Below are 57,671 nucleotides of genomic sequence, written 5' to 3' on the forward strand. Positions count from 1 at the left end.
TTTTCCCCAGCAAGAAGATCTCGGACGACTTATCCCGGCTGGCCTTGGGCTTTTTGGAGATGACGGTTTTGAATTCCGCCCGGAAACGATGGACAATTTCGTTATAACCGCGACCATTGAAACACTTGACCAGCAATGCGCCATCCGGCTTCATGTGATGGCGGGCGAACTCAATTGCCAGTTCGATCAGGTACTCGACGCGGGCAGCATCGGAAACCGCGATTCCTGACAGGTTTGGCGCCATGTCGGACAATACCAGATCGGCCTTGCGGCCGCCGAGCTGACGGTCGAGTTCGGCCAGGATCGCATCGTCGGTGAAGTCGCCCTGGATGAACAGCACATCGGCGATTGGTTCCATGGGCAGCAAATCCAGCGCGACCACGGTGCCATTGATGCCACCGCCTTCCTTGCCGGACAGCTTGCTGCGAGCGTATTGTGACCAGCTGCCGGGGGCCGCGCCAAGGTCGACGATCACCTGGCCGGGGCGGATCAGCTTCTCCTCCTCGTCGATTTCCTTGAGCTTGTAGGCAGCCCGGGCGCGATAGCCTTCTTTTTGCGCCAACTTCACGTAAGGATCATTAATATGATCGTGAAGCCAGTTCTTGTTCAATTTCTTCTTTGCCATTCGCTTAGAATACGCCTTTGCCAGTTTCCGAAAGCATCCAATGTCCAAACTTACCACTGCCCAGCGCAGCGAACTGCGCGCCCAGGCGCATGCCCTTAATCCCGTCGTGATGATCGGCGATGCCGGCCTCACGCCCGCAGTCGAGAAGGAAGTGTCCGCCAGCCTGGACGCGCACGGCCTGATCAAGGTGCGGGTACTGGGCGACGACCGCGAGGCACGCATCCAGATTTATGAAAAACTGTGCGCCGACCTCGGCGCGGAACCGATCCAGCACATCGGCAAGCTGCTGGTCCTGTACCGCCCGCAAAAAGAAACCGCCAAGGAAAAAACCAGCAAACGCGGCGGCGGAATGCGCGAAGTGACTATCGTCAAATCCAATCCGACCAAGCGGCCCACTGTAACCAAGGTCATGGTCAAGGGCAATGAACGGGTGACCCAGGGCGGCAACATCAGGCGAGCCAAGCCACGCCAGGTCAGCCGCAAGAAGCAGGCGCTGTCGGGCAGCTGATCCGGCGATGGGCTACGGGGTGATTTCCAGGCGCCCCCGCCCTCGCCGCCTCGCCGCCTCTCACCTCAATCCCGCAGGAAGTCCGTCATCATCGGACCAAGGGATTAACGGATGCGCAGCACCAGCCAGGCGCCGGCCAGGCTCTGCAACAGGTGCAGGACTGCCGAAATTCCGTGCAGCATGCCGAACCGGCTCCGGGCTTCCGACGCCATCACCCCTGCCGGCCCCGCCAGCTCCCGCAATTCAGCCATCATCGGCTGCAAGCCAAAATAGCCAATCAAGGTGCATGCCAGCATCACGGCCACCAGCAGCAGGCCGGTGCGCCGCTGCCCGCTATCCAGGTCGCGACCCGATAGCAACAAGGACAACAGGATGAATCCACAGGAAAGCGAGACCAGCGCTTCCGCCCGGAACAGGTGACCGGCGATGGTGCCAGCCAGCACCCGGTCGTGCAGGTTGGCGAACAGTGCCGGCGCCGCCACATAGCCGATTCCCCATACAGTGCCCACCCAGAAAGTGACGAGCAATATCCGGAGATGGGGAGTCAGGCGGCGGATCAGTTGCATTGCCGTGCCGCCAGGTCAGATATAGCGGACGTCCAGGATCTCATACTCCCGCGGCCCGGCCGGGGCTTGCACCTCGACCACATCGCCGGCAGATTTACCGATCAGTGCGCGCGCTATCGGCGAGCTGAACGAGATCTTGGACAGCTTGAGATCCGCCTCGTCGATGCCGACGATCTGGTAAGTCACTTTGTCGCCGGTGTTCAACTCTTCCAGAGTGACTGTGGATGCGAATACCACCCGGCCTTCGGCATCCAGCAGCTTGGGGTCGATGATCTGCGCAGCGCCAAGCTTGCCCTCGATCTCCGCGATGCGGCCTTCGACGAAGCTTTGCTTCTCCTTGGCGGCGTCATATTCGGCGTTTTCCGACAGGTCACCCTGCGCGCGCGCTTCCGAGATGGCATTGATGACCGCCGGCCGTTCTTTGTGTTTCAGCCGGGCCAGCTCTTCTTTCAGCAATTCGGCGCCGTATTTGGTCAGTGGTTCAGTTGCCATGTTCTGCGATCTTCAGGAAATTGGAAAACAAAAAAGGAAAACCACAGAGGCCATAAGCAAACATCCTCCGCGAGGGAGGATGCTGTCTGGAACCGCTGTGGTGATTCAGGTATTGCGGCTTAGTGTAAAGACTTATGCAGGCCTTGTAAATCGTAGACATTCAACTCGTCGAGATAGCGCATGCCCTCGACCGCCGCTTCCGCACCGGCGATGGTGGTGAAGGTCGGCACCCGTGCCGCCAGCGCCGAAGTTCGGATGGTGCGCGAATCGGTGATGGCGTTGCGCTTCTCTTCGACCGTGTTGATCACCAGCGCGACCTCGTTGTTCTTGAGGATGTCGACGATATGTGGCCGCCCTTCCGCCACCTTGTTGACCGTGGTCACAGGAATGCCGGCCGAGAAGATGGCCGCAGCCGTGCCCTTGGTCGCCGCGATCGTGAACCCCATTTCGACCAGGTCGCGCGCAACCTGCACTGCGCGCGGCTTGTCGCTCGACTTGACCGACAGGAATACCTTGCCGGACCTGGGCAGCTTGACACCAGCGCCCATCTGCGACTTGACGAAGGCTTCGCCGAAAGTACGGCCCACGCCCATCACCTCGCCGGTCGACTTCATTTCCGGTCCGAGGATGGTATCCACGCCCGGGAACTTGACGAACGGGAACACCGCTTCCTTGACGCTGAAATAAGGCGGCACGACTTCCTCGGCGATGCCCTGGGCATCCAGGCTCTTGCCGACCATGCAGCGGGCCGCAACCTTGGCCAGTTGGATGCCGGTCGCCTTGGATACGAACGGCACGGTGCGCGAAGCACGCGGGTTCACTTCCAGCACGAACACCACGTCCTGGACGCGGCCGTCGATTTCCTGCTGCTGGATGGCGAACTGCACGTTCATCAGGCCAACCACGTCGAGGCCCTTGGCCATCAGCGAAGTCTGGCGCTTGATCTCGTCGATCGTTGCCTGCGACAGCGAGTAAGGTGGCAGCGAGCAGGCGGAATCGCCCGAGTGCACGCCGGCCTGCTCAATGTGTTCCATCACGCCGCCGATGAACGTGCGCTTGCCGTCGGACAGGCAGTCGACGTCAACTTCGATCGCGTCATTCAGGAAGCGATCCAGCAGCACCGGCGAATCGTGGGACACCTTGACCGCTTCGCGCATGTAGCGCTCGAGGTCGCGCTGCTCGTGCACGATTTCCATCGCGCGTCCGCCCAGCACATAGGACGGGCGAACCACCAGCGGGTAGCCGATTTCCTGGGCCAAACGCAGCGCATCGACTTCGGTGCGAGCAGTGCGGTTCGGCGGCTGGCGCAGTCCCAGCTCCTGCAACAATTTCTGGAAACGCTCGCGGTCTTCGGCGGCGTCGATCATGTCCGGTGAGGTGCCGACGATGGGCACGCCGTTGGCCTCGAGGTCAAGCGCCAGCTTCAGCGGTGTCTGCCCGCCGTACTGCACGATCACGCCGTAAGGCTTCTCCAGGTCCACGATCTCCAGCACGTCTTCCAGCGTCAGCGGCTCGAAATACAGGCGGTCGGAGGTATCGTAGTCGGTCGACACGGTTTCCGGGTTGCAGTTGACCATGATGGTTTCATAGCCATCCTCGCGCATCGCCAGCGCCGCATGCACGCAGCAATAGTCGAATTCGATGCCTTGCCCGATCCGGTTCGGCCCGCCGCCCAGCACCATGATTTTCTTGCGGTCGGTCGGCTTCGATTCGCACTCTTCCTCGTAGGTCGAATACATGTAGGCGGTGTTGGTGGCGAATTCGCCAGCGCAGGTGTCAACCCGCTTGTAGACCGGGCGCACACCCAGCTCGCGCCGGCGATTGCGAACCTCGGTATCGGTCGTTTTCAGCAGATGCGCCAGCCGGCGGTCTGAAAAGCCTTTCTGCTTCAGCTTGAACAGCAAGTTCTTGTCCAGCTCCGGCAGCGTCTGCTCGTCGAGCCACAGTTCGATGTCGACAATCTCCTTGATCTGCGACAGGAACCATGGATCGATATGGGTCAGCTGTTGCACTTCCTCCAGCGAGAAGCCCTGGGCGAATGCATCGCCGACGTACCAGATGCGCTCCGGCCCCGGCTCGCCGAGCTCTTCCTCGATGACCTGGCGGTCGGTGGTTTTTTCATTCATGCCGTCAACGCCGACTTCGAGGCCGCGCAGCGCTTTCTGGAACGACTCCTGGAAGGTGCGGCCGATCGCCATCACCTCGCCGACCGACTTCATCTGGGTGGTCAGGTGGCTGTCGGCGGCCGGGAATTTCTCGAATGCGAAGCGCGGGATCTTGGTGACGACATAGTCGATCGACGGCTCGAACGAGGCCGGCGTTGCGCCGCCGGTGATGTCATTGCGCAATTCATCCAGCGTAAAACCCACCGCCAGCTTGGCGGCGATCTTGGCAATCGGGAAGCCGGTTGCCTTGGACGCCAGCGCCGACGAACGCGAGACGCGCGGATTCATTTCGATCACGATCATGCGGCCGTCGGCCGGATTGATCGCGAACTGCACGTTGGAACCGCCGGTATCGACGCCGATTTCACGCAGCACCGCGATCGACGCGTTGCGCATGATCTGGTATTCCTTGTCCGTCAGCGTCTGCGCCGGCGCGACCGTGATCGAGTCGCCGGTATGCACGCCCATCGGGTCGAGGTTTTCGATCGAGCAGACGATGATGCAGTTGTCTTTCGAATCGCGCACCACTTCCATCTCGAATTCTTTCCAGCCGATCAGCGATTCCTCGATCAGCAGTTCGGAGGTGGGGGATGCTTCCAGGCCGCGCTTGCAGATTGCCTCGAACTCTTCGGCGTTATACGCAATGCCGCCTCCGCTGCCGCCCATCGTGAACGAGGGCCGGATGATGACCGGGAAGCCGAGATCCCTCTGCACTGCCCACGACTCTTCCAGGGTATGGGCGACACCCGAGCGTGCCGAGCCGAGGCCGATGCGGGTCATTGCGTCCTTGAACTTGGAACGGTCTTCGGCCATGTCGATCGCTTCCGGCGAGGCGCCGATCAGTTCGCAGCCGTATTTTTCCAGCACGCCGTTATGGTGCAGGTCGAGCGCGCAGTTCAGCGCAGTCTGGCCGCCCATGGTCGGCAGGATGGCGTCGGGCCGCTCCTTGGCGATGATGCGTTCCACCACCTGCCAGGTGATCGGCTCGATGTAGGTCACATCGGCCATTTCCGGGTCGGTCATGATGGTCGCCGGATTGCTGTTGACCAGCACCACGCGATAGCCCTCTTGCCGCAGGGCCTTGCAGGCCTGCGCGCCAGAATAGTCGAATTCACACGCCTGGCCGATCACGATCGGGCCGGCGCCAATAATCAGGATGCTGCTAATGTCGTTACGCTTAGGCATTTTTATGTTGCTCCATCATCGCGACGAAGCGATCGAACAGGGGGGCGATGTCAGTCGGCCCGGGTGATGCTTCCGGATGGCCCTGGAAGCAGAAGGCCGGCTTGTCGGTCAGGGCAAATCCCTGCAGCGAGCCATCGAACAGCGACACATGGGTGACGCGGCAATTCGATGGCAGCGTGGATGGGTCAACCGCAAAGCCGTGGTTCTGGGATGTGATCATGACCTGCCGGGTATCGAGGTCGAGCACCGGATGGTTGGCACCGTGATGGCCGAATTTCATTTTCAGTGTCTTCGCGCCGGTGGCCAAACCCATCAGCTGATGGCCGAGGCAGATGCCGAAAGTCGGGATACCGCGATCGATCAGCTCGCGAGTTGACGCGATCGCATAGTCGCAGGGCTCGGGATCGCCCGGGCCGTTGGACAGGAAAATGCCGTCCGGATTCAGCGCCAGCGCCTGGGCTGCGGTCGACTGGGCAGGCAGCACGGTAACCTTACAGCCGCGCTCCGCCAGCATGCGCAGGATGTTGTACTTGACGCCATAGTCGAACGCGACCACATGGTATTTTGGCGCATCCTGATTGCCGCAGCCAGCGCCGAGCTTCCACTCGGTGGTGGTCCACTCGTACGGTTCTTTCACGGACACGACCTTTGCCAGGTCCATGCCGGAAATTCCCGGGAAGGAACGTGCCAGTCCCAGGGCCTGCTCGACCGTGGCGTCTTCGCCGGCCACGATGGCGCCGCTTTGGGCCCCCTTCTCGCGCAGGATCCGGGTCAGCTTGCGGGTATCGATGCCGGCGATGGCAACGACATTTTCCGATTTCAGGTAGTCGGGGAGCGTCTGCTCCGCGCGGAAATTCGACATCAGCGCAGGCAAGTCGCGGATGATCAGGCCTGCCGCGTGCACGCGCGAAGCCTCGGAATCTTCGGAATTGACGCCGACGTTGCCGATATGGGGATAGGTCAGCGTGACAATCTGCCTGCTGTAACTGGGATCGGTCAGGATTTCCTGATAACCCGTCATTGCAGTATTGAACACGACCTCACCCGCGGTCTGCCCGATGGCACCGATCGAGTGTCCCTGGAAAATCGACCCGTCTGCGAGCGCTAGGATGGCGGGGACAGATTGTCCCGAAAGAAATGGCAGCAAGGGTAACTCCTGAAAGGTTACCGCCGTTGCGCCGCGTCGGACAGCCGTCGCGCCGCCGGCCTGATGCAGGCTCGAAAGTGGGCGCGGGAGATGTCGGGACGAGTGTGGGAGGGCGTATGCGCTACAGCGGTTGTGATTTGGCTAAACCTTGCAATTATAGCGCGTAAGCCCCCCTTGCAGCAACCCGAACACGGGTCGAAATGGAGAGTTTCCCTCTCGACCCGTCTCCTGCCAATTGATCAAAGGCCGAGCGCCGCTATCCCCGCCTTGCCAATCTGCACGTCCTCTGCCGACTTCACGCCTGACACGCCGATCGCGCCGACATAATGTCCCTCGACCACGATGGGCACGCCGCCTTCCAGCATGCCTTCGATGTAGGGTGCGCTCAGGAACGAGAAACGACCGTTGTTGATCATGTCCTCGTACACCTTTGTCTCGCGCTGGCCGAGGGCTGCGGTCCTGGCCTTGGCCGGTGCGATATGCGCGGAAATCGGGGCCGCGCCGTCAAGGCGCTGCAACCACAGCAGATGGCCGCCATCATCGACGATCGAAATTGTCACGGCCCAGTTGTTTTTTTTCGCTTCGGCTTCAGCGCCGGCGGCAATTTTCTTCAGGTCGTCGAGGGTCAGGACGGGCTTGCTCTGCATGGATGTTCTCCGGATTGGTTAGACAGCAGATTCTACGATATCCCGCAGCCGCAACGGTGAATGGCTTTGACAATACAGTCCGCCGTGCAATACATTTCGGTTTGTCATCACTGCCATCCGGCAACATCCGGCATAGTCCGGCAAAGTCCGGCAACAACATGCGCGATTTCCTGCTGCCACCCCGAATTGCCCGCCGCCTGCCGCGCACCGCGCTGGCATGCCTGCTGCTCGGGTGGTTGGCCGGACCTGTCCTCGCCCGCGACATCAGCCTCGATCCCGGCACCTTCGGCACGCCAGCGCAAAATGCGAGCAGCCGGATCGGGGACGTCGTCCTGCATGCGCTGTCGCTGGCCGGCTTGCGCTACAAATACGGCGGCACCTCGGCCACCACCGGAATGGACTGCAGCGCACTGGTGCAGCATGTGTTCCGGCAGGCCTGGCAGCGCGAACTGCCGCGCACCTCGGACGAGATCAGCCGTGCCGGCGACCGCGTCACTGCGCGTGAATTGCAGCCCGGCGACCTGGTGTTTTTCGATACCGCCAGCCGTCCCTACTCCCATGTCGGCATCTATGTGGGCGAGAACAAGTTCGTCCACTCGCCGGCCCCAGGCGGCGCGATCCGGGTGGAGGCCATGGACCGGGACTACTGGAAGAACCGCTACAACGGCGCCCGCCGCATCGCCGACATCAGCGGATCCTGAGCACCGCCTGCCGGCTGTCCCTTGGCAGCGGCGCGCCTACAGCCCCTGCTTTTGCCTCAACTTCGACTTGAGTTCCGGCAGTACACGGGACGCCGCGCGTTCCCCGGCCAGGATCGCCAGGTTGCGTCCGGCAAAATCACTGCCCCTCATGGCCCCCAGTTCCGGCCGGATCACGACATCGGCATCACGCAACTCGTAGTGGTTGATGGTCTGGCCCATGATGGTGAAAGTCTGCAACAGCATGTCGACCGTCGAACCCGACGGCTGGCCGTCCGGCTCGGCTGAAATGTTCACGGCAATCACGAAGTCCGCGCCCATCTCGCGCGCAAACCGGACCGGCACCGGCGACACCAGTCCGCCATCCACGTACAGGCGCTCGCCGATGCGCACCGGCTGGAAAACGCCCGGCACCGCGGACGACGCGCGTACCGCCGCACCGGTGTTGCCGCGCTCGAACAGGATAGGCGCACCGGTGGCCAGATCGGTGGCGGTGACGGCAAAGCGGATCTTCATCTTTTCCAGTGGCAGGTTGTGCACCGCCCGGTTCACGTAGTTTTGAATCGCCTCGCCCTTGAGCACGCCGGTATTGCGCGAAAACCAGGGAACGGCCCAGTCGGAAATGGCAGCCTCGTCCATTTCAAGCGCGAGCTTGTTCAGGGCAAAGCCGCTGTTACCGGCCGCATAAAGGGCGCCGACCACGCTGCCTGCACTGGTGCCGACGACGATGTCCGGCACGATGCCCTGCGCCTCCAGCGCCTTGATTACACCGACGTGGGCGAAGCCGCGGGCAGCCCCGCCACCGAGGACCAACGCGACCTTGACCGGCCGGGCCGGCTTGGCAGCAGCAGCGGCAGGCGTTGAATCACGTACCGGTGCGGTGTGGCAGCCGGCAAGCAGCAGCAGGGAAGCGATGATCGGGGGAACGAAAATGGGAGAAAGCAGATGACGCATGGGGAACCAACGGCGGATATCAACCCGGTATTGTAGCCCTGTCAGCCCCCGGCCATCGCAAGACGAGGATTTTGCGGGGACCATCAACCGCGCAAGAACGGAGCCAATTCCGGATTCAGGCCTTGCTTGCCGCCTTTACTGCCTTGACTGCCTTTACCGCCCGCCGGCGCCGTGCATCCTTCGGATCCGCCACCAGCGGCCGATAGATTTCTATCCGGTCGCCGTCGCGCACGATGGCGTCCAGCGGCTTCAGCTTGCCATGCACGCCGACATTGCAGACGGACAGGTCGACTTCCGGCATCTGCTGCAGCAACCCGCTGCCGGCAATCGCCTGCATCAAGCTGGTTCCCGGCTCGACAGTCAGGTCGCGCAGGAAGACGGCATCCGGTTTCGCATGGCAGACCTGCACGCGCACGCCCGGCCCGGGACTGGCAATGGCACTGCCCTGCTCACCCATACACCACCTCGGCCCGCTTGCAGAAGGAGTCGACGAAACTGTTGGCGATCATGTTGAACACCGGCCCGATGATCTGGTCCAGCAGACGGCTCGAAAACTCGTAGCGCAGGTCGAACTCGATCTTGCAGGCATCGGCGCGCAGCGGCTTGAAGGTCCAGGTGCCCTCAAGCTGCCGGAATGGCCCCTCGAGCAACTTCATGGTCATGCTGGTCGGGCGCAGGTTGGTGTTTTCCGTGGTGAAGCTCTGGCGTACGCCGTGGTAGTTGATCGACAAGGTGGCGACCAGCCGGTCGCCAGCCCGCTCCTTCACTGTGACTCCACCGCACCACGGCAGGAATTTTGGATAATCCTCGACCTTGTCGACCAGTTCAAACATCTGCTCGGCGCTGTACGCGACGAGAACCGATTTATGCACCACTGCCATTGCGCGTTGACCGTTTGTTAGAATGCGAAGCTTGCCATTCTAATCTACAGGCCCGGTTCTTCATTTAATGAGCATAGTCGACAACAAAAAAGCCTTTCATGATTACTTCATCGAGGAACGATTCGAAGCAGGCATGGCGCTGGAAGGTTGGGAAGTCAAGTCGATCAGGGCCGGACGCGCGCAGCTGAAGGAAGCCTACGTCATCGTTCGCAACGAGGAAGTATTCCTGTTCGGCGCGCATATCAGCCCGCTACCGACCGCATCCACCCATATCAGCCCCGATCCGGTGCGTACCCGCAAGCTGTTGCTGAAGGCGGAGGAAATCAAGCGCCTGATAGGCAAGGTGGAGCGCTCCGGCTACACCATGGTGCCGCTCAACCTGCATTTCACGCGCGGCCGGATCAAATGCGAAATTGGCCTGGCCAAGGGCAAGAAGCAGCACGACAAGCGCGACACCGAACGCGAGCGCGATATCCAGCGCGAGATCCAGTCCGCGATGAAGCAGAACCGCCGCTGACGGCGGCCGGCAGGGCCGGCCCTGCGGCCACGGCTCCGCCTTACTTGACCTGCTTCACCACCTGCAGCGCCGTTGCGATCAGCCCGCTCATGTCCGACAGGTTGGCAGGAACGACCAGCGTGTTGCCGGTTTTGGCGATATTGGCGAAGGCTTCGACATACTTGTCGGCAACCTTCAGGTTCACCGCATATTCGCCGCCCGGCTCGCGTATCGCTGCGGCAGTCTTGCGGATCGCTTCCGCGGTCGCTTCGGCAATCGACAGGATCGCCGCGGCTTCGCCCTGCGCACGGTTGATTTCGGCCTGCTTCTCGCCTTCGGAGCGCGCGATCGCCGCTTCCCGTTCACCGGTCGCGATATTGATCTGTTCCTGCTTGCGCCCTTCCGACGCCGCGATCAGCGCGCGCTTCTCGCGCTCGGCGGTGATCTGCGCCTGCATCGCGTGCAGGATTTCCTTGGGCGGCGTCAGGTCCTTGATTTCATAACGCAGCACCTTCACGCCCCAGTTCGCGGCCGATTCATCGATGGCGTTGACGATGGTCGTATTGATGTGGTCCCGTTCCTCGAAAGTCTTGTCCAGTTCCATGCGTCCGATCACGGAGCGCAGCGTGGTCTGGGCCAGTTGGGTGATCGCAGTGACATAGTTCGACGAGCCGTAAGAAGCCCGCATCGGATCGGTGACCTGGAAATACAGGATGCCATCCACCTGCAGCTGGGTATTGTCACGCGTGATGCAGACCTGAGGCGGCACATCGAGAGGGATTTCCTTCAGGATGTGCTTGTAGGCGATGCGGTCGATGAACGGAATCACGATATTCAGGCCGGGCGCCAGCGTCGAATGGTACTTGCCCAGGCGTTCGACCACCCATGCATGCTGCTGCGGTACGACATTGATGGTCTTCAGCATGAAAACCACGGCCAGTATCAGGATAACCAGCGAAACAGTTCCGAAACCCATCATTCATCCCCCTTCTTGTGACGATTCTTGAAGATTCAGTATGGGGCCGATACCAGCAGGCGGCTGCCGCGCATTTCACGAATCACGAACGTACCGGGCAGCGGCTGCCCGCCCGCTTCCAGCTCCACATCCCATTGCGCGCCGCGATAAGCGACCCGCGCCATGTAAGGGCCAGGCGCGGCGCCCTGCCACTGATCCACATGGAGCGATTGCCCGATATCGATGTTAACGTTGGGATCGGCCGCCGCATCGACCTCCGCGCCCCTGCCCCGGCGTCGCAGGCGCAGCAACAGTACGCCGGTCACGCCAACGATTGCCACGCATAGCATCTGCAAGGGATTCGACAGGCCAGTCCATGCTGCCGCAGCGCCTGCCAGCATGCCGAATGCGAGCATCAGGAGATAAAAAGTCCCGGTGAAAATCTCCAGGATCACCAGCCCACCGGCCAGCCCCAGCCACACCATTGCATCGTTCACTGCCATCCTCCCGCGCCAAGAGCAATTCGCAGGGTAGCAAATGGGCAATGAAAGGGGAAGCCGAACGGAACCCCGCAAGCCGGTCAGCCGGCCGAACCGGCGCCGCCGACATGCGATCACATCATCGGCAGCCGGGTTTATCTCGCCGCCAAAAACAAAACCCCCGGCTGCACGAGGCAGGCGGGGGCCAAATCAGGGTACAACTTTTTTGTTGGTTATTACTTGAGACTGCGAGGCCGCGAGGCCGGCATCCGGCTCGATCGCGACTAACCGGGCTAGTGTAACAAACCGTTTCGCCGCGTCAAGCGTTTTGCCTTCAGGAGTTCTTCTTCTGCATCGCAGCCAGCGTCTGCCAGGTCTCGACCACCGAGTCCGGGTTCAAGGACAGCGAGCCGATCCCCTGCTCCATCAACCACTCCGCAAAATCCGGATTGTCCGACGGGCCCTGGCCGCAGATGCCGACATACTTGCCGGCCGCATTGCAGGCCTTGATGGCCCGCGACAGCATGGCCTTGACGGCCGGATCGCGCTCGTCGAAGTCCATGGCGAGCAATTCCATGCCGGAATCCCGGTCCAGTCCCAGCGTCAGCTGGGTCAGGTCGTTGGAACCGATGGAGAAGCCGTCGAAGTACTCCAGGAACTCCTCAGCCAGGATGGCGTTGGAAGGCACCTCGCACATCATGATCAGGCGCAGGCCGTTCTCGCCGCGCCGCAGGCCGTTCTTGGCCAGCAGGTTGACGACCTTTTCGGCCTGACCCAGCGTACGCACGAACGGCACCATGATCTCGACATTGACCAGGCCCATGTCGTGGCGCACCCGCTTCAGTGCCTCGCACTCCATCTCGAACGCACCGGCAAAGTCAGCCGCCAGGTAACGTGCCGCACCGCGGAAGCCCAGCATCGGGTTTTCCTCGTCCGGCTCGTAGCGCGAACCGCCGATCAGCTTCTTGTATTCGTTCGACTTGAAGTCGGACATCCGCACGATCACCGGCTTGGGCCAGAATGCCGCGGCAATGGTGGCAATGCCTTCGGCCAGCTTGTCGACGTAAAAAGCGCTCGGCGAAGCGTGCCCGCGGGCGACCGATTCGACCGCTTTTTTCAGGTCCGGGTCGATGTTCGGGTACTCGAGGATCGCCCTCGGATGCACGCCGATGTTGTTGTTGATGATGAACTCCAGGCGGGCCAGGCCGACACCGTGGTTGGGGATCGACTGGAAGTCGAATGCCAGCTGCGGGTTGCCGATGTTCATCGTGATCTTCAGCGGCAGTTCCGGCATTTCGCCGCGGGTAACCTCGGTCACCTCGGTTTCCAGCAAACCGTCGTAGATCCGGCCCTCGTCGCCTTCGGCGCAGGAGACCGTCACCAGGGTGCCATCCTTCAGCAGTTCGGTCGCATGGCCGCAGCCGACGACGGCCGGCACGCCCAGTTCGCGGGCGATGATCGCCGCGTGGCAGGTCCGCCCGCCGCGATTGGTAATGATGGCAGCAGCCCGCTTCATCACCGGCTCCCAGTTCGGGTCGGTCATGTCGGCAACCAGCACGTCGCCCGGCTGCACACGCTCCATCTCGCTGGGATCGTGAATCACGCGCACCGGACCGGCGCCGATCTTCTGGCCGATCGCCCGGCCGGAGACCAGCACCGTGCCGCTGCTTTTCAGCTTGAAGCGTTGCTGCGAATCGCCCGCCTTGTGTTGCGACTTCACGGTCTCCGGACGCGCCTGCAAGATGTACAGCTTGCCATCGGCGCCGTCACGGCCCCACTCGATGTCCATCGGGCGGTCATAGTGTTTCTCGATGATGACGGCGTATTTCGCCAGTTCGACCACTTCGGCGTCGGTCAGCGAATAGCGGTTGCGCTGCTCGATTGGCACGTCGACGGTGCGCACCGATTTGCCGGCCTGGGTTTCGCCGGTGAATTCCATCTTGATCAGCTTGGACCCGATATTGCGGCGGATGATCGGCAGCTTGCCCTGCGCCAGCATTGGCTTGTGGACGTAGAACTCGTCCGGATTCACCGCGCCCTGGACCACGGTCTCGCCGAGGCCGTAGCTGGAGGTGATGAACACGACGTCCTCGAAACCGGATTCGGTATCGATGGTGAACATGACACCGGCGGCGCCAAGATCGGAACGCACCATGCGTTGCACACCTGCAGACAAGGCAACTTCAGCGTGGGTATAGCCCTTGTGGACGCGGTACGAGATCGCGCGATCGTTGTACAGCGAGGCAAACACATGCTTGATCGCTTCCAGGATGTGGTCGATGCCGACCACATTGAGGAAGGTTTCCTGCTGGCCTGCGAACGACGCGTCAGGCATGTCCTCCGCCGTTGCCGACGAACGGACAGCAAATGACATTTCGCTTGAAGAATCGTCTACAAGCTGATGATAAAACTCGGTAATTTCTTTTTTCAGGCGCGGCTGGAACGGCGTTTCGACAATCCATTTGCGAATTTCCGCACCGGCCTGGGCCAGCGCGCGCACGTCGTCGATGTTCAGCGACTCGAGGCGTGCCTCGATCCGCTTGGCCAGGCTCTGGCCATCGCCCTGCTCCAGGAAATCGCGAAAGGCATCTGCAGTGGTGGCAAAGCCGCCTGGCACACGCACACCGGCGTGGGCCAGCTGGCTGATCATTTCACCCAGCGAAGCGTTCTTGCCGCCGACCGATTCGACATCGGTCATGCGCAGATCTTCGAACGGAGCGACGTAAGTCGCCCCCGGGGTGATCCCCGAAATTGATGCATTGGTCATGACTACCTCTGTTTTGATGATAAGAAATCTGCGGGCATGCTCCAGTGGCGCGCGCAATCCGGGCAGTCGCTTGCTTCTTATTATTCTTGCTAAGATGCGCTGGGCTGCTCACTGGGGATATCCTGTGTGTTGTCTGCTGCGGCCGGGGTTCGGCAGTAATCGCGAACCGGGCTGCGAAGCCCGATATTTTACAGGCTGCAAAACGTTTTGCCGAAGTTTTGCCAATTCACCACCGATCATTTATCTATTCAAGAGGCAATAATGCCAGTTTCACAACAGCCCGAATCCAGTGCGTCTGCCCGCACGGTGTTTTTTGTTTCGGACGGCACCGGCATCACGGCCGAGACTTTCGGGCATTCCGTACTGACCCAGTTCGACCTGCGTTTTCGCCAGATCCGCCTGCCTTTCATAGACACCCTTGAAAAGGCCCACGATGCGGTCCGAAAGATCAACGATACTTTCGCGGCCGACGGCAAGCGCCCGATCGTGTTTTCCACGCTGGTAAAAGCCGAGCTCTCGGTGGTGGTGCGCAAGTCCAATGGCATGCACATGGACCTGATCCAGACTTTCGTCGAGCCGCTGGAACAGGAACTGGGAGTCAAGTCGACCCATACAATAGGTCGCAGCCACAACATCGCCGACTCCGACGAATACAAGAACCGGATCGAGGCAATCAACTTCTCGCTGGCTCACGACGACGGTCAGTCGCACAAGAACCTGGCGGCGGCAGACGTCATCCTGGTCGGCGTGTCACGCTCCGGAAAGACCCCGACCAGTCTCTACCTGGCGATGCAGTACGGCATCAAGGCGGCGAACTACCCGCTGATCCCGGAAGATTTCGAGCGTGGCCGCCTGCCGAGCGGCCTGATTCCGTACAAGAAGAAGATTTTCGGCTTGTCGATCACTCCCGAGCGGCTGGCCGAGGTCCGCAACGAACGCCGCCCCGGCAGCAAGTATGCGGCACTGGCAAACTGCCGTTACGAGGTCAACGAGGCCGAGGACATGATGCGGCGCGAAGGGATACGCTGGATGTCGTCGACCCTCAAATCAATCGAGGAAATCGCGGCCACGATCCTGCAGGAAATCAAGCACGAAAACGGCATCTACTAGATCAAGGCCCCTGCCGCCGGCAGGGAACCTTTGCCGTTGGCCATCGTCTGTTCCTTTTGAAGGGAGCGACGCGTATGGACCTGGTGCTGATCGAAATCGTGCTGTGGGTCGGCCTGGCATTTTTTTTCTGGGCGCTGCGCGACAACCTGGGCAAGGTCGAAGCCGAACTGCAGGATGCGAAGGCATTGAAATCGCGCGAGCTCGCAGCCCTCGCCCGGTCGCGCCGCTTCGTCCGGCCCGAGCGGCTCAGCGAGCCCATCGGCCACTACCGGGACGCCGTGATTCACCGGATCATGAGCGTCGATGGCCACGAATACCTGTTCGACCATGTTTGTCCGCCCGAAGGCGAGGTCCTGCTGCAGCCGGGCCAATGCTATGTGGAGCCCGGCCTGGTCTATGCCCGTCATGAGTAGTGAAGGGCAAGCACGCGGCGGCAGCTCGCCTCCGCCGGATTGAGCGCCTTCATCGATTTACCCTGTTCGATTGAAATCACGGCGTTCACCGAGCAGCGCCGCCCGCGTCACCGGATCCTCGAGTTGATCGAGCCACCACTGCAGTGCTCTCCCCTGGCTCGTTTTTCCGCTCTTGCGCCAGGCATAACTGACCTTGAGCTGCTGCTCCGGACGCTCCACCCGCTTGACCACCAGGCGCCCGGCGTCGATATCGGGCTGCGCCAGGCAAGTAGGCAGGAAGCCAGCGCCCAAGGATCTGAGTTGCGCATCCAGTTTCGTGGGCATATCCGCCACGGTAAGCACATCCTGGCCGGTCTGTAGCCCGATCGAGAGGCGGGAGCCATGCTGAACCGAGTCGGCGATCGCTACCGCCCGGTGCTGTCGTATGACGGCGTCAGTCAAGGGCTCGGGGGCCTGCACCAGCGGGTGGCGAGGTGCCACCGCAAACACAAAGCGCACCGTGCCCAGCGGTTCCCGCTGCAGGCCGGTAGTGGCGCTGGCATCCAGCACCACGCCCAGCGCAAGGTCAGCCTGTCCGGATGTCAGGGCCTCCAGCGTGCCAGTCAGGGTTTCCGCCCGCAGTTTCAGCCTGGTGGGCGGGTTCAGCTCAAAAAAAGTCCCGCACAACTCCATTACGGTCGCACGGTCAATTATGCTATCCACCGCAATCGTGAATTGCGGCTCCCACCCGGTTGCCACGCGCTTGACGCGATTGGCAACCGCGTCAATTTCCGTTAGCAGGACCGCCCCCTCCCGCAGCAGTTCCGAACCGGCTTCGGTCAGTCTGGCCTGGCGCGAACTGCGGTCGAACAACAATACATCCAGGGCATCTTCGATCTGACGCACACGGTAGGTCAGTGCGCTGGGCACCATGTTGCTGGCGCGTGCAGCCGCCGCAAAACTGCCGGTGTCGGCGATCACCTGCAGCATGGCGAGTGCGGCAGGAGTCAATACGTCGCGAGGCGTGGGCATGGCGGGGGCACCAGGTTCAAATATTTTGAATATTGACATTGAACTGGCGCGCCCTGCAAGGCGTGGGCGACCGCAACGACAGCCTCGCCACCAGGGCGCAGGGAGAATCGCTGCCAGGCCGCCGCATCCTGCATTTGTCCCGAATTTCAGGTAGCCAGGTCGAACACAATCACCTCGGAATCGCTGCCATTTCGCAGTGTTATCAGGTTTTCGTTTTCCAGCAGTACGGCATCGCCAGCGCTGATGTGCTGGCCATTGACCACCAGCTCGCCGCGCACCAGATGCACATAGCCTTTACGAGCCGGGTCGAGCACCAGGTCCGCCTGCTCGTCGCCATCGAACAGTCCCGCGTACAGCCTGGCATCAGCGTGGATGGTGACCGAGCCTTGCGCGCCGTCGGGCGAGGCGACCAAGCGCAGTGCGCCGCGCTTTTCCGCAGCCGGAATCGTTTTCTGCTCGTAGCTCGGGGCGACCCCGGTCACGTCCGGCATGATCCAGATTTGCAGGAAGTGGGTGGTCTGATCCTTGACATGGTTGAACTCGGAATGCATGACGCCAGTACCTGCGCTCATGCGCTGGACATCGCCCGGCGGGATCCCCTTGACGTTGCCCATGCTGTCCTGATGCGCCAACTCTCCCGACAGCACATAGCTGATGATTTCCATGTCACGGTGACCGTGCCTGCCAAAGCCGGCGCCGGGGGCCACGCGGTCTTCATTGATGACGCGCAGGTTGCCCCATCCCATGTGGGCGGGATCGTAATAGCCGGCAAAGGAGAATGAATGGTAGCTCTTGAGCCATCCGTGGTCGGCGTAGCCGCGGTCTTGTGATTTGCGAAGGGTAAGCATGAATGGACCTCCTTGTTGATGGAGACATTATGCCGCTGCGCGCAAGGCTGGCGAGTTCTGTCATTTGATGACATCACTCAAAAAAATTGAACGGATGATTGCTGCGGACGTAAAAAAGCCCGCTCGAAAGCGGGCTTTTCCATCCAAATCACTCCAACTGCCCGGAGCAACCCTGGCTATCTGCCAGGTGGTTCTCTTTTCCAGCGTCTGTGACCCATGCTATCTGCGTGGTGTCATTGCGCGGAGCGGGCTTTCTTCATGTGCCGGCAAGCGGGAACGCCTGCTGCGGCCTTGGATGAATTTCGACTAAGCGTCAGGCTCAGGCTTCAGACTCAGGCTTCAACAGGACGGATGTTGACAGCTTTGTCGCCTTTAGGGCCGGTAGCGCGTTCGAACGACACGCGCTGATTTTCAGCCAGGCTCTTGAAGCCGGTCGTCTGGATGTCGCCGAAGTGGGCGAACAGGTCCGCGCCGCCGTTATCCGGGGTGATGAAGCCGAAGCCTTTGGAATCGTTGAACCATTTGACTGTGCCGGTTTGTGTGCTCATTGCTATTTCCTATTGTGGGATGGCTTGCGCCGGGACGCACCGTAATACCAAGAAATGTAACCGAAGGGAGTCAAACGGGAATCGCTCTTTTCAGAGCAACATATGAAAGAGACCAGCGAGGGGTACGACTTGATGCGAGTGCAGGCCGCAATATACATGGAATGCCCGGAACCGCCTAGCGATTTCTGAAAAATCTTTTCGGGGACTCTTTGGCCAGCGCCGCTGGATGTTTCCGGCCGGCGCTGACGCCAGCGACAACACTCATGACAAGCAGACACAGCCAGGGTTAAGGACGTCGTTGTTCGCACCGGGAATGCAATACAACTTCGAAATGCGCGCGCCGTTGCGCAGCACCTCCAGCAAGTCCTCGGGGCTGCCGTATCCGGTACCGAATGACACGCACTGCTCCACCGGCGTCGCGGTCGGCCTGGCAGTGATGCACACCACCGGATCGATGTCGTCTGGCGCAGTATACGGATAGCCCATGTTCTGGCAGCGCGCCGCCCTGCCGGCATCGGTACCGGCGGGTGGCGGTTCATTGGCAAACAACCAGGTGCGCGGCGCCATTACCAGGACTTCGCCAGCCCCGGTGCTTCCGGCTGGCAGGTTCCAGGCGAGGATGCGCAGCGTCAACGGCCCATTCGGCACCGTCGTCGTATCGAATTCCAGCGATGCAGAGCGGCCGTCTGCGGCGACAGAAAACCTTCCTAACTGAGGCGTCAGGCTGGCTCCAGGCACCAGTTCTGCATTGCCGATGTTCTCACCCTCGATGGTCAGCACGGTGGTTCCGGCCAGGCGTGCACTGCCGGCAGGCGCGGCAAACGAGGAGATGGTCACGGCCGAGGGCGCAGGTGGCATACCCGAAGGTCCGGGCGATCCCGGTGGCGACAGGGTCAGGATGGCGCCGCTGTCGCCGCCGCCGCATGCCGCCATCGCTGCAACAATCAGCAAGGCCAGTGCCGTCTCGCGATGTCTCATGAAATTCCCCGATCCGGAACATCAACTCCCATGGTTCATGGCTGATGTCGTTGGATGAAGTGTGGGGTCCGGACCTCGCTCGTCATTTGCGCCAGATGAACAAACCAGGTTCATTGCCTTGTGGCGCGCCAGCTAAAGCATTACTAGCCTTTCATTTTTTCCCATCCATAGCGGACAGCAGCCTTCGACTGTTCCCATGCCGGGCCGGCGTTGCCGGACTCCCATCCGCGCTGCGCTTCCGGTTCGACGTCGTTCCAGTTGTGATAGGCCTTGAATGCTTCCTTGTTGCGCAGTTCGGCACCGAATCTGTACGCCGGAATGAAGTCTTCGTAGCGCCCTCCACCCGGCCCGTATGATTGCATCCAGTGCATCCGGTAATCAGCGTCCGACGGCGGCTGCGCGGCATGCCGCGCGCGCTCGGCCCGGGCTTGCTGGTCGGTGTATGGCTTCGCATTCGGGTCGTAGCGCGACCAGCCTTCCGAGCGCCAGTGCGCCGTCCGCTCCTCCATGTCGACCGGATGAAACTGCCCCATCACCTGCCGTGCAAGCTGCAGCTGCGCTTCTCCCTCTGCTTCCGCCGTGACCAGGAAGCTGCCGCGGCGCAAAGCCTCCGCATAGGAATGAGCATGCTCGTGCCCGGCATCCAGGCCGAACAGGCTGCGAAAGAAATGCCCGATGTTCCACCCTTCGGAAGATGGCCAGTCAGGATCACCCAGCGCCTTGCGCCGCGCGGCCACTGAATCCTGGTCCGGCGCAATCTGCACGGCCGAACTCCCGAAGCCAGCGGAAAGCAGCGCGCCGGCCGCATCGCGCGCATGGGTGTAGTCGTCGAATACACCAATGACTGCGTTTTCCATCTTCACTCTCCTCGTCACTTGAACAATCGGCTAGCGGATCCGCGCACTGAGTCCCTCGCAATGAGTCCCTCGCACTGAGTCCCTATCAGTCACAGACAACAAGGCGCCCAGGCGAGTTCTACCGCCAGGCAACCGGGGCGCGACTCGGTCAATGCGGCGGCGTCCATCAGAGCGCCGACAGGGACGCCTTCCCGCACCTGGAAATCAGGTTCCGAGTTTCTATTCAGCAATAAGGTGTGATAGGCTGAAACAAAAACAAGCTGCGCGAAATCAGCATCCCCATGCTGATGCGTGACGGCCATCAAAAAAATTATTTCAAACTGAGGAGACAGCATGCAACGCAGGAGTTTCATTTTGGGCGCCGCCGCAGGTGCAGCGACGCTGGCAGCACCCTGGGTACACGCACAACAGCAAGCGCTGCGCATCATCGTCGGCTTTCCGCCGGGCGGTGGCACCGATGCCCTGGCACGGGTAATCGGCCAGAAACTTTCCGAATTGTGGAAGTCGCCGGTCGTGGTGGAGAACAAGGCTGGCGCCGCCGGCGTGATTGCCGCCGACTACGTCGCCAAACAGGCGCCGGACGGCAACACGGTACTGATGGCCCATATCAACAGCCACGCAATTTCGCCGGGGCTGCAGCCGACCATGCCTTATAACGCAGAGCGTGACTTTGCTCCGATCGCGCTGGTTGGCGTGACGCCAAACCTGCTGATCTGCAACGATTCCCAAGTCAAGACGATGCAGGGCATCGTCGAGGCGTGCAAGCGCAATCCGAACAAGATCACGTTCGGCTCGGCCGGCATCGGCTCCAGCCAGCACCTGACCTGCGAACTGTTCAAGCTGCGCGCTGGCGTCGAAGCGCTGCATGTGCCGTACAAGGGTTCCGGTCCGATGCTGGTCGACCTGATGGGCGGCCAGATCAACTACAGCTTCGACACGATGACGGCGGCGACGCCGCATGTGAAAGGCGGCAAGGTCATCGCCCTTGCACAGACGCGAACCAAGCGCTCCAAGGCATATCCCAACGTTCTCACCATGGATGAGCAAGGCTTTCCCGGCTTTGAATCGACCACATGGTACGGACTGGTCGGTCAGGCAAAAATGCCGGCTGCCACGATCAAGCGCATCAACGACGACGTGAACCGGATCATGGCAATGCCGGATGTGATGGCCAAGATGGAGCAGTACGGCGCCGAAGATGGCGGCGGCTCGCCGGAGAAGTTCGGCGAATTCATGCACAACGAACGCATCAAATGGGCCAAGGTCATCAAGGATGCCAAGGTGACGCCTGCAGGCTGATCACTGACCTGAAGTCCGGTTCACCCGATGCCGGCGGAATCTCCCGCCGGCACCGGCAATGATTTTCAGACGGGGCCTTGCCGCCTCCCCCAACTCTCTCCCGCACACCGTCCCGCGCGCCGTCCCGCGACCCTGCAGGCCTGCCGTGCCCGACCGCACCGACCGCACCAGACGGCGATGCGGCGCTGGCAGCCCGCCAGTATTCCACCAGTCTCCCACCGCGATCAAACGACCCGCAGGGCAAAATGCGTCTGCCGGCCGAACCGCCCATGGAAAAAATGGTCGGATAACAAGGACGGGGGAAATGGACAAGCCAATGCTCAACGGAAACCTGAACGCGGATGGCACGGTCGAGATCGAAATTGGGGGCGGGAGGGTCTGTCTCGGCGCTTCCGAACTTGACCACATGCTGCAAACCCTTGGCGAGCTGAGGGCGCGCATGCCCGACGAAGTGTCGCAGACGCAACCGCAGATAGAAACCGTGCTGGCCAATCCGCTCTATTCGGTGCGGCTGGACAAGCAGAGAAAGGCCTGCCTGCTTTCGCTGCGCCATCCGGGGTTCGGGTGGATCAACTTCGAATTATCGACGCAGGAAGTCCTCAACATGCGAACCCTGTGGAATCAGATCGTCGACCGCATGGAACTGGAACCGCCGGCCGGATATTACGATGGCCCCGAGCGGCGGCAGGCAAAACCGCATTAGGTCCGGAATCGAGCCATCCGCGGCGTAACAGCATCCGCATCCTGGCAGGCGATGCGCTTGCGGCGATTGCAAAACCGGACGCCTGCCCCGAAGATGCACGGGTAGCGTCAATCTGGCGCCCATCAGCCCCGCAAACCATGCACGTACCCCTTGCCGTCCTGATCGACTTGCTGCATGGCGCCGCCGACGGCGCACTGGCTACCCACTCCCTGCAGCTGCCCGGCTACCCCTATGTCAGCGCCGTGCCCTTCGTGCCCGATGCTTCGCACCGCCCCTTGTTCTTGCTGAGCTTGCTGGCCGAACATACGCACAACCTGCTGGCCGACCCGCGTGCCTCGCTGGTAATCAGCGAGCCCGGCGAGCAATCCGTTTTGCAAAGGGCGCGGGCGACGCTGATCGGGGATTGTGTCGAGCTAGCACTGTCCGATGCCGAGGTGGCCCGCTATCTGCGCTACTGCCCGGAGGCGCAGCAATATCTGTCATTGGGTGACTTCCGCTGGTTCCGGATGCAACCCGAACGCGCGCGCTTCGTCGGCGGATTCGGCAGGATGGGATGGCTGGAAGCCGGTGACCTGGATGTCGCGCCACTGGCCCGGCTGGACGAACAGCAATTCCAGGCGCAAGTGTCATCGACCCTGGCCCTGGGTGTGCGCTTTCTTGGCGTCGACCCATACGGGGTGGACATCGAGAGCAATGGCCAGCGACAACGACGCAGCTTCGACAGCCCTGTCGCCGATACGGATGCTGCTGTTCGAGCCTTCAGGCGACTCGCAGCGTGAATCGCACCGTCTGCTCGATCACCCCGAAGGCGGGCGGGTGCGCACGCGCAATGTACGCAGCCGGCTTCGGCTATTCTTTTTCAATCCCGGCCCTGCGGATGATGTCGCCCCATTTCTTCGCTTCCGACAACTGGAAGCGCGACAACTCCTCCGGCGAGGTGATGAACACTTCGGTACCGGTATTGGCATAAAAACTGGCAGCGGCAGGATTTTTCACGGCAGCGGCAAACAACTCATTCAGTCGTTTCAGGATCGCCGGCGGCGTCCTTGCCGGTGCATAGGCAGCGAACCAGTAGCTGATGTCGTATCCCCTGACACCGGCCTCGTCAATGGTGGGCACGGAGGATAGCAATGGGGAGCGGGTGCGCGCGGAATAGCCGAGTGCACGCAGCTTGCCGCTCCTGATGTGCGGCAGGCCGGTTGCGGAGTCGGTGATCATCATCTGGATCTGCCCACCGAGCAGGTCGGTGACGGCAAACGTGTTGCTCTTGTATGGAACGTGGAGCAACTGGATGCCGGCCATCTGCTGGAACAACTCGCCAGCCACCCTGCTGGAGGAACTGCCGCTGCCAAAGCTGAGTTTCCCCGGCTGGCTTTTCGCCATTGCCACCAGCTCCTTCACCGAGTTCACGCTGGACGAACTGTTGACCACCAGGAATTGGCCGCCCTTGCCCAGTCCGGTCACCGGCGCAAAATCGCGGACCGGATCGAAAGGAAGCTTGCGGTACAGGTGTTCGCCGGCCGCATGCGTGGTGTTGGTCGCGATCAACACGGTATAGCCGTCAGCAGCCGCACGTGCTGCGGCTTCGGCGCCGATGAATCCATTGGCACCCGGCTTGTTGTCGACGATTACCTGCTGACGCACCTCGGCGCTGATGGCCTGACCCAGTGCGCGCGCCAGCTGATCGGTGGCAGTGCCGGCCGCGAAAGGAACGATGAAATGAATCGGCCTGTCAGGAAAATCTGCCCGTGCCGGCCCCGCAACCATTACCAATGAAAGGAAGGACACCAGCACACATGGCAGTCGGCGAAAGTTCAGCAAGATCCGGTCTCCGGTTGTGATCGCGCCGGGCGGGCAGGCCGTGGCTGGACCTGCAGCAGCCGAGGCGGCAATTGTTTTAACATCATGCAATTATACGAGCCGAATCCAGCGCTTATCCTGTGCTTTTTCACCACCTCCAACCAGAACACGCTCGCCATGCAGCCAACCAGAAACCCGGCATCCGGCAAGGACGTCTCGTGCGGCACGCTCGTGCTCAATGTGCGCGGCCAGATACTGCTCGGGCACGCCACCAACACCAGCCACTGGGATATACCGAAAGGCTTGCAGGACCCGGGCGAATCGCCCTTGCAAACGGCAAAGCGCGAATTGTTCGAAGAGATGGGCGTCGCATTCGACGACAGCCTGTTCGAAGACCTCGGTGTATTTGACTATCGGCGCGACAAGATGCTGCACTTGTTCAGGTTGCTGGCACCGGCGTCTTTCGACAGCCTCGACGGCCTGCACTGCACCAGCCATTTTCCCCATCACCGTACCGGTCAGCCGGTGCCGGAAATGGACCGCTACTGCTGGGCCACCCGCGACCAGATCAGCCAGCTGTGCGCGCCGCGCATGGCGGCGCAGCTGCTCGCGCTTTCGTGGTGACGTCCGTGGTGAAAATCCGACTGGAATCTGGCCCGGGTTGGGCTGCCGCAAATAGGCGACTCGCAAGCCGCCATTAGCCCTATAATTATTGCTTCGCAACAACTTTCGGGTTTTCAGATGGCTGAACTGGTGATACGTCGACTGCTCATAGACCTGAAGGCCCCGATCGACCGACATTGGTGCGGCGGCGACCCGTTCCGGACGGCGATGCTGAACGCGCTCTCGATGAGCTTTCCGGTTGGAGAGAATTTCTTCATCAACTCGGTGAAAGCGGGCGCGGCGCTACTTCCGGAAAGCGAGCGCGCGCATTGGGCCGGGGAGATCCAGGGCTTCATCGGCCAGGAAGCGACCCACCGCCGCATCCACGGGCTGTTCAACGAACAACTGGCGGCACAAGGACTGGTCGACAGCTGGACGCCGCGGGCGGCCGCCAGGATGAAGATGATCGAGCCCCTTCATCCGACCCACGCCCTGGCAGCAACCGCAGCCACCGAACACTTCACCGCGATCATGGCGGGCTACCTGTTCCATCACCACCAGGAACTGGGCGAGATGGAGCCGCGCCTGAAATCCATGTGGATGTGGCATGCCTCCGAGGAATCAGAGCACAGGTCGACCGCGTTCGACCTGTACTGCGCCGTGGGTGGCACCTACGAGCGCCGCGTATGGTGGATGAAGCGGATAACGTACGTGATGGTCACCGAGACCCTGCGTCAGACGCTGAGCAACCTCAAGCGCGACGGCACGCTGTGGCAATGGCGCACGTGGAAGAACGGCGCCTCCTTCCTGTTCGGAAAGAAGGGCATGGTGCCCCTGCTGTATCGCCCGTGGAAGGATTACTTCAAACCTGACTTCCACCCGAGCCAGCATGACGGCAGTCCCGGCCTGCAATGGCTGGCAGCAAACAGCGGCGAATTCAGCATCGTCGGCGCCGGCGCCGAGCCAGCGGCTGTGAGTGAGGCTCAGGCACGGCAAGTCGCCGCCTGAACTTCCCGCCCTTGGCTTGGGCGGCGCCTGCGCCGACCAAGCCAGGCAATGCCCGCTAACGCCTATTGGACCAGATGCAGCCGGCTCTCGGGCTCGGACAAGGTCGGCACCGGCTGCACGCCCAGCATGGCGACCAGCGCCCGGGTGTTGGCATCAAGGATGAAATCGGCCGACGAGCGCGCATCGAGGATGTGCTCCGGCGCCTGCGATTTGGCAACCGCGTAACCCTGCACGTAATCGACGCCGATCTCGGCCAGGGTGCGCACCGTCTCGGCGTCCTCGGCCCACTCGGCGATCACCTTCATGCCGAGGTTGCGGGCCAGCGTGACGATTGCCTCGACGATCGTGACATTGGCCGGATCGGCATTGATGTCGACAATGAAGCTGCCGTCGATCTTGACCACGTCCGCACGCAACTGTTTCAGGTACGAGAATGACGTATAACCGGCGCCGAAGTCGTCCAGCGCCACCTTGGCACCCAGCTTGCGCACATTGTGGATGAAGCGGCTGGTGATTTCCAGGTCGTGCAGCGCCACGCTTTCGGTGACCTCGATGCACAGCCGGGGCGCGGCCTGTGGATAGTTGGCCAGCATTTGCAGCGCATCCGCCACGAAGCGCTCGTCATTGAGCGACGCACCCGACAAATTCATGCAGACGAACCTGTTGCGCGAGAGCTTGCCCCAGTTCTTCTGTATCCATTCCAGCGTGGTGGACATCACCCAGCGGTCGATGGCCGCGGTGCGGCCGCTACCTTCGGCGGCCGACAACACGCGGCTGACCGGCACCTGCCGGCCCTCTTCGTCGCGCATGCGCAGCAGCACCTCGAAATTGAGCGAGCCGTACGGGTCGATCAGAGACATGATCGGCTGCATTTCCAGGTACAGGCCGTTGGTGACGCGACCGGTGGAGAACTGCTCCATCAGCGCCAACTCTGCCTCGTGCTCCTTGAACACGGAGGCGCCACGCTCGCAAATGACCAGTCCCTGCTTGCGCTTGGCAGCGCGGCAGGTGCTGTCTGCGCTCGACAAGGCATCCTTGATCGGGGTGCCGGGCGCGAGTTCGATAGCGCCAATCGAGCCGCGCACCTGGAACGCCTTGTCGGCTACCTGGAACGGCGTTTGCGACAGGGAATCCACCACCCCGCGGCAAATCAACTCCGCGAACTGGATCGTGGTGTCCGGCATCAGCAGCACGAATTCGTCGCCGCCTACCCGCCCGAATCGCTGGCCATCGGTCAGCAGCTTCTGGATCCGCTCGCATACCTGGCGCAAGACCTCATCCCCGGCGGAATGGCCAAACAGTTCGTTGATCAGCTTGAAACGGTCGAGATCCAGGTAAGCCAGGACGAACGAGCGATCCGGCGGGGTCAGCCTCATGCCCTCTTCGTAAGCAAGCTCGATGCCGCGCCGGTTCAGGATCTTGGTAAGCGGGTCATGGTGCGCCAGGAAACGCATGTGCTCGTTGGCCAACGACTGCTTGGTCACGTCCTGCAGCGAGCCCTCGATGACGCCGTTGGCAAAAGTGGCCGACAACATGAAACGGCGATCGCCGGCGCGGTTCACGAGTTCCATTTCGACCCGGCCTTGCTCCCGCAGCAGGCGATACATCTGCACCCACGCCGCTTCGCCGAAATAGGCACTCCACGGCTTCTTGCCGAACGCATCCTGGTTGGTGCCGAGCATCTCGTACAACGCCGGGTTGGCTGCAATGCCGGTACCGTCGATCAACAGGCTGAACAAGCCCACCGGCATCGCATCGAAAGTCTTGCGCAGCTTGGCCTGCACTTCCAGCCGCTGCTGGTGCTCATTGCGGATCTGCTCGGCAATCGCCACCGCCGTCAGCACGGAGGATGCAATGGCGCCGGTCACTGAATTGATCAGCAGGGCAATTTCCTTCTTGCCGACCGCCGCGGCGATGACCTCGGCCATCGCCGAAAACAGCGTAATGCCCAGCGATGCCGCGTACCACATCACAGTGGCGGTACGGATGGTCGCCACCAGGAACATCAGGCTGGCCGACATCAGCAGCAGGCCGATGCTGGTGAATGCCCACATGATGGGCAGGAAATCCTTGTACGGCAGGACAATCGCGACCACCAGCAGAGGCAGGCACAGCCACTGCGTGGCACGCAGCAGTTTGCGCAACACGACGTTCGACAGCGCGTCCTTGAACAGGGTCTGGAACATCAGCAGCGTCACCAAGCCGTGCAGGCTGATGGTCAGCGCCCGTATCGTGCTCAACCAGGCGGGCGGAATTTCCTGCCCCAGCCATTGAAAGTCGGTGCCGGCCGACATTGCCGCCACCCGCAGGTTAAGCACCAGCCATACGGCAAACAGCACATACAGGCTCTGGCGGTTGATCAGCGCCATCAGCGCCACGAACACCGCCAACAGCAACAAGCCGCCGTCCAGCAAACCGGACTGCCGGTGATGCGAGTCAGCCGACAGTTGCACCTGCTGTACCGGCCACAGAGTGGCGTTCAGCCGCGCCGGCCCCGAGAAAGTCCCGCGGCATACCAGCTCGCTATTGCCAGCCGGAACGCTCAACTGGAAGCCGGCCTTGACCGGGAATATCTGGCCGGTGGCCCCGCTGCGGTGCCCCTCGCCGAGCAACATGCCGGAGCCCGCATCCCAGCAGGCGATCGAGGTAGCGTGGCGCGACGGAAATTCAACCGCCGAAGGAACTTCGGGCGCAACCTGGAACGAAAACCAGACCGGCGCCTCGCTGCGACGGGTTTCGTGATGCGTGGATTCCGGCCGGGTATGCAGTTGCCGCGTCGCGTCCTCCACGGACAGCGGACTGGCGCTCTCTACCAGGACCTGCATCGACAGCGGGATGCCCGCCGGGGCTACGTAGGCGCTATCCCAGGCGAACAATCCAAACAGCGATACCAGGGCGATCGCAATCGGCACCAGATAGAGCGAGATGACGTGCAGTATCCGGTCCAGGACCGCATGGGCCCTGGACAGCGTGCTGGCAGTGGAGCTCGCCGTTGACATTGAATTTCCCCCTGATGAATGCGCAACTACCATCCATATACCGCATTTTCCAGCGGGAAACTAGTGCCTGACTACACGAATGTGCGAACGTCGGCCAAAAACATCGCTTTTAGGCCCAACGCAGCGCCGGCTCTATTTGTTTCGAGCGCTGAACACACAATTGTTCAAGCATAGGTCCCGTGACGGGCGCTTCGATATTGATGTCCGGATGGCGGGTGTGGCGGAAATAGCCCAGCAGCGGGTGATTGGCAGCACTCCAGCGTTCTTCACCCGTGGCAATCTCGAAGGACATCACCCGGTGCGGCAGGTTGGCGCAGTGGCTCATCGGGATCATGCCGATTTCCGGAAACACATCCTCGAACATCAATTGGGAGTATTGGCGATCGATCGGGTGGCGTGCCACCAGCGTCGCGAATTCAAAGCCATTGGCCGCGCAGTATTCAAACAGGGCCTTGACCAGCGCAATCTTGACCGCGCGCCCGATGTGCCCGTTTTGCACTCCCAGGCGGTTGACTTCGGCCAGCCTGCGCCCCTGGAAACGCGCTGGCAATTCGACCGATGTTTCCAGCGGCAGCGGAGCAAAGTCATTGGTCTGGATGCGCGCCGTGCCCATGGGTGAGCCATCCAGTTTGGCGCGCGCCAGGAAAACAATGGTACCGGGCGCAAAATCGGCGGCTTCCGCCATCACCAGCTTCTGCGCCAGTTCAGGCAGGTGGCGCGCATAGGCGTCGTGACGAATGCGCACGGCATCGGCCAATTCTTCCGGATCTTGCACCACCTGGATCGAAAACGGCAGGATTTGCTCGCTCAGCGTAGCCGTTCCGCGCGAATTCCAGCCATCAAGCGCTGCTGGCTTGAAGTTGAGGGCGGCGTTGTTGATAAGCTGGGCTTGGGCTTGGGATTGGCTGTTCATCATTGACTCCTGAAAGTGAAAAATACGAGTGGGTTGAGTGGACACCGTACGGTGTTGGGCTCATATTGCATCTCGGCAAGTTTCTTTTCCAGCAATAAATGGTAAAAAGTTGCGTTGTTACAGAAAATATGCCTTTTCAACGAGCAAACCCTCACTTTCCCTTCACTTTGTAAAGAGGCTCGACCTTCCCGAGCACCAGCCGCGGCCGGTTGGCTTCCGGCGCGCTCAATGGCGCTGTTTCCTGCATGGTCTGCAGCGATCGAACCGCCAGCTCCTGGTACTGGCGCGTGCCCTCGACCTTCCATGCCAGTTCTTCGTCCGTCACCTGCCGCAGCACCCGCGCCGGCGTGCCCACCACCAGGCTGCGCGGCGGAATCTCCATCCCGGCCTTCACGAATGCCATTGCCGCCACAATGCTGTCGGCGCCGATCACGGCCCCATCCATCACCACCGCGTTCATGCCGACCAGCGCATTGCGACCAACATGGCAGCCATGCAGCACGGCGCCATGGCCGATATGGCCGTCTACCTCGACCACGGTGTCCGAATCCGGAAACCCGTGCATGACGCAGGTGTCCTGCACATTCACGCCCTCTTTCAGTACCAGGCGCCCGAAATCGCCGCGCAGGCTGGCGGCCGGCCCGATGTAACAGCGTGGCCCGACGATGACATCGCCGATCAGGATGGCGCTTGGATGGACAAAGGCAGTGGGATCGACGACCGGCGTGATGCCGTTGATGGAATAGACCTTCAGCATGGATTCCTCGAATTGTTCCTGGTCAGCGGCGAGTGTAACGCGGACCGCAGCGACCGCGATCAGTCCAGCATACAATCAGGCCTCGCGCAGGTACGCGAACGAGCACCTGCCACCGCCATTTTTCCCGCCATCACATCAGGAGATCACATGAATTCGCGCTGGATCGATATCGACACTGCCAACGGCAACAACTTCAAGGGCTACCTTTCCCTGCCTCCCACCGGCAAGGGTCCCGGGCTGGTGCTGATCCAGGAAATCTGGGGCGTCAACAGCCACATCCGCGCAGTCGCCGACCAGTACGCGGCGGACGGCTACGTGGTGCTGGCGCCGGACGTGTTCTGGCGCATGAAACCCGGGGTAGACCTCGACTACAACGAAAGTGACACCAAGCATGCGTTCTCCTACATGCAAAACCTGGACTTCCCGAAGGCGGTTGAAGACCTGACCCGCGCGGTGCAGGTGTTGCGCGGTCTGCCCGAGCATCACGGCGGGGTTGCCTCGCTCGGCTTTTGCATGGGCGGACTGCTGTCCTACCTGTGCGCAGCGCACGCCGGCGTTGACGCTGCGGTGTGCTACTACGGCGGCGGCATCAGCAACAAGCTGGACGAGGCCGATCGCATCAAATGCCCGATCCTGTTCCACTTCGCTGAAAAGGACCATTACATCCCGGCCGATGCGGTCGCTGCCGTCAAGGCGGCATTCAAGGACAAGCGCAATGCCGTGATCGAGACCTATCCGGATGTCGACCACGGCTTCAACTGCTGGGGGCGACCCTCCTACAACCAGAAGGCCGCTGCCGTTGCGCATGGCCTTTCGCTGTCCTTCCTCGGAAAGGTGCTCTGAGTCATGACGTCACGCTTGTTCACCCCGCTGGAGATCGGCCCGGTCACGATGGCGAACCGCATCATGATCGCGCCGATGTGCCAGTATTCCGCCATCGAAGGCAGCGCCAGTTCGTGGCATACGGTGCACCTCGGCAGCCTGGCGCTGTCCGGTTCAGGGCTGCTGTGCCTGGAAGCCACCGGCGTCTCGGCCGAAGGCCGCATCACGCACGGTTGCCTGGGCCTGTACAGCGACCAGAACGAGGCTGCACTGGCACAGGTGCTCGCTCATCTGCGCGCAGTGTCGCCGATCCGGCTCGCGATCCAGCTTTCGCATGCGGGCCGGAAGAGTTCCAGCCGTGCGCCGTGGGAAGGCGGAACCCTGATCTCCCCGGAAGATGGCGGCTGGTTGCCCCTCGCTCCTTCTGCTGTTGCGCAGCGCGACGGTGAAGCGCCGCCGCGTGCGATGACGGCGCAGGACATCACCAAGCTGGTCGACGATTTCGCCCGGTCCGCTGCGCGCGCGCGCCGGCTGGGCTTCGACGCCGTCGAACTGCACATGGCACATGGTTACCTGCTGCACCAGTTCCTGTCACCGCTCGCCAACCAGCGCGAAGACGAATATGGCGGCTCGCTGGAAAACCGCATGCGCTTGCCACTGCGCGTGTTCGACGCGGTGCAACAGGCCTGCGGCCCGGACATGGCGGTCGGGATCCGGCTTTCGGCAAAGGACTGGGTCGAGGGCGGATGGGATGTAGAGCAGAGCATCGTGCTGTGCCGTGAGCTGGATCGTCGCGGCTGCCATTTCTTTGACATCTCGTCCGGCGGGGTCTCGCCGGCGCAGCAGATTCCGGTCGGGCCAGGCTACCAGGTACACTTGGCCGAAGCCATCAAGCGTGAAGTGAAGGCGCCGGTGATTGCGGTGGGCCTGATCACCGAAGCGGCACAGGCGGAGGCGATTGTTGCCGATGGGCGCGCCGATGCAATTGCGATGGCACGCGGCATGCTGCTGGATCCGCGCTGGCCGTGGCGTGCGGCGCTGGAACTCGGCGGCACCGTGACGGCCCCGAAGCAGTACTGGCGTTCGCTGCCGGCGGGGACGTCGAAGGTGTTCGGCGATATCCGCAGCGCACAGCGCTAGGGCCGAGTGGCGGGTGCCGAATGTCGAATGCCGAGGCTCGGCATTCGAATTCTCATGAGGAATTCAGCCCGGGCCCTGGCGATCCACCTGCAAACGCCCCACCACTTTCAGGTTCCCCTGCCCGTCCACGCTGGCAATCACCATCTCGCCCGACGCGACCGAAATCCCGGTCAGGCGGTTGATGTTCGCATCGTGCGTCACCAGGACCAGGTTGCCGCCGCCGGGTGGCTTGCGCAGGGCTTTTTTCAAAGCGCGGAGTTTTTCCTCGTCCGAGCCCTCGGGATCGTTGAACATCGAGTCCAGCATGGCGGCCGGCTGAACCTTGCCGAAGGCCAGCCGTGCTGTATCCAGGCAACGACACCAGCGGCTCGACCACACTTCGGAAACGGCAATGCGCCGATTCCGAAACGCGTCGCCAATCCGTTTTGCCGCCGCCCGCCCTTCGGCGGAAAGATTGCGCTGCGTGCTGCAGTCATCCTTGCGGAATCCGGGCGGGTCGCCGATGCCGGCTACGGTCGCGGCGTGCCGTATCAGCACCACATGATTGCCCGCCGCCAGTGCAGCCCAGGCCGGATCTTCCCCGGGCCGGCTCGCACCCGCGACGAACGGGGTGAGCGCAAGGACAAGCAGCAACAAACCCTGGCGCCACATTGCCATGACCGTCAGCTCACCTTCGTCAGTCCCAGGCTTTCGATCGTCTCTTTTTCCAGCTGGTAGGTTTCGCGGGCAAATTTGGTGTAGCCCTCGCTGTCGAGATAAATGACGGGCTGGTCGAATTTTTCCAGCGTCGCGAGCACGGCCGGGTCGTCCAGCGTCTTGCGCAAGGCCTCATTGAGCCGCTTCGTCAGCGCCGGGTCCATCCCTTTCGGGCCGGCGATGCCGAACGGCGAATCGGAAACGGTGGCATAGCCCAGTTCATCCAGTGTCGGCACATTCGGCCAGCGCCTGGTGCGCTTGCTGCCATAGGTGGCGAGCAGCCGGCAGCGGCCGGCATCGACCTGCGAGGCCCAGCCGGTTGCATCGCTGTGCGCCATCACATGTCCGCCCAGCACTGCCTGCATGCCCTCGGCATTGCCTTTGTAGGGAATATGCAGCAACTTGATGCCGGCGCGCCGGGCAAACTGCTCGACCGCCAGATGCGGCGTTGTGCCGGTGCCGGTCGAGCCGTAGCTGAACTTGCCCGGATTGGCTTTCGCATACTCGACCAGGTCCTTGATGCTCATGATCGGCGAGTCCGAGCGCACCACCATGCCAAAGGTATAGCCAGTCAGGCAGGCAATATAGGTGAAGTCTTTCAGCGGATCGAAGTTCACCTTCTGCATGTGCGGAATGCGGAACACGCCCAGCGGAATCTGCGACAGCGTATAGCCGTCCGGCTTTGCATTCACCAGTTCCTGCGCGCCCAGGATGCCGCCCGCCCCCGGCTTGTTTTCGATGATGACGGTGCCGCCCAGCAGCTTGCCCAGGCTCTCGCCGAATGCACGCATGACGACGTCGGTCGAGCCACCGGCAGGCCAGGGACAGATCAGGCGGATCGGGCGGTTGGGATAGCCCTGCTGGGCAAAGACAGGGAAGGCAAGTGTGACGCCAGCAGCTGCGCTCAGGTTCAGGAAATCGCGACGGGTGAGTCCAGGACGTCTCATCACTTGCCTCCTTGTTGTAATCGAACGTATGTTCGTTTTGACTCAGTGTATCCACTCCCCCGGGAGGTGTAAACGAGATGTAATACGAGATGTAATCGGGATGCAATCGGAAGGAAAACAACATGGCGCGGCCGGCGCCTGGCCATGGCCTGGGCCATTCCTTGCTGCAGCTGGCGCCCGGGCAACTACGCAAAATCCCTGCTGCTGGTGGCGAGCTGGCCCAGCATCCATGACAGGTCGACAAAGCGCTTGGCCACCAGGTGGCGCACGCCACGTTCGCTTTGCCAGATGCCGTAGACACCCAGCAGCGAAGCGCCCAGCAATTCCTTGCGCTGCTGCTCCACCAGCGACGGCCACACGATCACGTTGACCAGCCCGCTCTCGTCTTCGATCGTGACGAACATCACGCCATTGGCCGTGCCCGGCCGCTGCCGCATGGTAACGATGCCGCAGCCGCGCGCGAACTGGCCGTTGGCGAAGGTGTGCAAGGTCTCGGCCGGCAGGAAGCGGCGCTTGAGCAATGCCGGCCTCAACAACGCCAGCGGATGCCGGCCCAGGGTCAGCCCCAAGGTCCGGTAATCCTGCAGGATCTCGTCGGCCTCGGACGGCGGCGCCAGCTCGATGGCATCCTCCCTTATCGTGGCAGGACGAAGCAGGCCCTTGTCCGGCGTGCCGGCCACCGCCTGCCACAAGGCCTGGCGCCGGTTGCCCGACAGCGCGGCCAGCGCATTGGCCGCCGCCAGCACCTGCAAGTCATGACGCGTGAGATGGGCCCGCAGGGCCAGGTCGCGAACGTCCACGAAGCCCCGCACCGCGCGCGCTTCCTCGATGCGCCACCCGGCTTCCTGCTGCAATCCACTCACCATGTTCAGGCCCAGTCTTACTGCGCAGACTGCCACCCCTGCGGCCGCGCTGCCCTCGTTGGCTTCCAGCGTCGCCTCCCAGTTGCTGGCGCAGACGTCGGCCGGCAGCACTTCCACCCCATGCCGGCGGCCGTCCTGCACCAATTGCGAAGGCGAATAGAAACCCATGGGCTGGCTGTTCAGGAGCGCCGCCAGGAAAGCCGCCGGTTGATGTCGTTTCAACCATGAGCTGGCATAGGCCAGCAGCGCAAAACTGGCCGCGTGGCTTTCCGGAAAACCGTATTCGGCGAAGCCCTGCACCTGGCGGAAAATGGCGTCCGCGAACTCGCGGGCATAGCCGCGTTCGAGCATGCCGTTGATCAGCTTGTCCTCGAACTTGCCCAGCCCGCCCTTGCGCTTCCACGCCGCCATCGCCCGCCGCAACTGGTCGGCCTCGCCGGCAGTAAAGCCGGCGGCCAGCATCGCGATCTGCATCACCTGCTCCTGGAAGATCGGCACGCCCAACGTGCGCGCCAGCGCTTTTTCCATGTCCGGGCTGGGATAGCTCACCGGCTCCAGCCCTTGGCGCCGCTGCAGGTAGGGATGGATCATGCCGCCCTGTATCGGCCCCGGACGGATGATCGCCACTTCGATCACCAGATCGTAGAAAGTGCGCGGTTGCATGCGTGGCAGCATCGACATCTGGGCCCGGCTTTCGATCTGGAACACGCCGACCGTATCGGCCTGGCTGATCATTTCGTAGGTAGCAGGATCCTCCGCCGGAATGTCCTGCATCTCGAACGGTTCGCCGCGCTGTGCGGAAACAAAAGCCAGCGCGCGTCGGATCACCGACAGCATGCCCAGGGCGAGGATATCCACCTTCAGCAGGCCGAGCGCATCGAGGTCGTCCTTGTCCCACTGCACCACGCTGCGATCTTCCATCGCCGCGTTTTCGATCGGCACCAGCCGCGACAGCTTGCCGCGCGAAATCACGAAGCCGCCCGGGTGTTGTGACAGGTGACGCGGAAAACCCATCAGCCTTTCCGACAGTCCCCACCAGTGGCGGGCCAGGTCGGACTCGGGATCCATGCCGTTTTCCACGAAACGCTCCGACAGCCCGTTCTTGCCATCCCACCAGCGATGCGATTTCGCGATCTGGTCGATCACGCCCTCATCCACGCCGAGCGCGCGGCCGACGTCGCGCATTACGCTGCGCGGACGGTAGCTGATCACCACGCCGGTCAGCGCGGCGCGGTCGCGCCCGTATTTTTCGTAGATGTACTGGATCACTTCTTCGCGCCGCTGATGCTCGAAATCGACGTCGATGTCGGGCGGCTCGTTGCGTTCCTTCGAAATGAAACGTTCGAACAGCAGGTTGCCGCGTGCCGGATCGACTTCAGTGATGCCCAGGCAATAGCAGACCGCCGAGTTGGCGGCCGAACCGCGCCCCTGGCACAGTATCTGGCGGCTGCGGGCAAAGCGCACGATGTCGTACACGGTCAGGAAATACGGCTCGTAGGACATCTCCCCAATCAGCTGCAACTCGTGCTCGATTTGCTCCTGCACCTTGGCAGGAATGCCGGCGGGGAAACGGCGGTGCGCGCCGATATACGACTCATGGCGCAGGTAGCCGGCCGGCGTCTGGCCCGGCGGCACCAGTTCATCCGGATACTCGTAGCGCAGTTCGTCCAGCGAAAAACGGCAGCGCGCAGCAAGCCTGACCGTCTCCGCCAGCGCAGCCGCCGGATACAGGTTCGCCAGCCGCAACCGCGAGCGCAGGTGCTGCTCCGCATTCGGCGCCAGTTCATGGCCACACTGTGCCACCGGCCGCCCGATGCGGATCGCGGTCAAGGTGTCCTGCAGCGGCTTGCGCGAGCGGCGGTGCATGCAGACATCGCCGCTGGCCACCACCGGCAGGTTCAGGTCCGCCGCCACCTGTTCCACGGTGCGCCGGTGCAGGTCATCCCAGACCCGGTGCAGGATGGTCAGCGCGATATATGCCCGTCCCGGGAAATGGCGTGCCAGCCAGGCGGCCTGCTGCTGCATCTGCTGCGCCGGCATCGCGTATTCAGGCACCAGCACCAGCAGGCAATGCGGCAGTCCGCGCAGATGCGCATGGGCTGCATCGGGCGCGCCCAGGTCGGCAGTGGCCAGGCAGTAGCTGCCCTTCTGCGCGCGGGTGCGGCCGAGCGTGATCAGCTCCGACAGGTTGCCGTAGCCCTCGCGATCCTGCGCCAGCGCAATCACCGAAAATGCCGGGCCGCCCTCTTCCTGCTGCAGCCGGAACTGGCTGCCGATCAACAGCGGCAGACCATGCTTCTTCGCCTCGATGTGTGCCCGCACCACCCCGGCCAGCGAGCATTCGTCGGTCAGCGCCAGCGCGCTGTAGCCCAACTGCGCCGCGCGCTCGACCAGCTCTTCCGGATGCGAGGCGCCACGCAGGAAACTGAAATTGGACGCGCATTGCAGTTCGGCATAAGCCGGCAACACGCCGTGCAGCAAGGATGCTTGCATGAATTTCCCCTCCCGCTCACGCAAACAGCCCGTGCAGGAACCAGCGCACTTCATCGCCGGCACGCTCGCGGTACACCCAGTAGCAGGCCGACTCCGCGCCGATGGCAATGAAGTAGTCGCGCGCAGCAAAATTTCCGTCCCACCAGCCGCTTTCGATGCGTTCCGGCGCGCTGGCCAGCCGCAACGGCGAACCATAGAAAGGACGATGCTCACGCACCAGCAGCGGCAGCGGTTTGTCCAGCAACCAGAACGGCCGCTCGGTCCTGGGCAAGGCATCGGCCGGCCGGCCCCGCTTGTCCGATGCCCGCGTCGCCGGCAACCAGCGATTGCAAACCTCTGGCCTGTGGTCCGCGACCGGCGCCGGCGCCAGCACGGCATCCTCGCCCAGCCGCGCCACCAGCAATTCCAGCAGGCGGTGGTAATCGGCCGGCGTACCGCCCGGCTCCGGGAACAGCGATGCCGTTGGCGGCGCCAGTGGCTGCAGTTGCAGGGCTTGCAGCCGCAAGCCGATCACCGGCGCCACCAGTTCCAGCCGCCCCAGCCTTTCCTTCAGCAAGCGCAGCAGGTGAGCTTCCTGCCAGGCCGGCTCCGCCAACGCGATTTCCAGCAGCGTCGGCGGCACCGCCGTGCGGCCGCGCTCATGCTCCATAGTCAGTTGCACGCAGGTCACCGCCAGCTGCTGCGCCACCAGCCAGCCGACCATCTGCAACAGCAGGCCGTTTGCGGAAAACAGGATGGCGTCTGCGTGTTCCGTCCGGTACGGCAGTTCGGCATGGGCGGCAAACACCGGTGGCGCCACCACCCATTCATGCAGCTCCGGTGCCTGTCCATAAGCCCGGTCCAGTTCCTCCAGCAGCAGTTTGCTGCTGCGCCGCTGCAGGCCGGCGCGCGGCAGGCGCCGCAATTCGCCCAGGGTGCTGCAGCCGATACCCTCCAGCCAATCCGCATGCGCTCGCGCCGCTGCCAGCAGGCCAAAAGGCAGCACATCCAGCACGGCAGCCAGCCGCTCCAGCCGTAGCACGCGCCGCCGCCGCAAGGGCTGGCGCGGCGCACAGGCCAGCAGGCGCGCGCCGAGCGCGGTCGGCGCCATCCCGAGCCGGGCGCTGTAACCGAGCGCGCGCAAGGTCGAACCCACGCGCCGGCACAAGGCCAGCCGGCCGCCGAAAGCGCGCAGGCTGGCGGTGACATCCAGCACCAGCTGGGCGTCGCCATCGAACGCCACTTCCGGCGTGTACTGCAACAGGCTCGTGACAATGGCATGCAAGGCCTGCTGCTCGCGAGCGGCATCGCGCTCGTGCAGCACCACTTCCGGCGCCAGCGCCAGCACGCCGCCGCGCCGCAAACCGGCGCGCACGCCCAGCGCCGCCGCCTCGCGGTTGAGCGCCATCACCCGCTCCTGTTCCAGCACTGCGCGCGGCCCGCTTTCACACCATTGCGGCTGGAACACTTCCAGCGGCAACAGGGGCAGGTGCACGCCTATCCACAGTCGCATGATTCCAATTCTGATTCGGGTAAGCCGCTGCCTGCGGCAGCGCAATGAACAAGGTCTCGTCCAGTTGCGGACCGCGGCGCTTGATGACTTGCAGCGCCAGTCCGCCCGGCGCCGGCCGCAAGGCCAGCCGCAACGGCGAGGGGGAGGAATCCTGGGCCGCCGCCAGCGGCCGCATCATCCAGAACAGCGTGTCGGCCGCCTGTGCCGCCAGGTGCAGCCGCCGCAGCGCTTCCGGCCGCACTTGTTGCTGCCACAACAGCAAGACGCCGCAACTGCCGTTCTTCAGTACCTGCTCGGCGCTCCACAGCGCATCTGCCGTCTGCCGCGTGCGTATCCACAGCAACTGCTGCGGCGCCAGCCCCCAGCCCTGCCATGCCGCCGCCTGCGGCAGGCAAGGCGGCTGCACCATCACCACGCTGCGCTTGCGGGCAATCGCCTCCAGCGCCGGCTGCAACAGGCGCAGTTCACCGATACCGGGCTGCTGCAACAGCAATTCGATCAGCGCAGCACCCGGCCAGCCGCCTTGCGGCAGCACGGCGTCCAGCACCGGGAAACCGGACGAAGTCGCCGCCGACTGGTACATGCCGACCTGGTTGGCACGCCAGACCGCATGGGCGAATCCGGAAGGGAGAGAGAGGGAGATAGCTGACATGGCTTTCCGTTAACAACAGCAGGATGGAAAGTAAAAAACACCGCAAAGTACTGTACAAGCATACAGTATAGTGCGGTGTCCGGTCAGCAGGATTTTTGAGGAAAGTCAGTTCATCGTCGAGTCATCCCGCCAAGGGCCCAGGCCGGGCCCGGAGTCTATTGCTCGGCAGGAAAGTATTGTGCCGGATCCTCGAAAACCCGCTCGACCACGTTCAGGGCGCAATTCGCATACACGACCTGAGGATAGGTGGCCTGGTTTTCGCTGATCGCGTTTTCCGGCTGCCAATTTCCCATGACTTCCAACGCGAATGTTGCAGCCGTGTGGCCGACGAAGACGAAGGGGAGTGCATGGAAATTCAGGTGCATCTTCTTGTGTTCCGGATGGGGCGAAAGGGACCCTATCTTCTTGCCAAGATTGTTCATTGCCACGGCGAAGGCCCTGGCTTCCGCATCGGAAAAAACTTTCTGTATCAGTGCGGTATCCGGCGCCACATCCCTGAATTTTCGGTCGCGTATGCCGTCTGGTATGTCGCCCAGCTGATGATCAGTATCCTTGAAACTCGTGATGAATCCCTTTGCCTCGTCAAAACTGAATTTGCCGCGCCGGTTCTTGTACATGCTTTCGACCGACAGGGAAACCATGTCTTCGATGAATTTCTTCAACTCGTCCCCATTCAGCGTGTCCAGCTTGCCGAGGTCCGAATTTTCATACAAGTCGCGAGAAGCAGCATCATGAAGCACTACATTGGGCGTGGACTGCACCTTGCTGCGCATGAAGGAAGCATCAATCAGATTCTTGTCCAGCCGATCCAGGGCCGGTATCACCTTGCCCAGCGTAGTCAGCGCCAGCTGGCCTTCCTTGTCGGGCGAAAACGAGGGCAATGAGAGAGCATCCGCCCGGGTTTTCCCGAATCGCCTGTCAACCTGAGTCTGCATTTTCCGGAAGAAGGTGGAAAAATCCACGCCTTCGCTTTTCAGATGCTTCTGCAAACGGCTGCCTTTCCAGGAAGTCTCATTCAGATCCAGGATTTTCGTCTTTGAATCCGATCCTTTCCTGTATATTTCCAGCGCCGTAAGCTTGCCGTCCTTGTCGGTGAAGACCTGCTTCACCTCGATGGCATTTTTCCCGCCTGGTCCTTGCTCCTTCAAATAGTCGTTCACGACCGAACGCGCATAAATCGGCCAGACCTTCCCGAAATTTGGCGCCACGGCAGCAGGACTTTTGAGCGCATCGGCACCAGTCCAGGACTGCGTTACAGGCACTGCTTCCTGGTCAACCTCGATCGGTGCAGCAGCCTGCTTGTGCGGGGCCGGCGCCAGCAAGTCGGCCATTCGCAGCGGTTTGCTGGCCGGCACGCTGACAATCCCCTTGCGATCCACCAGGCGAACCTGCCCGGGCATGCCCTCTTCTGCATCATTTCTGGAAATCGGCCTAGCCTCGGCTTCCACTTCGATCGCGGGTGCCGAAGCCTTGCCGGTCTTGGTGGCCTTGGGCGGCGTGGCGTGACGGACATCGCGCACCAGCGCATCCGGGACGTTCTTTGGTTTGCCCCCCGCCCTGCTGCCCGCTGCGTTTTTACTTTTTATTTGCTCGGGCACAGCGGCGCGCACCGTGGTCCTGGATTTTTTTGCGACTGAATTCATTACCGATACCCCCTCAAGAATGGCGAAGAGTCCCTCTTCGGTCCACCCTTAGAACATTCAAGCGGTGAACGGCTCGTATGTGGCCTTATTCCGGAAATTGTTCCAACATGGCCTCCGGCCTCATTGACATGCGGCGATGCGCCCGCCAGTGCCATTGGCTGCGCATGCTGCTCAGCTATCCCAATCGTCCCACTGCATGCCCTGCACGCTCCGGGCGACATCACCGATCGCCTCGCTCCACGGATAAGTCTGTTCCAGGGTAGGCGACGCCAGGCTCCATCGCCCCTCCCGGTATGGCTCGGCCTCGCTTGCTTCATCCAGCTTCTGGAACGCGTCGCAAAATGCGAACACATTCCCGGCATCCGCGTTTTCGGGTGGCGCTTTGCCGTGCCGGCAAGAGCCAATGAATTCCTGCATTGCGCTCAGCAGTTCCCGGCCTCGGCCCGGACGCTGGAGCTGAGGGCTCCCTTCCAGGTCGATGGTGGCTTCGGTGAACGCCAGCATGGCGCCCACATTCAGGTAATCCTCAAGCGATTTCCTTGCATCCTGCGGCGACTTGCCGGCCTTGCGACCCAGCGCGAGGAAAGCGTCGATGCTCTCCAGATTGCTTTTTCCGGCCTTCGTGTGCTGCCAGGATTTCAGCAAACTGGATACATTCTGATGAATTTCATCAATGGAAGGCAGCTCTGCCTCGCCGCCGGAAATCGGCTGAAAGGCGCTTTCTGGCGGCGACTCGGCTTCATCAGGGCGGATTTTCTGACGGGCTGAGGCCAGATGCTGATCCAGCCCGGCCGAAGCACGAGCCGGGACGTTTGATGAACGCACGTTGTGCGGAATGACGCCGGCAGCGGCAAGCAGCGCCCGGGCGCCACTGCCATCGGAGGGCAGATTCAGGCCGGCCGCGCTAACGGATCGATTACTTGTGGCCCCGTTCGTGTGCGCCGCCGTGGACTTCCGGCTTTCCCCGTTGGAGGCCTGGTGCGGCATCGGGGTGTCCCGATGTCCGCCTATGATCTTGCGGTTTCCCATCTCGCCCCTCGCTTACGGCAGCCTCATCACCGCCAAGTTCGTTAATAGAACTAACGGGCGATTAGTGACGAATATGGAATTTTTGTTCCATGCCGGCCTGTAAACTCAGGAACGGAAAGCGCAGGAACGTCTGCGTCATCCGAACCGGGATTGTCCGACTTTCTCCGGCAGCCAGCGCTTGATCATCTCCAGCAACTGCTCGACATCAACCGGCTTGGTGATGTAGTCCGAGGACCCGGCCGCGATGCCCTTCTCGCGGTCGCCCTTCATCGCCTTGGCAGTCACGGTGATGATAGGAAGATTGCAGAAGCGCTCGTTCTCGCGGATGGCGCGGGTGGTGTCGTGGCCGTCCATGCCCGGCATCATCACATCCATCAGCACCAGTTCGATGCCAGGGTCGGCGTGCAGCGTTGCGATGCCGTCCTTGCCATTTTCGGCGAACACGACTTGCATGTTCCGTCGCTCCAGTACTGAGCTGAGCGCGAAAATATTGCGCAGGTCGTCATCCACAATCAGCACCTTGCGGCCGGCCAGGACATAGTCTGCTTCGACTTCTCCGGCGCCGGACATCGCGACCAATGGCGATGCAACTGCCGGCCTGCCGGCGATGCCGGAGTCAGGCCCCCATCCCTTGGGCTGACTGCTCAGGTTGACCCGTTCCTCGACCGGCTGCCCCGCATCGCCGGGGGGGCGTGGCTTGTCGAAATCCGCTTCGTTATACGGCAGGTAGAAGGTGAATACGCTACCCTCGCCGACCTCGCTGCGGACCTGGATCTCGCCGTTCAGCAAGCGGGCCAGCTCGCGGCTGATGGAAAGGCCGAGGCCTGTCCCGCCGTAGCGCCGGGCAGTGCCGCCGTCGGCCTGCTGGAATGCCTCGAAAATCAACTGCAGCTTGTCCGTCGGGATGCCGATGCCGGTATCGGCCACTGAAAATGCAATCACGCCATCGGCGTTGGCCAGGCCGGCATGGTCGGGAGTCCATCCCTGGCTGGCCATGCCGACATGCAGCGAAACATGGCCTGCCTCCGTGAACTTGAAGGCATTGGACAGCAGGTTTTTCAGGATCTGCTGCAGACGCGTCATGTCGATCATCAGCGATGGCGGCAGGTTGCGGTCGAGTTCGACCTCGAATTCCAGCCGGCGTACTTGCGCCATGTGCCGGAATGTTCGTTCGACGTAGCTGCGCAAATGCGTGAACCGGTATTCGCCCACCTCCAGCGATACAGTGCCGGATTCGATTTTCGACAGATCAAGGATGTCGTTGATCAGCGTAAGAAGGTCGCTGCCCGAGCCATGTATGGTGCGGGCGAATTCAATCTGCTGTGGCGTCAGGTTGCCATCCAGGTTTTCGCTCAACTGCCGGGACAGGATCAGCAGGCTGTTAAGCGGCGTGCGTAACTCGTGCGACATGTTGGCGAGGAATTCCGACTTGTATTTGGAGGACACCGCGAGCTGGGTCGCCTTTTCTTCCAGCGCCCGCTTGGCCTGCACCACCTCGCGGTTCTTGCGCTCGACTTCAATGTTCTGGAGCGACAGCTGGTGTGCCTTCTCGGCCAACTCAAGATTCGTCTGCTGCAACTCCTGCGCCAGCGACTGCGACTGTGCCAGCAGGCTCTCAGTGCGGCTGTTGGCTTCGATCGTGTTGAGCACCGCACCGATCGATTCCATCAGTTGCTCGAAGAAAGACATGTGGGTCGGTGTGAAGCGCTCCATCGACGCGATCTCCAGCACGCCCTTGACCTGCTCCCCGAACAGGACGGGCAGCAGGACAATATTGGCCGGCGGCGCCGAACCCAGTCCCGACGAGATCATGATGTAATCGCGCGGCACGTTGGTCAGCCAGATGCGCTGCTTCTCGATCGCGCACTGGCCGACCAGCCCTTCCCCGGGCAGGAAGGTGGTCGGCAGGTTCTTGCGTCCGCGGTAGCCGTAGCTCGCCACCATGTGCAAGCCGTTCTCCAGCCCATCCGGATCCGACAGGTAGAACACGCCGTGGTGGGCGCAAACCAGCGGCGCCAGTTCCGACAGGATCATCGAGGTTACCGCCTTGAGATCGCGCTGTCCTTGCAACAGGTGCGTGATGCGGGCCAGGTTGCCCTTGAGCCAATCCTGCTCGGCATTGGTGCGGGTGGTCTCCCTGATGTTGCGGATCATCTCGTTGACGCTGTCCTTGATCACCGAGACTTCGCCCCTGGCCTCGATCCGGATCGACTGCGACAGGTCGCCACGCGCGACTGCGTCAATCACGCGCGACATTTCGCGGGCAGGCCCTACCAGGTCGTCGATCAAGGCATTGACGCAGTGGATGGTGCCGGCCCAGCCGCCGCTCACATCCGGCAGGCTGGCGCGATGTCCCAACTGGCCTTCGTGACCAACGATGCGCGCGACGCTTTCCAGCTCGCCGGCAATCCGCGCCTGCTTTTCAATAACAGTATTGAGCAACGACGCGATCTTGCCGCTGCTGCCGGGCAGTTTGTCCGGCATCCGTACCGAGAAATCCCCCTTGCAAAGCGCTTCCAGCGTATGCAGCAACAGTTGTTCTTCGTCGCCTTCCTGCGCGCTGATTTTCATTCTTGAATCCTGTCTTTCTTGTGGATTGCGTTCCGGGTGGAACAAGTTTTCAGACGCCTGCAATCTGCGGGACACGGGTGGCAATGCTCTGCGGCGGCATTGCCCTGCTGTGCAGGAAGCCCTGGTACTCGTCGCAGCCCAGGGTCCTCAGGATATTCAGCTGCTCCTGGGTCTCGACGCCTTCGGCGACGATGCGCAAGGCCAGCGCGCGCGCCATATTGACGATGGCCGCGACGATCGCGGTATCGCTGCCCGTCTTGCCAAGGTCGCGCACGAATGACTGGTCGATCTTCAGGATATCGATCGGCAGCGCCTTGAGTACCGACAAGGACGAATAGCCGGTGCCGAAATCGTCGATCGCGATGGTAATGCCCGCCTCGCTGATTTCCTGCAGCACCGCGGTTGCCTTCTCGAGATCGCGGATCAGCAGGGATTCGGTAATTTCAAGCTGCAGGCATGCGGCCGGGATACCGTGCCGGCGCAGGTTCTCGCGAATGTTGCCGGGCAATTCTGCATGGATCTGCGGAATGGCGACGTTTACCGCAATTGGCAGCCGGATCTTGCCGTGGTTCGCATCCAGCCATAGTCGTGCCTGGGCGCAGGCCGCCGACATCACCCACTCTCCGATTGCCACCAGATGACCACTATCGGCCGCGGCGCCGAGGAACTGCGCACCCGTAATCAATCCCAGGCGCGGATGCCGCCAGCGCAGCAGCGCTTCGACGCCCGCCACTCGCCCGGTTCCGATATCGACCTTGGGCTGGTAGTGCAACTCGAATTCCTCGTTCTCCAGCGCGCCCTGCAGTTCATGCTCCAGCGTCAGCCGGTCATGCAGGCGCTGGTTCAACTCCTGGTGGAAAAATTCCACGCTGCCGCGCCGGCGCTGCTTGGCGTGGTACATCGCCAGGTCAGCATGTTTCATCAGTGCATGGGCGGTTTTGCCATCCTGCGGGAACAAGCTGATCCCGATGCTCATCGAGCTTTTCAGGCAATGCCCGCTGATATCGAAGGTGGTGTTGGTGGCCTGCACGATCTTGTGGGCGACCGCCGCCGCGTCCGAATACGTGGGCAAGGATTCCATCAGGACCACGAATTCATCCCCACCAAGCCGCGCCACGATATCCGTTTCACGTACCGCGCCGGTGACGCGGTGAGCGACTTCGACCAGAAGCCCGTCGCCGACATCGTGGCCGAGCATGTCATTGATGGCCTTGAATCGGTCCATGTCCAGGAACAGTACCGCCAGGCTCTTTCCCTGGCGCCCTGCTCGCCCGATCGCATGCTCCAGCGCTTCAGTCAGCGAGCAGCGGTTCAGCAAGCCGGTCAGGCCATCCCGGGTTGCCAGGCCGTGTGCCCGCTCTTCTGCCTGGCGGCGCTCGATGACTTCGGCCTCCAGCGCGGCGTTGACGCGCTTGAGGTCGTTCATCTGTTGCACCTGGAGATCGCGGTTGAGTTCTTCCAGCTGGCGGGTTTGCTGCTGCAACTGAAGATTTTTCTTCGCCAATTCGACGAATACCAGGATCTTGTTCTGCAGTATCTGCGGGATGACCGGGGTGAAGAGATAATCGACCGCACCTTTCTGGTATCCCTTGAGCCTGTGCAATTCGTCGGCGTAATGCGCGGTGACGAAGATGATGGGCACCAAGGCGGTGCGCGGATGCGAGTGGATGATCTCCGCGACTTCAAAGCCGTCCATGCCCGGCATGTTGACGTCCAGCAAGATAACGGCGAATTGTTGCTGGCAGGTATTGAGCACGGCACGCAGTGCCTGTTCGCCTCCGGGGGCTGTCACTATTTCGTATTCGTGGGTCGCTGCCGATCTTTCAAGCAGGCTATGTAACGCGAGCAGGCTTGCGGGGTGATCGTTTACGAGAAGGACGCGTGGTTTCTGCACTGGTGGCTTTTTCTCTCGGGAGCGGTGGAAACGGTGGAAGCGGCGATCAACAGCGTTATCGCGCCAGGTGTTTCCATGCTGCATTATTTACAGGCGGAAGGATTTGATTCGCCGTAATTAGAGGGGGCAGCCGGGTCAATGTTCCCCAAAAAGAAGAACAATTGAAAATGCCGGGCAATGCCGCCCCCAGCCAGGCCGTCCGGCCGCTTCACGCCGTCCTCATGCCCTTCCATTCCCATGCTCGCGCTGAACCATAAGTCATGGCGCCAGTCCCAGCGCTCAGGGGGGCATTCGCGCCGGCATCCTGCGACGCCCTTGCCTGGGGCCGCATTGCGATCCGCGCCCTTTCGGTTCGCCGCTTGCGGCGACGGCCCCGGTGGCCTCAGGGCAATTGATGCACCTCATGATTTGCCGAATGTAAGGGCATTAGCTTAGGACTCAGGCGCAGGATGAAGAGTCCCAACCGATCAAACCAACGGGAGATGGTATGACGACGACAGACAAGGCAGCCCAACCCGGCCAGCAGCAGGCGTTGATGGAGCGGCTGGTGGCATTCACCCGGGACCACCGCGCAGCAAACTGGTCAGGCTCGCTGTCCCAGTTCCTCGAAACGGTGCTGCCGGCCGATCCGAAAGCGGTGGCGCGCACATCGCATCAATACATGTGGGACATGATCCGCTGGACGCGCGGCGAAGATGCGAACGGCAATTTCACCAGGCAACTGTTCGCCGAAGATCTGTTCGGCGTGGATGAATCGATCGAGCGCGTGGTGGACTATTTCAAGGCAGCAGCCGCCGGCTCGGAAGTGGGCCGCCGGCTGTTGCTGCTGCTCGGCCCGCCGTCTGGCGGCAAATCCAGCCTGGTGATCCTGCTCAAGCGTGGGCTGGAAGAGTACAGCCACACCGATGCCGGTGCGCTGTACGGCATACAGGGCTGCCCGGTGCACGAGTCGCCGCTGCATCTGGTGCCGCATTCCCTGCGCGCAAGCGTACGCGAAACCTACGGCGTCGACATATCCGGCGAGGTCTGCCCGCACTGCCGGGCACGGCTGGAGGATGATTACAAGGGCGACTTCCTGCGCATGCCAGTGGAACGCATCTTCATCTCGGAAGCCGGACGGCTGGGCATCGGCACCTATGCGCCACATGACCCTACCACGGCTGACCTGGCGGACCTGGTCGGCTCGGTCGACCTGTCCAAGGTTGCCGAATTCGGCGACGAAGGCGATCCGCGCGCCTGGTCATGGTCGGGCGCCGTCTATGCCGCCAGCCGCGGCATGCTGGAAATGATCGAGATCCTGAAGGTCAAGCGCGAATTCCTGTATCTGCTGTTGACGCTGACGCAGGAGAAGAACGTCAAGGTATCGCGCTTCCCGCTGATCTACCTGGACGAAACCATCCTGGCCCACACCAACCTTGCCGAGTTCCGCAAGTTCCTGCAGGAAAGCGAAAACGAGGCGCTGCTGGACCGGATGGTAATCATCCAGGTGCCCTACACGCTCAATTACAAGGATGAAGCGCGGATTTACAAGAAGCTGATTTCCTCCGCCGCTCCCGCCTTCCGCGAAGTGCATCTCGATCCGCATGTGCTGCACGCAGCCGCAGTATTCGCAATCATGACCCGCCTGCACGAGGGCGAAGAGAAGGAGCAGGAACTAAGCAAGCGGGTGCGGCTGCAGGCGGAAGAAGAGGTCGAGGGCGTCAACCGGGCAGAAGCCGAACGCGAACGGCAGAAATTGCCGGATGAAGGCTTGGGCGGCGTATCCCCCCGCTTCGTCATCAACGCACTGTCGAACGCGATCATTCAGTCCGACAAGCGCAGCCTGACCACGATGGATGTGCTGCTGGCCTTGAAGGATGCAATCGACAGTGATGCCCGCATCGACCCCAAGAAGAAGCGCAAATGGGTCGACTATCTCGTGCTGGCGCGCAAGTATTTCTACAACCGCTGGGTCAAGGAGGACGTCCACAAGGCCCTGTTCGTTTCGTTCGAGCAGGAGGCGCAGGACTTGCTCGACAAGTACCTGGACGAGGTCGAGGCTACGCTCGACAACCGCCATGTGAAGGACCCGATCACCAATGAAGAACGCAAGCCGGACGAACGCTTCCTGCGTTCAGTGGAAGAGAAAATCCACATTTCCGATTCCGGCAAGCAGTCGTTCCGGCAAGAAGTGGTGCGCAAGGCAATGGGCGCCTTCAAGCGCGGCGAGAAGTTCACGCTGGACAGTCATGCCCAGTTGCATGACGGCGTCCAGCAATACCTGTTCGAGCAGCGGCGCGAGGTGTTGCGGCTGGTCAGTTCCAGCAGCAGGCCGGACGAAGAGGTGCGGCAAAAAATATCGGTCGTCGAAAAGCGCCTGGTCGATGAATACGGCTATGACGCCCACAGCGCGCGGGAAGCGCTCAACTACGTCACCACATTGCTGGCGCAGGAGTAAAGAGGCTGTCATGCAAAACGATGTGCCCGGGATCGGGTCTAAATACTGCTGGTTGCAGGGAGGTCATCGCCTGTGATTTGCTTGCCGCGCTTTGTGCGCCGCTTTCTGCCTTTTGATGACCCTGTTGCCGGGCCAGTGCAGTCCAGAGACGAGAGGTAAGCAGATGGCAATCCACATGACGATGTCGACAGAAACGCCGTGGTACGACCTTTTTTCCAGGGGTGCGCGCGACTGGCTGCGTCATAACGAAAAGGTCCGCGAGAGCGTCCATCAGAACCTGCCCGACCTGGTCGCCGGATCGGACCTGATCACGGGCTCGCAGGACCAGACAGTCGGCGTGCCGGTGCGCATGCTCGAGCATGCGCGCTTTCGGCTTGCCGATTCCCAATCACATCAGCAAATGGACGCCGGCCAGGGCCAGGGCAAGCCCGGCGACGTGCTGCGCCCGACCCAACGCAGCCCCGGCGACGACGATGGCCAAGGCGACAATGCCGAAGGCGAAGTCAAGCTGATGCTGGAACTGAAGGTCGACGACATCGTCGACTGGATTTGGGAAGAACTCAAGCTGCCGGACCTGCAGCCCAAGCGCAATACCGTGGTCGAGGATGACGAGTACGTGCGCGAGGGCTGGGACAAGCACGGGGCGCGCGCCCGCCTCGATCGCCGCCGCACGGTCAAGGAGGCAGTGAAACGGCGGGCCATCCAGGCCAACCCTGTGCCATTTACCAACGAGGATCTGCGTTTCCGGCAATTGGTAAAACGCAAGAAGCCGGCGACCAATGCGGTCGTGCTGTTCGCGCTCGATGTCTCCGCCAGCATGACGGAGGCCGAACGAAAACTGGCCAAGACCTTCTTCTTCTTCGTGCTGCAGGGCATCCGCCGCCGCTACGCCAAGGTCGAGACCCGTTTCATCGCCCACACCACCCAGGCATGGGAGTTCAATGAACGCGAGTTTTTCCAGGTGACCGGCACCGGCGGCACTGGCGCTTCGACCGCGTTCAACCTGGCCCTGCAGATGATAGAAAACGAGTATGACCCTTCGCAGTACAACAGCTATCTGTTCTACGCATCGGACGGAGAAAACTTCACCGAGGACCGCGCCGCCGCAAGCGAAGGACTGGCACGGCTGTCGTCTCTGGTGAACTACATGGGCTATGTGGAAACCGTGCCCGGCTCGCCGCGTGCCACCGAAACAGAAATGAAGATGATGGCCGGCGAACTGGAGCGCAGCGGCGCGCCGGTCGGCACCTGCGTGCTGTCGCGGCCGGACGACGTCTGGAAGGCAATCCGCAAATTCTTTGTCCAGCAGGCCGAGCAAAGCGAGGTGGCGTAAATGCACGCAGCAACAGTGAAGGACGAACGGCTGCAGGACTATTCGCAGCGGATGGAGGAACTGGCGACCAGGCTGGGACTGGAGTACTACCCGGTCGACTTCGAACTGGTGCCGAACAACTTCATGATGGAGATCGCGGTGTACGGCTTGCCGGTGAGGATGCCGCACTGGTCGTTCGGCATCCGCTATATCCATCAGCTGATTCGCCAGAGCATGGGCAATTCGCGCATCTTCGAGGTCATGTTTCCGGGCGACCCCTGCCACGCCTACCTGGTGAACAACAACAGCTTGCCCGAGAACACGCTGGTGGTCGCGCACGTGCTCGGCCACGCCGACTTTTCCAGGAATAACCACCTGTTCGCGCGCTTCATGGAGATGGCTGGCGGCCATATCCTAGAACAATCCGCCGCCCGCGCTCATCAGATCGATGCCGCGCTGCAGGAGCACGGGCAGGAAAAGGTCGAAGCCGTGCTGGATGCCGCACTGGCGCTGGAGCCGCACATCGACGTCAACCGTGAATTGCACCGCAGCCGCTACCCGACCGGCAAGATACAGCCGGCCCCGAGGAACGAAGACGACTTCAGCCGCCGCTTCCATTCGCTCCCCGGCGAGGCGCTCCCGAGCGCAGAGGAGCAGGCGCCACGCAAGGCCTCGGTGCCGCCGCATCCGGAGTACGACTTGCTGTGGTTCATCGCGAATTACGCGCCGGACCTGGAAGGATGGGAGCGCGACATCTTCCTCGCCGTGCGCGAGGAATCCTTTTACTTTTATCCGGTGTTCGCTTGCCAGATCATGAATGAAGGATGGGCCTCGTACTGGCATGCGCGGCTATTGCGCGAAGCGGATTTCCTGCCGCATGACCTGTACCTGTCGGCAATCAAGGCGCATTCGGATGTGGTGCGTCCTTACGCCGGTGACAACGAACTGGCGTTGGCGGTGAATCCCTATCACCTCGGCTTTTCGATGTGGGAAGACCTGATCGAAAAGAGGGGCATCGAGGCCGCACGCCAGATCATGCGCGAGGAAGACGACTTCGGCTTCATCCGCAACTACCTGACGCCGGAACTGGCCGAGAAGCTGGAACTGTTCGTCTACGAAACGCATGACGACGGCGGCATCAAGATTGCCAACCGCGACATTCATGCCGTGCGCGAAGCAATCCTGGCGCCGAAGTTCAACTACGGCGCCCCGCGCATTGCCGTCACCCGCATGCACCAGGACGGCAGCCTGGAGTTGACCCACGACCACCAGAGCGATGGCCGCGGCCTGGACGTCGGGCGCGCCGAGCGCGTGCTGGAGTACATCTCGCGGGTATGGCGACGGCCGGTGACGCTGAACACCGTCGGCTACAGCGGCAATCCGCGGGTGGTCACCAGCAAGCGCTAGCGCTCGGACCCGCGCTTGACTGGGTGCCTCAGATCAACTGGCAACGAATCACCGCCGGCGCACTGCACAGTTTTGCCATCAATTCCGGCGGCACGACTTCGTCGACATCGGTAATGGCATAGCCGATCGTGCCCTTGGTCTGCAGGTGCTGGGCGACGATATTCAGGCCCAACGCTGCATATTCGGCATTCATGCGCGCAATCACGCCGGGCTCATTCTTGTGGATATTGAGGATGCGGCTCTTCACTTCCTTGGCCTGGTGCGCGATCTCCGGAAAGTTGACCGCCGAACGCGTGGTGCCGGCGGTCAAAAAGCGCACCAGTTTTTCCGCCACTTCGTGGCCGATGTTCGCCTGCGCTTCCTCGGTGCTGCCGCCGATGTGCGGGGTCAGGATCACATTGTCCTGTCCGCGCAGCGGCGACACGAACTCCTCTTTCTCGCTGCGCGGCTCTTTGGGAAACACATCCAGCGCCGCCCCCGCCAACCTGCGCTCGCTCAAGGCGCGGTCGAGCGCCTCGATATCCACCACCCCACCGCGCGACGCGTTGATCAGCACCGCGCTCGGCTTCATCATCGCCAGCCGTTCAGCGTTGATCAGGTTGTGCGTGGCAGTACCACCCGGCACGTGAAGCGTGACGATGTCAGCCTGCTCCAGCACCTGCTGCAGCGGCAGCGGCCGGGCGTTGCCGAGCGGCAGCTTGCTCTCGGGGTCGTAATACCGCACCTGCATGCCGACACTCTCGGCCATGGTGCCGACCTGCCCGCCGATGTTGCCATAGCCGATGATGCCCAAGGTCTTGTTGCGCACCTCGAAGGCACCCTGCGCGTTCTTGTCCCAGACACCGCGGTGTGCTTTCGCGTTCTTCTCGGGTACGCGGCGCAGCAGCAGGATTGCTTCGGCAATCACCAGTTCCGCCACCGATCGGGTGTTGGAAAAAGGCGCGTTGAAAACCGGAATGCCATGCTGCGCCGCTGCCACCAGGTCGACCTGGTTGGTGCCGATGCAGAAACAGCAGATGATCTTCAGCCTGGGCAGCGCCTGCAGCACCTCCGCCGTCAGATGGGTGTTGGAACGGATGCCGACTGCGTCGGCGCCTTCCAGAGCATCCAGCAACTCCTTGCCATGCAGCGCACGCGCCACCTCCAGGATATCGCTGAAACCGTGCTCCTGCAGGTAGGCAACCGCGTTCTGGTGTATTTTTTCAAGCAGCACTATCTTGCTCATGATGGGTCCGATCAGTGTGTGTCGATCATGAATCGAGTTGAAATCAATCCGGAATCAATGTGAATTCGATGTGGAATCGATGTGGTATAGATCATAGATTCGAAAACTGCACGGAAAGTGCCGGGTGAGCAGCCATGACAGCGACAAGCGATGATTCGAAATGGACCGAAGAGAGTATATGGGACATCCGCTACTGGACGGATACCCTGCTCAGCTTCAAGATTACGCGCCCTGCCCAATACCTGTTCAAGCCGGGGCATTATTCCCGGCTCGGACTGCAGGATGAACACGGACAGCTGATCTGGCGCGCCTATTCCGTGGTCTCGGCGCCGGCCGAGGATTTTCTCGAATATTACGGCGTCATCGTTCCCGGAGGCATGTTCACCAGCCGCCTGAAGCAACTGAGGCCAGGGGACAGGATATACCTCGACAAGCAAGCCTTCGGCTTCATGACCGCGGACCGCTTCACCGATGGCGACACGTTATGGATGCTGGCCACCGGCACCGGACTTGGTCCCTTCATCTCCATCCTGCGCGATGGCGCGGTATGGAAGCAGTTCCGGCAACTGGTGCTGGTCCACGGCGCGCGGCATGTGGCTGACCTGTCCTATACCAACGAGCTGCAGGCAATCCAGGCTAGCCAGGCACATGGCGGCAGCCAGTTGCAGCTGTTTCAGAGCGTCACGCGGGACGGGGACGGGACGCCGCTGCCAGCCGGCGTGCTGCATGGGCGCATCACGACGCTGCTGGAAAACGGCCGGCTTGAGCAGGCCGCTGGCCACGCCATCACGCCTGAAGGCGCCAGGGTCATGCTGTGCGGGAACCCCGCAATGATCGAGGAGACGCGCGCGCTATTGCATTCGCGCGACATGCGCCCGCTGCGGCGCGCCTCGCCGGGGCATTTCGTTGCCGAGAACTACTGGTAGGTGAAAAGGCGTGGTTTTGTGGGTCTGTTTGTGGGTCTCTGGCTTGCGGTTGGTGTGGCTGGGTTTGATGGTTGTGGTTGTGAAGCCGGGAGACACCCCGGCGGGTGTGTCCCTTTCTTTTAGAAAAAGAAAGGAACCAAAGAAAACCAGGTCAAAACCCACTTGGCCAACGCCCGCTTCGATAGCCAACCAGACGCGGATGTCTGGGCTAATCCAGTGCGACGTTCGCGAGAGATGATCCCTCGGCTGTGTGCCGCTTACCTAATCAGCCAACCCCATGAAGTATCTTATACCGATGCCCAACGCACCGTTGACTCTTAATTTTTTTCGAAGCTGCAAACAAGCGACGGAGGGGATCTGTTCACGAAAGGCAGAGAGCGGCAGAAAATCGACTGCGACATCCGCGCCCCCTGACAACCCGCCCTCAAGAGCCAAATAGCGGCTTCGAAAATAATTAGGAGTCAACGAGCGGTGGTGTGCGGTCGGCGGCATTGAAGCGGGTTGACTGATCCCGGTCAGAGGCGAACGTGTGACAGCACCTTCCTCGCGAACGCCGCACTGGTTCGGCCCAGGCGTCCGAGTCTGGTTGGCTATCGAAGCGAGCGTTGGCCAAGTGGGTTTTGACCTTCTTTTCTTTGGTTTCTTTCTTTTTTCAAAAGAAAGAAACACACCCGCCGGGGTGTCTCCCGGCTTCACAACCACAAACAACAAACCCAGCCACACGAACCGCAAGCCAACAAGCCGCAAAAACCAAAAAACCCACGGTTATGGGCAATGCTCAAGGGGAGGAAGCATTCGTGGCGTGCGTCGGATCACGCCACGACTTCCTCAGTTGAAAGTCTTGCCCTCTGCCGCCAGCCGCGCCAGCAAGGCTGCCGGTTTCCAGGCGTCGCCATGGCGGCCACGGGCGTATTTCTCCATCGCCATGACCACATTCGGCAGGCCGACCGTGTCGGCATGGAACATCGGGCCGCCACGGAACAGCGGGAATCCATAGCCGCTCAGGTAGACCATGTCGATGTCGGACGCCCGTATCGCGATGCCCTCTTCCAGGATCTGCGCGCCCTCATTGACCAGCGAATACACCAGCCGCTCGACGATTTCCTGGTCGCTGATCTTGCGGCGCTCGACACCAATGTCGGCCGAGTGCTTCACGATCATGTCGTTGACCACCTGCGACGGATACGGCTTGCGGTCGCCCGGCTTGTAGTCGTACCAGCCGGCGCTGGTCTTCTGGCCATAGCGGCCCATTTCACACAGCAGGTCAGCCGTCTTCGAATAGGTGACTTCGGGCTTCTCGACATAGCGGCGCTTGCGGATATACCAGCCGATGTCGTTGCCGGCCAGGTCGCCCATGCGGAACGGGCCCATCGCGAAGCCGAATTTTTCAATTGCCTTGTCGACCTGCTCCGGCAACGCGCCCTCTTCCAGCAGGAAACCGGCCTGGCGGCTGTATTGCTCGATCATGCGGTTGCCGATGAAGCCGTCACACACGCCGGATACCACGCCGACTTTCTTGATCTTCCTGGACAGCGCCATGGCCGTGGCCAGCACGTCCTTTCCGGTTTTCTCGCCGCGCACTATTTCCAGCAGGCGCATCACATTGGCCGGGCTGAAGAAATGGGTGCCGATCACGTCCTGCGGGCGCTTGGTGAAGCTGGCTATCTGGTTGACGTCCAGCGTCGACGTGTTGGAGGCCAGGATCGCGCCCGGCTTCATTACCTCGTCCAGCTTCCGGAATACGGCTTCCTTCACCTTCATGTCTTCGAACACCGCCTCGATCACGATGTCGGCCTGGCCGATCTCGCTGTAATCGAGCGTGCCGCTGATGGCGCCCATGCGCTGGTCGAACTTGTCCTGCGTGAGCTTGCCCTTCTTCATGCTGTTTTCGTAGTTCTTGCGTATGGTCGCAAGCCCTTTTTCCAGCGCCTCCGGCTTCATTTCCAGCAGCTTGACAGGTATGCCGGCATTGGCGAAATTCATCGCAATGCCGCCACCCATGGTGCCAGCGCCAATGATCGCAACCGACTTGATGCTGCGCTGTGGCGTGTCTTCCGGCACATCGGGAATCTTGCTGGCAGCGCGCTCGGCGAAGAACGCATGCCGCAGCGCTTTCGATTCGGGACTCTGCACCAGCTCCATGAACAGCGCGCGCTCGACCTTGATGCCATCTTCGAAGCGCGGCCCGACGACGGCGGCGGCAATCGCTTCCACGCATTTGAGCGGCGCCGGATACGGGCCGGCAACCGCCCTGACCGTATTGCGCGAGAACTGCAGGTAGGCTTCGTGGTTCGGGTAATCGATCTTCTTGTCGCGCACCCGCGGCAACGGACGCACATCCGCGACCTTGTTGGCGAATGCGATCGCGCCCGGCACCAGCTCATCCTCGATCAACTGGTCGAACAGCCCGCTTTTCGCCAGCTTCTCGGACAACACGGGGTTGCCGGAGACGATCATGTTCAATGCGGGTTCCAGGCCGATAAGGCGCGGCAGGCGCTGTGTGCCGCCGGCGCCCGGCAGCAGGCCGAGCTTGACTTCGGGCAGGGCGATCTGGGCGCCAGCCACGGCCACGCGGTAGTGACATCCCAGCGCCAGTTCCAGCCCGCCGCCCATTGCCACGGCGTGGATGGCGGCAATCACCGGCTTGGTGGCGTTTTCAACCACGTTGATCACGGTATGCAGGGTCGGCTCGGCCTGGGCTTTGGGGCTATTGAATTCCTTGATGTCGGCGCCGCCGGAAAATGCCTTGCCGCCACCGGTAATGATGATGGCCTTGACCTTGTCGTCGTCCAGCGCGCGGCGCACGCCATCAACGATTGCACTGCGGGTCGAATGACCAAGGCCATTAACCGGCGGATTATTCAGCGTGATGACGGCAACCGCGCCGTCCACCTTGTATTCGGCAGTCATGTCTCTTCCTTTTGATGAGGGCCCCGGCCTTCTGGAATTACGGCCCCTGGACCCAGCGTAAACAAGCTATTGACTCAAGCTTTTAACTCAAGCTTTTAACTATACCGCACAAATAGCACGATCGTATTATTCGAAAGGGGAAAAACAGAGCCGGCCAAAAGCCGGCCCCTGGCGCGAGTTCCGCTCAGACCTCCAGCCACTCCCTGCGTATGCCGGCATTGGCTTTCAGGTCCGCCGGCGTTCCCTCGAACACGATGGCGCCGTGCCCCATCACATACACGCGCTGCGAGATTTCCAGGGCAATCGCCAGCTTCTGCTCGACCAGCAACACCGAGATGCCGCGGTTCTTCAGCGCCAGCAGGTATTGCGCCACCAGGTCGACGATCTTCGGCGCCAGGCCTTCGGTCGGCTCGTCGATCATGATCAGGTCCGGATCGCCCATCAGTGTCCGGCACAGCGTGAGCATCTGCTGCTCGCCTCCGGACAGCACGCCGGCCTGGGTATGCTGGCGCTCCTTCAGGCGCGGAAACATTCCGTACATGTCGTCGAGCGACCAGCGCGACTTCACACTCTTCTTTTCACCCAGCAAAAGATTTTGCTCGACGGTGAGCGTCGGGAAGATATCGCGATTCTCCGGCACATAGCCCAAGCCCTTGTGCGCGATCTGGAATGCCTTCAGGCCGATCAGTTCGCTGCCCTTGAACAGGATGGATCCGGTGGCATTGACCATGCCCATTGCCGCCTTGACGGTGGTGGAGCGGCCGACGCCATTGCGTCCCAGCAAGCTGACGATCTCCCCT

General features: G+C 61.7%; 51 protein-coding genes (2 of these 51 running past the window's edge). 17 read left to right on the plus strand and 34 right to left on the minus strand.

All coding sequences use genetic code 11. The features are described 5' to 3' along the window. Nucleotides 1–625 carry the 5' portion of an RlmE family RNA methyltransferase gene (locus FVE66_RS08560; protein ID WP_151446964.1) on the minus strand. 20 nt of this gene lie to the left of the window's left edge, so the window shows 625 of its 645 coding nt (coding positions 1–625); the start codon lies at nt 623–625; its stop codon lies beyond the left edge, outside the window. Between the two features lie 40 nt (nt 626–665). Between FVE66_RS08560 and yhbY the strand changes: the two genes are divergently transcribed. After that, nucleotides 666–1,133, plus strand: a complete 468-nt coding sequence (gene yhbY / locus FVE66_RS08565) for a ribosome assembly RNA-binding protein YhbY (RefSeq protein ID WP_151446965.1) — start codon at nt 666–668, stop codon at nt 1,131–1,133. 104 nt (nt 1,134–1,237) lie between these two features. Here yhbY and FVE66_RS08570 read toward each other — a convergent pair whose 3' ends face one another. From FVE66_RS08570 to FVE66_RS08590, 5 genes are all read right to left on the minus strand, one after another. Further along, a complete protein-coding gene (locus FVE66_RS08570) occupies nt 1,238–1,699 on the minus strand; it encodes a DUF4149 domain-containing protein (RefSeq protein ID WP_151446966.1) in 462 nt (153 codons plus the stop codon). A gap of 15 nt (nt 1,700–1,714) precedes the next feature. Beyond that, a complete protein-coding gene (greA, locus tag FVE66_RS08575; protein WP_151446967.1) occupies nt 1,715–2,191 on the minus strand; it encodes a transcription elongation factor GreA in 477 nt (158 codons plus the stop codon). 119 nt (nt 2,192–2,310) lie between these two features. Beyond that, complete coding sequence (carB, locus tag FVE66_RS08580) at nt 2,311–5,541, minus strand: carbamoyl-phosphate synthase large subunit (protein ID WP_151446968.1); 3,231 nt, start codon at nt 5,539–5,541, stop codon at nt 2,311–2,313. Continuing rightward, a complete protein-coding gene (gene carA, locus FVE66_RS08585; RefSeq protein ID WP_151446969.1) occupies nt 5,534–6,688 on the minus strand; it encodes a glutamine-hydrolyzing carbamoyl-phosphate synthase small subunit in 1,155 nt (384 codons plus the stop codon). The genes carB and carA overlap by 8 nt, the downstream gene beginning before the upstream one ends. A 239-nt stretch (nt 6,689–6,927) precedes the next feature. Continuing rightward, nucleotides 6,928–7,335 (minus strand): GlcG/HbpS family heme-binding protein, encoded by a 408-nt coding sequence (locus tag FVE66_RS08590; protein WP_151446970.1) that lies wholly within the window; start codon nt 7,333–7,335, stop codon nt 6,928–6,930. A gap of 101 nt (nt 7,336–7,436) precedes the next feature. On the opposite strand from FVE66_RS08590, the gene FVE66_RS08595 reads away from it, so the two are divergent. Next, nucleotides 7,437–8,036, plus strand: coding sequence for a C40 family peptidase (locus FVE66_RS08595; RefSeq protein ID WP_241673096.1), 600 nt, complete (start codon nt 7,437–7,439; stop codon nt 8,034–8,036). A gap of 36 nt (nt 8,037–8,072) precedes the next feature. Here FVE66_RS08595 and FVE66_RS08600 read toward each other — a convergent pair whose 3' ends face one another. The 3 genes from FVE66_RS08600 to FVE66_RS08610 form a co-directional block, all read right to left on the minus strand. After that, nucleotides 8,073–8,987, minus strand: coding sequence for a patatin-like phospholipase family protein (locus FVE66_RS08600; protein WP_151446971.1), 915 nt, complete (start codon nt 8,985–8,987; stop codon nt 8,073–8,075). A gap of 115 nt (nt 8,988–9,102) precedes the next feature. Continuing rightward, nucleotides 9,103–9,444, minus strand: a complete 342-nt coding sequence (locus FVE66_RS08605) for an RnfH family protein (protein WP_151446972.1) — start codon at nt 9,442–9,444, stop codon at nt 9,103–9,105. Further along, the gene (locus FVE66_RS08610) at nt 9,437–9,868 is read right to left on the minus strand and encodes a type II toxin-antitoxin system RatA family toxin (RefSeq protein ID WP_151446973.1); all 432 of its coding nucleotides are present in this window, start codon (nt 9,866–9,868) and stop codon (nt 9,437–9,439) included. The genes FVE66_RS08605 and FVE66_RS08610 overlap by 8 nt, the downstream gene beginning before the upstream one ends. Nucleotides 9,869–9,935: 67 nt before the next feature. On the opposite strand from FVE66_RS08610, the gene smpB reads away from it, so the two are divergent. Beyond that, complete coding sequence (gene smpB, locus FVE66_RS08615; protein WP_151446974.1) at nt 9,936–10,385, plus strand: SsrA-binding protein SmpB; 450 nt, start codon at nt 9,936–9,938, stop codon at nt 10,383–10,385. A gap of 40 nt (nt 10,386–10,425) precedes the next feature. Here the strand turns inward: smpB and FVE66_RS08620 are convergent, their stop codons facing one another. From FVE66_RS08620 to ppsA, 3 genes are all read right to left on the minus strand, one after another. After that, nucleotides 10,426–11,340 carry an SPFH domain-containing protein gene (locus FVE66_RS08620; protein WP_421829484.1) on the minus strand — a complete coding sequence of 305 codons (915 nt, stop codon included), beginning with the start codon at nt 11,338–11,340 and terminating at the stop codon, nt 10,426–10,428. Nucleotides 11,341–11,375: 35 nt separating this feature from the next. Beyond that, nucleotides 11,376–11,816 carry an NfeD family protein gene (locus FVE66_RS08625; RefSeq protein ID WP_151446976.1) on the minus strand — a complete coding sequence of 147 codons (441 nt, stop codon included), beginning with the start codon at nt 11,814–11,816 and terminating at the stop codon, nt 11,376–11,378. 316 nt (nt 11,817–12,132) lie between these two features. Continuing rightward, nucleotides 12,133–14,565 carry a phosphoenolpyruvate synthase gene (gene ppsA / locus FVE66_RS08630; RefSeq protein ID WP_151446977.1) on the minus strand — a complete coding sequence of 811 codons (2,433 nt, stop codon included), beginning with the start codon at nt 14,563–14,565 and terminating at the stop codon, nt 12,133–12,135. Between the two features lie 261 nt (nt 14,566–14,826). Between ppsA and ppsR the strand changes: the two genes are divergently transcribed. Next, nucleotides 14,827–15,675, plus strand: a complete 849-nt coding sequence (gene ppsR / locus FVE66_RS08635; protein WP_151446978.1) for a posphoenolpyruvate synthetase regulatory kinase/phosphorylase PpsR — start codon at nt 14,827–14,829, stop codon at nt 15,673–15,675. A gap of 74 nt (nt 15,676–15,749) precedes the next feature. Then, nucleotides 15,750–16,088, plus strand: a complete 339-nt coding sequence (locus tag FVE66_RS08640) for a hypothetical protein (RefSeq protein WP_151446979.1) — start codon at nt 15,750–15,752, stop codon at nt 16,086–16,088. Nucleotides 16,089–16,145: 57 nt separating this feature from the next. Here FVE66_RS08640 and FVE66_RS08645 read toward each other — a convergent pair whose 3' ends face one another. The 6 genes from FVE66_RS08645 to FVE66_RS08670 form a co-directional block, all read right to left on the minus strand. Continuing rightward, a complete protein-coding gene (locus FVE66_RS08645; protein ID WP_151446980.1) occupies nt 16,146–17,099 on the minus strand; it encodes a LysR family transcriptional regulator in 954 nt (317 codons plus the stop codon). Nucleotides 17,100–17,245: 146 nt separating this feature from the next. Next, nucleotides 17,246–17,947 (minus strand): pirin family protein, encoded by a 702-nt coding sequence (locus FVE66_RS08650; RefSeq protein ID WP_151446981.1) that lies wholly within the window; start codon nt 17,945–17,947, stop codon nt 17,246–17,248. A gap of 332 nt (nt 17,948–18,279) precedes the next feature. Then, the gene (locus tag FVE66_RS08655; protein ID WP_151446982.1) at nt 18,280–18,495 is read right to left on the minus strand and encodes a cold-shock protein; all 216 of its coding nucleotides are present in this window, start codon (nt 18,493–18,495) and stop codon (nt 18,280–18,282) included. Nucleotides 18,496–18,756: 261 nt separating this feature from the next. Beyond that, complete coding sequence (locus FVE66_RS08660) at nt 18,757–19,473, minus strand: hypothetical protein (protein WP_151446983.1); 717 nt, start codon at nt 19,471–19,473, stop codon at nt 18,757–18,759. A 143-nt stretch (nt 19,474–19,616) separates the two neighbouring features. Next, nucleotides 19,617–20,330 carry a hypothetical protein gene (locus FVE66_RS08665; RefSeq protein WP_151446984.1) on the minus strand — a complete coding sequence of 238 codons (714 nt, stop codon included), beginning with the start codon at nt 20,328–20,330 and terminating at the stop codon, nt 19,617–19,619. A gap of 89 nt (nt 20,331–20,419) precedes the next feature. Beyond that, nucleotides 20,420–20,683 (minus strand): hypothetical protein, encoded by a 264-nt coding sequence (locus FVE66_RS08670; RefSeq protein WP_151446985.1) that lies wholly within the window; start codon nt 20,681–20,683, stop codon nt 20,420–20,422. On the opposite strand from FVE66_RS08670, the gene FVE66_RS08675 reads away from it, so the two are divergent. The 3 genes from FVE66_RS08675 to FVE66_RS08685 all read left to right on the plus strand — a co-directional run bounded on the left by FVE66_RS08675 (nt 20,664) and on the right by FVE66_RS08685 (nt 23,111). Then, the gene (locus FVE66_RS08675; RefSeq protein WP_151446986.1) at nt 20,664–21,629 is read left to right on the plus strand and encodes a tripartite tricarboxylate transporter substrate binding protein; all 966 of its coding nucleotides are present in this window, start codon (nt 20,664–20,666) and stop codon (nt 21,627–21,629) included. The two genes, FVE66_RS08670 and FVE66_RS08675, sit on opposite strands and share 20 nt — an antisense overlap. Before the next feature lie 304 nt (nt 21,630–21,933). Beyond that, nucleotides 21,934–22,332, plus strand: a complete 399-nt coding sequence (locus FVE66_RS08680; RefSeq protein ID WP_151446987.1) for a hypothetical protein — start codon at nt 21,934–21,936, stop codon at nt 22,330–22,332. Between the two features lie 137 nt (nt 22,333–22,469). Continuing rightward, nucleotides 22,470–23,111, plus strand: coding sequence for a HugZ family pyridoxamine 5'-phosphate oxidase (locus tag FVE66_RS08685; protein WP_151446988.1), 642 nt, complete (start codon nt 22,470–22,472; stop codon nt 23,109–23,111). A 70-nt stretch (nt 23,112–23,181) separates the two neighbouring features. Here the strand turns inward: FVE66_RS08685 and FVE66_RS08690 are convergent, their stop codons facing one another. After that, nucleotides 23,182–24,099 carry a Bug family tripartite tricarboxylate transporter substrate binding protein gene (locus FVE66_RS08690; RefSeq protein WP_151447263.1) on the minus strand — a complete coding sequence of 306 codons (918 nt, stop codon included), beginning with the start codon at nt 24,097–24,099 and terminating at the stop codon, nt 23,182–23,184. Nucleotides 24,100–24,309: 210 nt separating this feature from the next. Between FVE66_RS08690 and FVE66_RS08695 the strand changes: the two genes are divergently transcribed. Then, the gene (locus tag FVE66_RS08695; RefSeq protein ID WP_151446989.1) at nt 24,310–24,756 is read left to right on the plus strand and encodes an NUDIX hydrolase; all 447 of its coding nucleotides are present in this window, start codon (nt 24,310–24,312) and stop codon (nt 24,754–24,756) included. Between the two features lie 117 nt (nt 24,757–24,873). Beyond that, entirely contained in the window at nt 24,874–25,743 is an 870-nt protein-coding gene (locus FVE66_RS08700) for a metal-dependent hydrolase (RefSeq protein WP_151446990.1), read from the plus strand. Between the two features lie 62 nt (nt 25,744–25,805). Here FVE66_RS08700 and FVE66_RS08705 read toward each other — a convergent pair whose 3' ends face one another. From FVE66_RS08705 to paaY, 3 genes are all read right to left on the minus strand, one after another. Continuing rightward, nucleotides 25,806–28,742: a putative bifunctional diguanylate cyclase/phosphodiesterase gene (locus FVE66_RS08705; protein ID WP_161993226.1), complete on the minus strand. Its 2,937-nt coding sequence runs from the start codon at nt 28,740–28,742 to the stop codon at nt 25,806–25,808. 109 nt (nt 28,743–28,851) lie between these two features. After that, nucleotides 28,852–29,655, minus strand: coding sequence for an N-acyl amino acid synthase FeeM domain-containing protein (locus FVE66_RS08710; protein ID WP_151446992.1), 804 nt, complete (start codon nt 29,653–29,655; stop codon nt 28,852–28,854). A 151-nt stretch (nt 29,656–29,806) separates the two neighbouring features. Continuing rightward, nucleotides 29,807–30,412, minus strand: coding sequence for a phenylacetic acid degradation protein PaaY (gene paaY, locus FVE66_RS08715; RefSeq protein ID WP_151447264.1), 606 nt, complete (start codon nt 30,410–30,412; stop codon nt 29,807–29,809). A gap of 147 nt (nt 30,413–30,559) precedes the next feature. On the opposite strand from paaY, the gene FVE66_RS08720 reads away from it, so the two are divergent. Together FVE66_RS08720 and FVE66_RS08725 are read left to right on the plus strand one after the other, a co-directional pair. After that, nucleotides 30,560–31,255, plus strand: a complete 696-nt coding sequence (locus FVE66_RS08720) for a dienelactone hydrolase family protein (RefSeq protein WP_151446993.1) — start codon at nt 30,560–30,562, stop codon at nt 31,253–31,255. 3 nt (nt 31,256–31,258) lie between these two features. Next, nucleotides 31,259–32,374: an NADH:flavin oxidoreductase/NADH oxidase gene (locus FVE66_RS08725; protein ID WP_151446994.1), complete on the plus strand. Its 1,116-nt coding sequence runs from the start codon at nt 31,259–31,261 to the stop codon at nt 32,372–32,374. A gap of 63 nt (nt 32,375–32,437) precedes the next feature. Here FVE66_RS08725 and FVE66_RS08730 read toward each other — a convergent pair whose 3' ends face one another. The 9 genes from FVE66_RS08730 to FVE66_RS08770 all read right to left on the minus strand — a co-directional run bounded on the left by FVE66_RS08730 (nt 32,438) and on the right by FVE66_RS08770 (nt 46,654). After that, nucleotides 32,438–33,031 carry a histidine phosphatase family protein gene (locus FVE66_RS08730; RefSeq protein WP_194164365.1) on the minus strand — a complete coding sequence of 198 codons (594 nt, stop codon included), beginning with the start codon at nt 33,029–33,031 and terminating at the stop codon, nt 32,438–32,440. A 5-nt stretch (nt 33,032–33,036) separates the two neighbouring features. Continuing rightward, nucleotides 33,037–34,017: a Bug family tripartite tricarboxylate transporter substrate binding protein gene (locus tag FVE66_RS08735; RefSeq protein WP_151446995.1), complete on the minus strand. Its 981-nt coding sequence runs from the start codon at nt 34,015–34,017 to the stop codon at nt 33,037–33,039. Nucleotides 34,018–34,202: 185 nt separating this feature from the next. Beyond that, a complete protein-coding gene (locus FVE66_RS08740) occupies nt 34,203–37,373 on the minus strand; it encodes an error-prone DNA polymerase (RefSeq protein ID WP_151446996.1) in 3,171 nt (1,056 codons plus the stop codon). Nucleotides 37,374–37,389: 16 nt separating this feature from the next. Then, complete coding sequence (locus tag FVE66_RS08745) at nt 37,390–38,865, minus strand: Y-family DNA polymerase (RefSeq protein ID WP_151446997.1); 1,476 nt, start codon at nt 38,863–38,865, stop codon at nt 37,390–37,392. Then, the gene (imuA, locus tag FVE66_RS08750) at nt 38,798–39,517 is read right to left on the minus strand and encodes a translesion DNA synthesis-associated protein ImuA (RefSeq protein ID WP_151446998.1); all 720 of its coding nucleotides are present in this window, start codon (nt 39,515–39,517) and stop codon (nt 38,798–38,800) included. The genes FVE66_RS08745 and imuA overlap by 68 nt, the downstream gene beginning before the upstream one ends. Nucleotides 39,518–39,672: 155 nt before the next feature. Beyond that, nucleotides 39,673–41,160, minus strand: a complete 1,488-nt coding sequence (locus FVE66_RS08755) for a hypothetical protein (protein WP_151446999.1) — start codon at nt 41,158–41,160, stop codon at nt 39,673–39,675. 171 nt (nt 41,161–41,331) lie between these two features. Continuing rightward, on the minus strand, nt 41,332–42,189 hold the full coding sequence (locus FVE66_RS08760) for a hypothetical protein (RefSeq protein ID WP_151447000.1): 858 nt from the start codon (nt 42,187–42,189) through the stop codon (nt 41,332–41,334). A gap of 135 nt (nt 42,190–42,324) precedes the next feature. Further along, nucleotides 42,325–44,760: an ATP-binding protein gene (locus FVE66_RS08765; protein ID WP_151447001.1), complete on the minus strand. Its 2,436-nt coding sequence runs from the start codon at nt 44,758–44,760 to the stop codon at nt 42,325–42,327. 49 nt (nt 44,761–44,809) lie between these two features. Beyond that, nucleotides 44,810–46,654, minus strand: coding sequence for a two-component system response regulator (locus FVE66_RS08770; protein WP_241673098.1), 1,845 nt, complete (start codon nt 46,652–46,654; stop codon nt 44,810–44,812). On the opposite strand from FVE66_RS08770, the gene FVE66_RS20460 reads away from it, so the two are divergent. The 4 genes from FVE66_RS20460 (at nt 46,619) to FVE66_RS08785 (ending at nt 51,810) form a co-directional block, all read left to right on the plus strand. Continuing rightward, the gene (locus FVE66_RS20460) at nt 46,619–46,771 is read left to right on the plus strand and encodes a hypothetical protein (protein WP_241673128.1); all 153 of its coding nucleotides are present in this window, start codon (nt 46,619–46,621) and stop codon (nt 46,769–46,771) included. The genes FVE66_RS08770 and FVE66_RS20460 overlap by 36 nt on opposite strands. Before the next feature lie 370 nt (nt 46,772–47,141). Further along, nucleotides 47,142–49,091, plus strand: a complete 1,950-nt coding sequence (locus tag FVE66_RS08775) for a serine protein kinase (RefSeq protein ID WP_151447003.1) — start codon at nt 47,142–47,144, stop codon at nt 49,089–49,091. A gap of 175 nt (nt 49,092–49,266) precedes the next feature. Further along, on the plus strand, nt 49,267–50,424 hold the full coding sequence (locus FVE66_RS08780) for a DUF444 family protein (protein ID WP_151447004.1): 1,158 nt from the start codon (nt 49,267–49,269) through the stop codon (nt 50,422–50,424). Continuing rightward, nucleotides 50,425–51,810: a SpoVR family protein gene (locus FVE66_RS08785; protein ID WP_151447005.1), complete on the plus strand. Its 1,386-nt coding sequence runs from the start codon at nt 50,425–50,427 to the stop codon at nt 51,808–51,810. 28 nt (nt 51,811–51,838) lie between these two features. Here FVE66_RS08785 and serA read toward each other — a convergent pair whose 3' ends face one another. Further along, the gene (serA, locus tag FVE66_RS08790) at nt 51,839–53,035 is read right to left on the minus strand and encodes a phosphoglycerate dehydrogenase (protein ID WP_151447006.1); all 1,197 of its coding nucleotides are present in this window, start codon (nt 53,033–53,035) and stop codon (nt 51,839–51,841) included. 134 nt (nt 53,036–53,169) lie between these two features. Here serA and FVE66_RS08795 point away from each other — a divergent pair, with 134 nt between their 5' ends. Beyond that, entirely contained in the window at nt 53,170–53,961 is a 792-nt protein-coding gene (locus FVE66_RS08795; protein WP_151447007.1) for a ferredoxin--NADP reductase, read from the plus strand. 828 nt (nt 53,962–54,789) lie between these two features. Here the strand turns inward: FVE66_RS08795 and FVE66_RS08800 are convergent. After that, entirely contained in the window at nt 54,790–56,871 is a 2,082-nt protein-coding gene (locus tag FVE66_RS08800) for a 3-hydroxyacyl-CoA dehydrogenase NAD-binding domain-containing protein (RefSeq protein ID WP_151447008.1), read from the minus strand. A 184-nt stretch (nt 56,872–57,055) separates the two neighbouring features. Continuing rightward, nucleotides 57,056–57,671: the 3' portion of an ABC transporter ATP-binding protein gene (locus FVE66_RS08805; protein WP_151447266.1), read on the minus strand. Its footprint extends 77 nt past the window's final position; 616 of the gene's 693 nt are visible here — the last part of the coding sequence; the start codon falls outside the window, past its right edge; it ends in the stop codon at nt 57,056–57,058.

Source organism: Lacisediminimonas profundi, assembly GCF_008831265.1.
GTDB lineage: Bacteria > Pseudomonadota > Gammaproteobacteria > Burkholderiales > Burkholderiaceae_D > Lacisediminimonas > Lacisediminimonas profundi.

Coding starts and splice junctions, on each gene's coding strand:
- FVE66_RS08640 (WP_151446979.1), top strand. CDS start 15,750: ATGGACCTGGTGCTGATCGAAATCGTGCTGTGGGTCGGCCTGGCATTT.
- FVE66_RS08710 (WP_151446992.1), bottom strand. CDS start 29,655: ATGAACAGCCAATCCCAAGCCCAAGCCCAGCTTATCAACAACGCCGCC.
- FVE66_RS08775 (WP_151447003.1), top strand. CDS start 47,142: ATGACGACGACAGACAAGGCAGCCCAACCCGGCCAGCAGCAGGCGTTG.
- paaY (WP_151447264.1), bottom strand. CDS start 30,412: ATGCTGAAGGTCTATTCCATCAACGGCATCACGCCGGTCGTCGATCCC.
- FVE66_RS08645 (WP_151446980.1), bottom strand. CDS start 17,099: ATGCCCACGCCTCGCGACGTATTGACTCCTGCCGCACTCGCCATGCTG.
- FVE66_RS08765 (WP_151447001.1), bottom strand. CDS start 44,760: ATGAAAATCAGCGCGCAGGAAGGCGACGAAGAACAACTGTTGCTGCAT.
- serA (WP_151447006.1), bottom strand. CDS start 53,035: ATGAGCAAGATAGTGCTGCTTGAAAAAATACACCAGAACGCGGTTGCC.
- FVE66_RS08800 (WP_151447008.1), bottom strand. CDS start 56,871: ATGACTGCCGAATACAAGGTGGACGGCGCGGTTGCCGTCATCACGCTG.
- FVE66_RS08600 (WP_151446971.1), bottom strand. CDS start 8,987: ATGCGTCATCTGCTTTCTCCCATTTTCGTTCCCCCGATCATCGCTTCC.
- FVE66_RS08730 (WP_194164365.1), bottom strand. CDS start 33,031: ATGGCAATGTGGCGCCAGGGTTTGTTGCTGCTTGTCCTTGCGCTCACC.
- ppsR (WP_151446978.1), top strand. CDS start 14,827: ATGCCAGTTTCACAACAGCCCGAATCCAGTGCGTCTGCCCGCACGGTG.
- ppsA (WP_151446977.1), bottom strand. CDS start 14,565: ATGACCAATGCATCAATTTCGGGGATCACCCCGGGGGCGACTTACGTC.
- FVE66_RS08700 (WP_151446990.1), top strand. CDS start 24,874: ATGGCTGAACTGGTGATACGTCGACTGCTCATAGACCTGAAGGCCCCG.
- FVE66_RS08705 (WP_161993226.1), bottom strand. CDS start 28,742: ATGTCAACGGCGAGCTCCACTGCCAGCACGCTGTCCAGGGCCCATGCG.
- FVE66_RS08670 (WP_151446985.1), bottom strand. CDS start 20,683: ATGAAACTCCTGCGTTGCATGCTGTCTCCTCAGTTTGAAATAATTTTT.
- FVE66_RS08720 (WP_151446993.1), top strand. CDS start 30,560: ATGAATTCGCGCTGGATCGATATCGACACTGCCAACGGCAACAACTTC.
- FVE66_RS08665 (WP_151446984.1), bottom strand. CDS start 20,330: ATGGAAAACGCAGTCATTGGTGTATTCGACGACTACACCCATGCGCGC.
- yhbY (WP_151446965.1), top strand. CDS start 666: ATGTCCAAACTTACCACTGCCCAGCGCAGCGAACTGCGCGCCCAGGCG.
- FVE66_RS08650 (WP_151446981.1), bottom strand. CDS start 17,947: ATGCTTACCCTTCGCAAATCACAAGACCGCGGCTACGCCGACCACGGA.
- FVE66_RS08680 (WP_151446987.1), top strand. CDS start 21,934: ATGGACAAGCCAATGCTCAACGGAAACCTGAACGCGGATGGCACGGTC.
- FVE66_RS08740 (WP_151446996.1), bottom strand. CDS start 37,373: ATGCAAGCATCCTTGCTGCACGGCGTGTTGCCGGCTTATGCCGAACTG.
- FVE66_RS08590 (WP_151446970.1), bottom strand. CDS start 7,335: ATGCAGAGCAAGCCCGTCCTGACCCTCGACGACCTGAAGAAAATTGCC.
- FVE66_RS08780 (WP_151447004.1), top strand. CDS start 49,267: ATGACGATGTCGACAGAAACGCCGTGGTACGACCTTTTTTCCAGGGGT.
- carB (WP_151446968.1), bottom strand. CDS start 5,541: ATGCCTAAGCGTAACGACATTAGCAGCATCCTGATTATTGGCGCCGGC.
- FVE66_RS08690 (WP_151447263.1), bottom strand. CDS start 24,099: ATGGTTGCGGGGCCGGCACGGGCAGATTTTCCTGACAGGCCGATTCAT.
- FVE66_RS08795 (WP_151447007.1), top strand. CDS start 53,170: ATGACAGCGACAAGCGATGATTCGAAATGGACCGAAGAGAGTATATGG.
- greA (WP_151446967.1), bottom strand. CDS start 2,191: ATGGCAACTGAACCACTGACCAAATACGGCGCCGAATTGCTGAAAGAA.
- FVE66_RS08735 (WP_151446995.1), bottom strand. CDS start 34,017: ATGAGACGTCCTGGACTCACCCGTCGCGATTTCCTGAACCTGAGCGCA.
- FVE66_RS08605 (WP_151446972.1), bottom strand. CDS start 9,444: ATGGGTGAGCAGGGCAGTGCCATTGCCAGTCCCGGGCCGGGCGTGCGC.
- imuA (WP_151446998.1), bottom strand. CDS start 39,517: ATGTCAGCTATCTCCCTCTCTCTCCCTTCCGGATTCGCCCATGCGGTC.
- FVE66_RS08685 (WP_151446988.1), top strand. CDS start 22,470: ATGCACGTACCCCTTGCCGTCCTGATCGACTTGCTGCATGGCGCCGCC.
- FVE66_RS08745 (WP_151446997.1), bottom strand. CDS start 38,865: ATGCGACTGTGGATAGGCGTGCACCTGCCCCTGTTGCCGCTGGAAGTG.
- FVE66_RS08725 (WP_151446994.1), top strand. CDS start 31,259: ATGACGTCACGCTTGTTCACCCCGCTGGAGATCGGCCCGGTCACGATG.
- FVE66_RS08620 (WP_421829484.1), bottom strand. CDS start 11,340: ATGGGTTTCGGAACTGTTTCGCTGGTTATCCTGATACTGGCCGTGGTT.
- FVE66_RS08675 (WP_151446986.1), top strand. CDS start 20,664: ATGCAACGCAGGAGTTTCATTTTGGGCGCCGCCGCAGGTGCAGCGACG.
- FVE66_RS08755 (WP_151446999.1), bottom strand. CDS start 41,160: ATGAATTCAGTCGCAAAAAAATCCAGGACCACGGTGCGCGCCGCTGTG.
- FVE66_RS08655 (WP_151446982.1), bottom strand. CDS start 18,495: ATGAGCACACAAACCGGCACAGTCAAATGGTTCAACGATTCCAAAGGC.
- FVE66_RS08695 (WP_151446989.1), top strand. CDS start 24,310: ATGCAGCCAACCAGAAACCCGGCATCCGGCAAGGACGTCTCGTGCGGC.
- FVE66_RS08785 (WP_151447005.1), top strand. CDS start 50,425: ATGCACGCAGCAACAGTGAAGGACGAACGGCTGCAGGACTATTCGCAG.
- FVE66_RS08570 (WP_151446966.1), bottom strand. CDS start 1,699: ATGCAACTGATCCGCCGCCTGACTCCCCATCTCCGGATATTGCTCGTC.
- FVE66_RS08610 (WP_151446973.1), bottom strand. CDS start 9,868: ATGGCAGTGGTGCATAAATCGGTTCTCGTCGCGTACAGCGCCGAGCAG.
- FVE66_RS08760 (WP_151447000.1), bottom strand. CDS start 42,189: ATGGGAAACCGCAAGATCATAGGCGGACATCGGGACACCCCGATGCCG.
- FVE66_RS08660 (WP_151446983.1), bottom strand. CDS start 19,473: ATGAGACATCGCGAGACGGCACTGGCCTTGCTGATTGTTGCAGCGATG.
- smpB (WP_151446974.1), top strand. CDS start 9,936: ATGAGCATAGTCGACAACAAAAAAGCCTTTCATGATTACTTCATCGAG.